Origin of the sequence: Streptomyces sp. NPDC000404 (genome assembly GCF_040300365.1) — a bacterium.
In the GTDB taxonomy this organism is placed as follows: Bacteria; Actinomycetota; Actinomycetes; order Streptomycetales; family Streptomycetaceae; genus Streptomyces; species Streptomyces ramulosus.
Genome location: NZ_JBEPDN010000002.1, coordinates 1 through 56,924 on the forward strand (window position 1 = coordinate 1; position 56,924 = coordinate 56,924).

47 protein-coding genes and 9 pseudogenes are annotated in these 56,924 nt (G+C 71.1%); 25 read left to right on the forward strand and 31 right to left on the reverse strand.

Going from position 1 to position 56,924, the window contains the following annotated elements:
- Positions 1–123: 123 nt before the first annotated feature.
- The 3 genes and pseudogenes from ABT345_RS03180 to ABT345_RS03190 all read right to left on the reverse strand — a co-directional run.
- Positions 124–996: an endonuclease I family protein gene (locus ABT345_RS03180; RefSeq protein ID WP_345082486.1), complete on the reverse strand. Its 873-nt coding sequence runs from the start codon at positions 994–996 to the stop codon at positions 124–126.
- A gap of 266 nt (positions 997–1,262) precedes the next feature.
- A pseudogene (locus tag ABT345_RS03185) lies at positions 1,263–2,090 on the reverse strand (lipid II flippase MurJ); the annotation flags it as partial.
- 162 nt (positions 2,091–2,252) lie between these two features.
- A pseudogene (locus ABT345_RS03190) lies at positions 2,253–2,536 on the reverse strand (lipid II flippase MurJ); the annotation flags it as partial.
- A gap of 265 nt (positions 2,537–2,801) precedes the next feature.
- Here ABT345_RS03190 and ligD (ABT345_RS03195) point away from each other — a divergent pair.
- Positions 2,802–3,776 (forward strand): non-homologous end-joining DNA ligase, encoded by a 975-nt coding sequence (ligD, locus tag ABT345_RS03195; RefSeq protein WP_345081077.1) that lies wholly within the window; start codon positions 2,802–2,804, stop codon positions 3,774–3,776.
- 11 nt (positions 3,777–3,787) lie between these two features.
- Here ligD (ABT345_RS03195) and ligD (ABT345_RS03200) read toward each other — a convergent pair whose 3' ends face one another.
- The gene (gene ligD / locus ABT345_RS03200; protein ID WP_345081080.1) at positions 3,788–4,681 is read right to left on the reverse strand and encodes a non-homologous end-joining DNA ligase; all 894 of its coding nucleotides are present in this window, start codon (positions 4,679–4,681) and stop codon (positions 3,788–3,790) included.
- A 30-nt stretch (positions 4,682–4,711) separates the two neighbouring features.
- Between ligD (ABT345_RS03200) and ku the strand changes: the two genes are divergently transcribed.
- Together ku and ABT345_RS03210 are read left to right on the forward strand one after the other, a co-directional pair.
- Positions 4,712–5,875: a non-homologous end joining protein Ku gene (gene ku / locus ABT345_RS03205; protein ID WP_345082489.1), complete on the forward strand. Its 1,164-nt coding sequence runs from the start codon at positions 4,712–4,714 to the stop codon at positions 5,873–5,875.
- A 221-nt stretch (positions 5,876–6,096) separates the two neighbouring features.
- A complete protein-coding gene (locus ABT345_RS03210; RefSeq protein WP_345081083.1) occupies positions 6,097–6,471 on the forward strand; it encodes an RNA-binding S4 domain-containing protein in 375 nt (124 codons plus the stop codon).
- 16 nt (positions 6,472–6,487) lie between these two features.
- On the opposite strand, the gene ABT345_RS03215 is transcribed toward ABT345_RS03210, so the two are convergent.
- Positions 6,488–6,937: a YchJ family protein gene (locus ABT345_RS03215; RefSeq protein WP_345081086.1), complete on the reverse strand. Its 450-nt coding sequence runs from the start codon at positions 6,935–6,937 to the stop codon at positions 6,488–6,490.
- Positions 6,938–7,172: 235 nt separating this feature from the next.
- On the opposite strand from ABT345_RS03215, the gene ABT345_RS03220 reads away from it, so the two are divergent.
- Together ABT345_RS03220 and ABT345_RS03225 are read left to right on the forward strand one after the other, a co-directional pair.
- Positions 7,173–7,367: a hypothetical protein gene (locus tag ABT345_RS03220; protein WP_345081089.1), complete on the forward strand. Its 195-nt coding sequence runs from the start codon at positions 7,173–7,175 to the stop codon at positions 7,365–7,367.
- 268 nt (positions 7,368–7,635) lie between these two features.
- Positions 7,636–9,321 carry an FtsK/SpoIIIE domain-containing protein gene (locus ABT345_RS03225; protein ID WP_345081092.1) on the forward strand — a complete coding sequence of 562 codons (1,686 nt, stop codon included), beginning with the start codon at positions 7,636–7,638 and terminating at the stop codon, positions 9,319–9,321.
- Positions 9,322–9,415: 94 nt separating this feature from the next.
- Here ABT345_RS03225 and ABT345_RS03230 read toward each other — a convergent pair whose 3' ends face one another.
- On the reverse strand, positions 9,416–9,616 hold the full coding sequence (locus ABT345_RS03230) for a hypothetical protein (protein ID WP_345081095.1): 201 nt from the start codon (positions 9,614–9,616) through the stop codon (positions 9,416–9,418).
- 404 nt (positions 9,617–10,020) lie between these two features.
- Between ABT345_RS03230 and ABT345_RS03235 the strand changes: the two genes are divergently transcribed.
- Positions 10,021–10,203: a hypothetical protein gene (locus ABT345_RS03235; protein WP_345081098.1), complete on the forward strand. Its 183-nt coding sequence runs from the start codon at positions 10,021–10,023 to the stop codon at positions 10,201–10,203.
- Between the two features lie 158 nt (positions 10,204–10,361).
- Complete coding sequence (locus ABT345_RS03240; protein ID WP_386458489.1) at positions 10,362–12,347, forward strand: ABC transporter ATP-binding protein; 1,986 nt, start codon at positions 10,362–10,364, stop codon at positions 12,345–12,347.
- Positions 12,348–12,394: 47 nt separating this feature from the next.
- On the opposite strand, the gene ABT345_RS03245 is transcribed toward ABT345_RS03240, so the two are convergent.
- The gene (locus ABT345_RS03245) at positions 12,395–13,900 is read right to left on the reverse strand and encodes an SCO1417 family PLP biosynthesis transcription factor (RefSeq protein ID WP_345081100.1); all 1,506 of its coding nucleotides are present in this window, start codon (positions 13,898–13,900) and stop codon (positions 12,395–12,397) included.
- A 193-nt stretch (positions 13,901–14,093) separates the two neighbouring features.
- Here ABT345_RS03245 and yczE point away from each other — a divergent pair, with 193 nt between their 5' ends.
- The 4 genes from yczE to ABT345_RS03265 all read left to right on the forward strand — a co-directional run bounded on the left by yczE (position 14,094) and on the right by ABT345_RS03265 (position 17,637).
- Positions 14,094–14,684: a membrane protein YczE gene (yczE, locus tag ABT345_RS03250; RefSeq protein ID WP_345082495.1), complete on the forward strand. Its 591-nt coding sequence runs from the start codon at positions 14,094–14,096 to the stop codon at positions 14,682–14,684.
- Entirely contained in the window at positions 14,681–15,481 is an 801-nt protein-coding gene (locus ABT345_RS03255) for a glycerophosphodiester phosphodiesterase family protein (protein ID WP_345081102.1), read from the forward strand. Before yczE ends, ABT345_RS03255 begins: the two co-directional genes overlap by 4 nt.
- Before the next feature lie 46 nt (positions 15,482–15,527).
- A complete protein-coding gene (locus ABT345_RS03260; protein WP_386458485.1) occupies positions 15,528–16,898 on the forward strand; it encodes an MFS transporter in 1,371 nt (456 codons plus the stop codon).
- A 361-nt stretch (positions 16,899–17,259) separates the two neighbouring features.
- Positions 17,260–17,637, forward strand: coding sequence for an RNA polymerase-binding protein RbpA (locus tag ABT345_RS03265; protein WP_026170122.1), 378 nt, complete (start codon positions 17,260–17,262; stop codon positions 17,635–17,637).
- 179 nt (positions 17,638–17,816) lie between these two features.
- Here ABT345_RS03265 and fxsA read toward each other — a convergent pair whose 3' ends face one another.
- From fxsA to ABT345_RS03290, 5 genes and pseudogenes are all read right to left on the reverse strand, one after another.
- Positions 17,817–18,377 carry an FxsA family membrane protein gene (gene fxsA / locus ABT345_RS03270; protein WP_345081108.1) on the reverse strand — a complete coding sequence of 187 codons (561 nt, stop codon included), beginning with the start codon at positions 18,375–18,377 and terminating at the stop codon, positions 17,817–17,819.
- A 76-nt stretch (positions 18,378–18,453) separates the two neighbouring features.
- Positions 18,454–19,212, reverse strand: coding sequence for a polyprenol monophosphomannose synthase (locus ABT345_RS03275; protein ID WP_345081111.1), 759 nt, complete (start codon positions 19,210–19,212; stop codon positions 18,454–18,456).
- Positions 19,209–20,879 (reverse strand): annotated as a pseudogene (gene lnt, locus ABT345_RS03280) (apolipoprotein N-acyltransferase). The gene ABT345_RS03275 and the pseudogene lnt overlap by 4 nt, the downstream one beginning before the upstream one ends.
- Positions 20,880–21,428: 549 nt before the next feature.
- Positions 21,429–23,069 (reverse strand): amidohydrolase, encoded by a 1,641-nt coding sequence (locus ABT345_RS03285; RefSeq protein ID WP_345081117.1) that lies wholly within the window; start codon positions 23,067–23,069, stop codon positions 21,429–21,431.
- Between the two features lie 147 nt (positions 23,070–23,216).
- Complete coding sequence (locus ABT345_RS03290; protein WP_030288641.1) at positions 23,217–23,657, reverse strand: Lrp/AsnC family transcriptional regulator; 441 nt, start codon at positions 23,655–23,657, stop codon at positions 23,217–23,219.
- Positions 23,658–23,864: 207 nt separating this feature from the next.
- Here ABT345_RS03290 and ABT345_RS03295 point away from each other — a divergent pair, with 207 nt between their 5' ends.
- Positions 23,865–24,284 (forward strand): hypothetical protein, encoded by a 420-nt coding sequence (locus tag ABT345_RS03295; protein ID WP_345081120.1) that lies wholly within the window; start codon positions 23,865–23,867, stop codon positions 24,282–24,284.
- Between the two features lie 232 nt (positions 24,285–24,516).
- Here ABT345_RS03295 and ABT345_RS03300 read toward each other — a convergent pair whose 3' ends face one another.
- Positions 24,517–25,689, reverse strand: a complete 1,173-nt coding sequence (locus tag ABT345_RS03300) for an acyl-CoA dehydrogenase family protein (RefSeq protein WP_345081123.1) — start codon at positions 25,687–25,689, stop codon at positions 24,517–24,519.
- Between the two features lie 338 nt (positions 25,690–26,027).
- On the opposite strand from ABT345_RS03300, the gene ABT345_RS03305 reads away from it, so the two are divergent.
- Entirely contained in the window at positions 26,028–27,311 is a 1,284-nt protein-coding gene (locus tag ABT345_RS03305) for a glycoside hydrolase family 18 protein (RefSeq protein WP_345081127.1), read from the forward strand.
- A gap of 65 nt (positions 27,312–27,376) precedes the next feature.
- Here the strand turns inward: ABT345_RS03305 and ABT345_RS03310 are convergent, their stop codons facing one another.
- The gene (locus ABT345_RS03310) at positions 27,377–28,015 is read right to left on the reverse strand and encodes a TetR/AcrR family transcriptional regulator (RefSeq protein WP_345081130.1); all 639 of its coding nucleotides are present in this window, start codon (positions 28,013–28,015) and stop codon (positions 27,377–27,379) included.
- Positions 28,016–28,223: 208 nt separating this feature from the next.
- On the opposite strand from ABT345_RS03310, the gene ABT345_RS03315 reads away from it, so the two are divergent.
- Positions 28,224–29,480, forward strand: a complete 1,257-nt coding sequence (locus tag ABT345_RS03315) for a GAF domain-containing protein (RefSeq protein ID WP_345082499.1) — start codon at positions 28,224–28,226, stop codon at positions 29,478–29,480.
- Positions 29,481–29,636: 156 nt separating this feature from the next.
- Entirely contained in the window at positions 29,637–31,160 is a 1,524-nt protein-coding gene (exaC, locus tag ABT345_RS03320; protein ID WP_345081133.1) for an acetaldehyde dehydrogenase ExaC, read from the forward strand.
- 162 nt (positions 31,161–31,322) lie between these two features.
- Here the strand turns inward: exaC and ABT345_RS03325 are convergent, their stop codons facing one another.
- Genes ABT345_RS03325 through ABT345_RS03335 form a run of 3 tightly spaced genes read right to left on the reverse strand, consistent with a single transcriptional unit; the run spans position 31,323 to position 32,904 of the window.
- Positions 31,323–31,706 (reverse strand): hypothetical protein, encoded by a 384-nt coding sequence (locus tag ABT345_RS03325; protein WP_345081136.1) that lies wholly within the window; start codon positions 31,704–31,706, stop codon positions 31,323–31,325.
- Complete coding sequence (locus tag ABT345_RS03330; protein WP_345081139.1) at positions 31,703–32,710, reverse strand: site-specific integrase; 1,008 nt, start codon at positions 32,708–32,710, stop codon at positions 31,703–31,705. The genes ABT345_RS03325 and ABT345_RS03330 overlap by 4 nt, the downstream gene beginning before the upstream one ends.
- Positions 32,707–32,904, reverse strand: coding sequence for a helix-turn-helix transcriptional regulator (locus ABT345_RS03335; RefSeq protein WP_345081141.1), 198 nt, complete (start codon positions 32,902–32,904; stop codon positions 32,707–32,709). Before ABT345_RS03335 ends, ABT345_RS03330 begins: the two co-directional genes overlap by 4 nt.
- Positions 32,905–34,159: 1,255 nt before the next feature.
- On the opposite strand from ABT345_RS03335, the pseudogene ABT345_RS03340 reads away from it, so the two are divergent.
- Positions 34,160–34,414, forward strand: a pseudogene (locus tag ABT345_RS03340) (SAM-dependent methyltransferase); the annotation flags it as partial.
- A gap of 90 nt (positions 34,415–34,504) precedes the next feature.
- Positions 34,505–34,863 (forward strand): annotated as a pseudogene (locus tag ABT345_RS03345) (transposase); the annotation flags it as partial.
- Between the two features lie 721 nt (positions 34,864–35,584).
- On the opposite strand, the gene ABT345_RS03350 reads toward ABT345_RS03345, so the two are convergent.
- The 7 genes from ABT345_RS03350 to ABT345_RS03380 all read right to left on the reverse strand — a co-directional run bounded on the left by ABT345_RS03350 (position 35,585) and on the right by ABT345_RS03380 (position 41,306).
- Positions 35,585–35,890, reverse strand: coding sequence for a MazG nucleotide pyrophosphohydrolase domain-containing protein (locus ABT345_RS03350; RefSeq protein ID WP_345081144.1), 306 nt, complete (start codon positions 35,888–35,890; stop codon positions 35,585–35,587).
- Between the two features lie 82 nt (positions 35,891–35,972).
- A complete protein-coding gene (locus ABT345_RS03355) occupies positions 35,973–36,479 on the reverse strand; it encodes a nucleoside/nucleotide kinase family protein (protein ID WP_345081147.1) in 507 nt (168 codons plus the stop codon).
- A complete protein-coding gene (locus ABT345_RS03360; protein WP_345081150.1) occupies positions 36,464–37,411 on the reverse strand; it encodes a nucleoside 2-deoxyribosyltransferase in 948 nt (315 codons plus the stop codon). Before ABT345_RS03360 ends, ABT345_RS03355 begins: the two co-directional genes overlap by 16 nt.
- A gap of 23 nt (positions 37,412–37,434) precedes the next feature.
- Complete coding sequence (locus tag ABT345_RS03365) at positions 37,435–38,253, reverse strand: PfkB family carbohydrate kinase (RefSeq protein WP_345081153.1); 819 nt, start codon at positions 38,251–38,253, stop codon at positions 37,435–37,437.
- The gene (locus ABT345_RS03370; RefSeq protein ID WP_345081156.1) at positions 38,250–39,095 is read right to left on the reverse strand and encodes a hypothetical protein; all 846 of its coding nucleotides are present in this window, start codon (positions 39,093–39,095) and stop codon (positions 38,250–38,252) included. The genes ABT345_RS03365 and ABT345_RS03370 overlap by 4 nt, the downstream gene beginning before the upstream one ends.
- Entirely contained in the window at positions 39,092–39,802 is a 711-nt protein-coding gene (locus ABT345_RS03375) for an aspartate racemase/maleate isomerase family protein (RefSeq protein ID WP_345081159.1), read from the reverse strand. Before ABT345_RS03375 ends, ABT345_RS03370 begins: the two co-directional genes overlap by 4 nt.
- The gene (locus ABT345_RS03380) at positions 39,786–41,306 is read right to left on the reverse strand and encodes a radical SAM protein (protein ID WP_345081161.1); all 1,521 of its coding nucleotides are present in this window, start codon (positions 41,304–41,306) and stop codon (positions 39,786–39,788) included. Before ABT345_RS03380 ends, ABT345_RS03375 begins: the two co-directional genes overlap by 17 nt.
- A gap of 204 nt (positions 41,307–41,510) precedes the next feature.
- Here ABT345_RS03380 and ABT345_RS03385 point away from each other — a divergent pair.
- Positions 41,511–42,901 (forward strand): annotated as a pseudogene (locus ABT345_RS03385) (NsdA family TPR-like regulatory protein).
- An 8-nt stretch (positions 42,902–42,909) separates the two neighbouring features.
- Here ABT345_RS03385 and ABT345_RS03390 read toward each other — a convergent pair.
- On the reverse strand, positions 42,910–43,725 hold the full coding sequence (locus tag ABT345_RS03390; protein ID WP_345081168.1) for an SDR family NAD(P)-dependent oxidoreductase: 816 nt from the start codon (positions 43,723–43,725) through the stop codon (positions 42,910–42,912).
- A 615-nt stretch (positions 43,726–44,340) separates the two neighbouring features.
- Between ABT345_RS03390 and ABT345_RS03400 the strand changes: the two genes are divergently transcribed.
- Together ABT345_RS03400 and ABT345_RS03405 are read left to right on the forward strand one after the other, a co-directional pair.
- Positions 44,341–45,801 carry a UbiD family decarboxylase gene (locus ABT345_RS03400; protein WP_345081171.1) on the forward strand — a complete coding sequence of 487 codons (1,461 nt, stop codon included), beginning with the start codon at positions 44,341–44,343 and terminating at the stop codon, positions 45,799–45,801.
- Positions 45,802–46,129: 328 nt separating this feature from the next.
- Positions 46,130–46,324, forward strand: a complete 195-nt coding sequence (locus tag ABT345_RS03405; RefSeq protein ID WP_345081174.1) for a hypothetical protein — start codon at positions 46,130–46,132, stop codon at positions 46,322–46,324.
- 65 nt (positions 46,325–46,389) lie between these two features.
- Here ABT345_RS03405 and ABT345_RS03410 read toward each other — a convergent pair.
- Both ABT345_RS03410 and ABT345_RS03415 read right to left on the reverse strand, forming a co-directional pair.
- Positions 46,390–46,833: pseudogene (locus tag ABT345_RS03410) on the reverse strand (transposase); the annotation flags it as partial.
- 168 nt (positions 46,834–47,001) lie between these two features.
- Positions 47,002–47,562, reverse strand: a complete 561-nt coding sequence (locus tag ABT345_RS03415; RefSeq protein WP_345081177.1) for a PACE efflux transporter — start codon at positions 47,560–47,562, stop codon at positions 47,002–47,004.
- Between the two features lie 98 nt (positions 47,563–47,660).
- On the opposite strand from ABT345_RS03415, the gene ABT345_RS03420 reads away from it, so the two are divergent.
- A complete protein-coding gene (locus ABT345_RS03420; protein WP_345081180.1) occupies positions 47,661–48,548 on the forward strand; it encodes a LysR family transcriptional regulator in 888 nt (295 codons plus the stop codon).
- A 319-nt stretch (positions 48,549–48,867) separates the two neighbouring features.
- Here ABT345_RS03420 and ABT345_RS03425 read toward each other — a convergent pair whose 3' ends face one another.
- Together ABT345_RS03425 and ABT345_RS03430 are read right to left on the reverse strand one after the other, a co-directional pair.
- Positions 48,868–49,188: a hypothetical protein gene (locus tag ABT345_RS03425; RefSeq protein ID WP_345081184.1), complete on the reverse strand. Its 321-nt coding sequence runs from the start codon at positions 49,186–49,188 to the stop codon at positions 48,868–48,870.
- Positions 49,189–50,000: 812 nt separating this feature from the next.
- On the reverse strand, positions 50,001–50,933 hold the full coding sequence (locus tag ABT345_RS03430) for a LysR family transcriptional regulator (protein WP_345081187.1): 933 nt from the start codon (positions 50,931–50,933) through the stop codon (positions 50,001–50,003).
- Positions 50,934–51,032: 99 nt separating this feature from the next.
- Between ABT345_RS03430 and ABT345_RS03435 the strand changes: the two genes are divergently transcribed.
- Positions 51,033–52,160, forward strand: a complete 1,128-nt coding sequence (locus ABT345_RS03435; protein ID WP_345081190.1) for a nitrilase-related carbon-nitrogen hydrolase — start codon at positions 51,033–51,035, stop codon at positions 52,158–52,160.
- Between the two features lie 207 nt (positions 52,161–52,367).
- A pseudogene (locus tag ABT345_RS33205) lies at positions 52,368–53,332 on the forward strand (IS701 family transposase); the annotation flags it as partial.
- Between the two features lie 3 nt (positions 53,333–53,335).
- On the opposite strand, the gene ABT345_RS03445 reads toward ABT345_RS33205, so the two are convergent.
- Positions 53,336–54,292: a LysR family transcriptional regulator gene (locus ABT345_RS03445; protein ID WP_345081196.1), complete on the reverse strand. Its 957-nt coding sequence runs from the start codon at positions 54,290–54,292 to the stop codon at positions 53,336–53,338.
- 349 nt (positions 54,293–54,641) lie between these two features.
- Here ABT345_RS03445 and ABT345_RS03450 point away from each other — a divergent pair, with 349 nt between their 5' ends.
- Together ABT345_RS03450 and ABT345_RS03455 are read left to right on the forward strand one after the other, a co-directional pair.
- Positions 54,642–55,766, forward strand: coding sequence for a homogentisate 1,2-dioxygenase (locus ABT345_RS03450; RefSeq protein WP_345081202.1), 1,125 nt, complete (start codon positions 54,642–54,644; stop codon positions 55,764–55,766).
- A gap of 108 nt (positions 55,767–55,874) precedes the next feature.
- Positions 55,875–56,345, forward strand: a complete 471-nt coding sequence (locus ABT345_RS03455) for an NAD(P)H-dependent oxidoreductase (protein WP_345081205.1) — start codon at positions 55,875–55,877, stop codon at positions 56,343–56,345.
- A gap of 205 nt (positions 56,346–56,550) precedes the next feature.
- On the opposite strand, the pseudogene ABT345_RS33210 reads toward ABT345_RS03455, so the two are convergent.
- Positions 56,551–56,708: pseudogene (locus tag ABT345_RS33210) on the reverse strand (transposase); the annotation flags it as partial.
- Positions 56,709–56,924 lie beyond the last annotated feature (216 nt).

A 56,924-nucleotide genomic window follows, 5' to 3' on the forward strand; every position in this document is an offset into this window, starting at 1 on the left:
GGGCCCGGGCGCGACGCGGTCGGGAGTGCACCATCGGGTTCGGCGCCCGGGCCCGGCCGGGCGTGTGGGGCCCCCCACCGGCACCGGGCGGGGCCGCCGCGCGCCCCCCCGGCCCGGATCAGGTCACCAGATCTCGTTGACCCACTCGGGGTGGTCGATGAACGGGTTCCTGTTGTGCTGGTACTTGTCGAAGATCACCTGATTGCGGTGCTGCTCGAAGGCGTCGGGCGGGTCGGCCTTGCTCCACGCCTTGAGGACGGAGATCTTCCCGATGTTGGGCGCCGATCCGTTGTCGACCTTGTCGTTGGGCTCCAGGTCGGGGAAGCCGTCGTCGCCGTCGTAGCGCACGGCCATGTAGAGGATCATGCGGGCGACGTCGCCCTTGACCGCGTCGCGGGGCTCGAAGGAGTCGTTGTCGGTGAAGCTGCCGGGCGCCTCGGGGACCGGGGAGCCGCCGTTGTCGAAGTCCTTGTTGCCGCGGTCGCTGTTGACCGAGACGTCCTCGGGCCGCAGGTGGTGCAGGTCGGTGCCGGGGCCGGTGGAGGTACCGAAGTCACCGTGGGACTTGGCCCAGACGTGCTCGCGGTTCCAGTCGTCCGGGTTCCCGCCGTTGGCGTCCTTGCTCTGGGAGCGGCCGGAGTAGAGGAGGATGACGTTGGACTTGTTGTCCGGATCCTCGTCGGTGTCCTTGAGGGCGTCCCAGACCTGGCTGTAGCTGAGCTTGCCGGTCTGGGTGGACTTGATGATCTGGTGCAGGCTGGACTTCAGCTCCTGCCCGGTCTTGCCGATGGCGTCCTTGTAGTAGGTGTCGTCGTAGGCGGTGTGCGTCGCCGCGGATGCCGGGCCGCCGGATATTCGGGCGGCGGCCGCCTGGTGGGGGGCGGCGGGGGTCGCCGTCGCGGTGGCCGGGAGCTGGGTGGCCAGGGCGGCGGACGCGGCCACGGCGGCCACGGCGAGCGCGGTACGGCGGCGACCTCTACGGGTCGCGCGGGTGATGTCCACGAAGGTGTCCTCTCCCCGAATGGTGGTACCGGGCCGCCAGTTGTGGGGGTGCGGCCGATACCGGCCGTTGGGTGTACGGCCGGTGGGCAGCCTTCCACCGCAACAAATCCCACAGTGTGAACACCAGGGGGGAGTTGTGTGCGCAGACCGTGAAGCCCGGGCCATTCATGCCGGACGGCCCCGATTGTCGGACGGCCGCGCCGCAGGTTCCGCGCCACCGGGCGGCCGCCGTCCGGGCCCGGCGGCCGCCCGACGACCGGTCAGGCGCGCCGCAGCCCCGGCAGTGCGCGCAGTTCGCCGATGCGCAGCAGCCGGGCCAGCGCCCAGAAGGCCGCCGCCATGGTGAGGCCGCCGGCCGGCAGGGTCAGGGCGGGCGCCCCGGTGCCGACGATGCCGGTGGCGGCGAGGTGGCCGAGGAGGGCGGCTGCCGCCGCGGCGGCGGCCAGCTTCCCGTAGCTGCGGCACAGCCGCCGCCCGTCGAGCCTGCCGTGCAGCCGGCGGCGCAGCCGGACGGCGGTGAGCAGCAGTCCGGCGGCGTAGGCGACGGCGTACGCGGCGGCCATGCCGGTCACCGCCCAGCGCGGCGGGAGCAGCAGATGGCAGCCGACGGCGAGGGCGATGTTGACGGCGGCGATCTGCGCCGCGGTCCAGAACGGCGTACGGGTGTCCTCGAACGCGTAGAAGCCGCGGAGCAGCAGGTACTGCGCGGAGAACGGGATCAGGCCGAGGCCCAGCGCCTGGAGCATGTGGCCCGCCGGGGCGGCGGAGGCGGCGTCGACCGCGCCGTGGGCGAAGAGGAGCTGGGCGGTCTGCGGGCCGAAGGCGAGGAAGAAGAATCCGGCCGGGACGATGACGACGCCGCTGGCGCGCAGCGCGCGGGAGAGGTCGCCGCGCAGATCGTCCAGGCGGTGTTCGGCCACCGCGCGGCTCATCCGCGGCAGCAGCGCGGTGACGAGCGAGACGGTGACGAGGGACTGCGGCAGCATCCAGATCGTCTGGGCGTAGGAGTACGCGGTGAACCCGACCCCGGCGGTGGGCAACTGCCGGTCCGCGGCGCCCGCGAGGTGGGTGACGACGGTCATGGCGGCTAAGGGTTGCCCCGTAGTCTCTGGTGGGTCAGCGCGCGGCGTCAGATGCGGTGCATCGCAAGGCGGAGGGACGTCCGGATACTGGGTGTATCCGGGCGTTCCGACAACGCGGCGAGGTGCCGTAGCTGGCGTCGCGCGCCCGCCAGGGACTACGGGGCAACCCTTAGGTTGGCCAGTACCAGCAGCAGGGTCCAGCGGGCGGCGGTCAGGCTCTTGCGGAGTCCGGCGCCGCGCCAGTCGAAGCGGGGCCGGAAGCGGAAGCCGGACGCCCGGACGAACGGGATGAGGGCCACGGCCTGGACGACGATGCCCGCGGTGGTGCCGATGCCGAGCAGCCGCACCTGGCCCGCGGTGATGTCGGCGACCTCGCGGGGGCCGGTGAGCAGGGCGATGTAGAGGCCGAACACCGCGATGAGGACGACGTTGTTGAGGACCGGCGTCCACATCGCGGGTTTCGCCGCGGCGTGGCGGCGGCGGGCGGCGGGCGGCGCCTTCGCCGGGGCTGCGCCGTCGGCGGGCGGTATCCGCAGCGGCAGGGTGTCGTCGGGGTTCTCCTGGGTCATGGGCGTCAACCTAGGGCGGACGGCCACCTGCCGGGGCGGATCCGGCCCGTACGGGCACCATCGCCGTCCGTCCGGTCTGCGTGGCCGGGCGGGGCGGTCGCCGTCCGGCCGGTCTGCGGGCCCGGGCCCGGCGGCCGACCATCGAGGTATGGCGGATTCCACGGGCCCCGGCTCCTCGGGCGGTGCGCCGCCGGTGATCGCGCCGATGCTGGCGGTGCCGGGGCCGCTGCCCGTACCGGACGACGGCTGGGCGTTCGAGGTCAAGTGGGACGGTGTGCGGTGCATCGTGGCGGTGTGGGCCGACGGGACCGTACGGCCGGTGTCGCGGGCCGGGAACGATCTGACGGCGGCCTACCCCGAACTGCTGGTCCCGGCGGACGGCGCGCGCGGGCACACGCTCGTCCTCGACGGTGAGGTGGTGGCCCCGGACGCGGCGGGGCGGCCGGACTTCGGGCGGTTGCAGCACCGGATGGGCGTGAGCGATGCGCGGCGGGCGGCCCGGCTGGCGCGCGAGACGCCCGTACAGCTGGTCCTCTTCGATCTGCTGCACCTCGACGGCAGGTCGCTGCTGGCGCAGCCGTACCGGGAGCGGCGCCGGGTGCTGACCGGCCTGGAGCTGTCCGCGCCGGCCTGGTCGGTGCCGGCGGCGCTGCCCGGGCACTCGGCTCAGGCGTGGGAGGCGGTGGTGCGGGCGGAGCTGGAGGGCGTGGTCGCCAAGCGGCTGGATTCCCCGTACGCGCCCGGGGCGCGGTCGGCGTACTGGCGCAAGACGAAGCGGGTGGAGACGCTGGATGTGGTCATCGGCGGCTGGACGCCGGGGCTCGGCGGGCTGCGGGGGCTGCCGGGGGCGGTGCTGGTCGGAACCGATGCGCCCGAGGGGCTGCGGTTCGCCGGGGCGGTGGGGTCGGGGCTGTCGCTGCGGGAGCGGCGGGAGCTGGCCGGGTATCTGGAGGTGCTCGCCCGTAGCGATCCGCCGTTCGCGGGGCCGGTCGGGGTGGCGGATGCCCGCTGGGTCGAGCCGCGGCTGATCGCGGAGGTCACGGCGTCGTCGTGGACGGCGGCCGGGCGGCTGCGGCATCCGGTGTGGCGGCGGCTGCGGCCGGATCTGACGCGGTTGGGGTGAGGGCGGGCGGGTCAGGCGGTACGGGGCAGCGGACGGGCGCGGTGGGGGTTGAGCAGCGGGGCGAAGAGGTCGCCGTGGCGGGCGCGGCGTCCGGCGATCTCGCCGAAGAGGAAGGTGAGTTGGTCCGGGTCGGTGCAGGTGGCGACCTCGTCCCAGGTGACTGGTGTGGAGACGGTGGGCAGGGCGCGGGCCCGCAGGGTGTAGGCGCAGGCGGTGGTCTTGGCGGCGGCGTTCTGCGAGTAGTCGAGGAAGACCTTGCCGGGGCGCAGGTCCTTGCGCATCCTGGCGGTGACCAGGTCCGGGAAGGCCGCGGCGGCCTCGACGGCCAGGGCGCGGGCGTAGGCGGTGGCGTCGTCGGACGGGACGGGTTCGACGGGGGCGAGCAGGTGCAGCCCCTTGGAGCCGCTGGTCTTGACGCAGGCGTGGAGCCCGTCGGCGGCCAGCCGGTCGCGCAGCCACAGGGCGACGGCGCAGCATTCGACGAGGGTGGCGGGGGCGCCCGGGTCGAGGTCGAGGACGAGGCGGTCGGCGATGCCGGGGGTGTCGCGGGTCCACTGGGGTGCGTGCAGTTCGACGACGAGGTTGGCGGCCCACACCAGCGAGGCGAGGTCCTGGAGCAGCACCTGCCGGCGGGAGGCCGCGGAGCGGGACGGGACCTCGCAGGTCTTCACCCAGGCGGGGGTACCGGGCGGCACGTTCTTGGTGAAGAAACGCTCGCCGCCGGGCCCGTCGGGGTAGCGCAGGAAGGAGACCGGCCGGTCGTGGAGGTGCGCGAGGAGGGCGCCCGCCGTGGTGGTGACGTAGTGCAGCACCTCGCCCTTCGTGGTGCCGGTCTCCGGATAGAGGACCTTGTCGAGGCGGGTGAGCGGGAGGCGCCGCCCCTCCACGACGGTTATCGGCGACATACGATGAGAATCCCACACAAGGGATGAATGATGCGATCTGTATGGAATGGCGCCATTTCGTTCGGCCTGGTCAGCATCCCCGTGAAGACCTACAGCGCGACGGACCGCAGCACCTCGGTGTCCTTCGTCCGCATCCACGAGAAGGACGGCGGGCGCATCCAGTACCGCAAGGTCTGCGAGCTGGACGGCGAGGAGGTCCCCAACGAGGAGATCGGCCGGGGCTACCGCGCCACCGACGACACGATCGTGCCGATCACCGACGAGGACCTGTCCCATCTGCCGCTGCCCACCACGAAGACGCTGACCATCCTGGCGTTCCTGGACGCCGGCGAGATCGATCCGCTCCAGATGGACCGGGCGTACTACCTGGGCCCCAACGGCCCCACCGCCACCAAGCCGTACACCCTGCTGCGGGAGGCGCTGGAGCACCACGGCAAGGTCGCCGTCGGCAAGGTGGCGATGCACGGCCGGGAGACGCTGGCGATGCTGCGGGCGCACGACGGGGCGATCGTGATGCACGCCCTGCTGTGGCCGGACCAGATCCGTTCGACGGCCGGAGTGGTGCCGGACGACGTGGAGATCCGCGACAGCGAACTCACGCTGGCCGAGACGCTGATGGACTCCCTGGGGGACCTGGACCCGGACGAGCTGCACGACGACTACCGCAAGGCGGTGGAGAGCCTGGTCGCCGCGAAGCTGGAGGGCGGCGAACCGGCCGCTCCCAAGGCCGCGGGCACCACGGGCGGCCAGGTGATCGACCTGATGGCCGCGCTGGAGAGCAGCGTCCGGGCGGCGCGGGAGGGCCGCGGCGAGGAGACCGGAGCCGACGAGGAGGCCGGGGAGGCGGAAGACGCGACCGTCACGCCGATCCGCGGCCGGAAGAGCACGAAGAGCGGCACCGCCACGACGAAGTCCGCGTCCTCGGGCAGCGCCTCCGGCCGGAAGCGGACAGCCGCGAAAACGGCGGGCAGCCGGACGAAGTCCGCCGCCGGATCCGGCAGTTCGGGCTCGGCAGCGAAGAAGAGCACCGCCTCGGGGGCGAAGAAGAGCACCGCGAAGCAGACGGCCGGGAAGCGGACCGCGACGGAGACCTCGGCGAAGAAGACCTCAGCGAAGAAGGCCACCGGGGCCGCCAAGTCAGGCGGTACGAAATCGACGGCGGCACGGGGCACGTCGAAGCGCACGCCGGCCTGAGCGGGCACGAGGAAGGGAGCCGGCACGAGGAAGGGAGCCGGCACGAGGAAGGGAGCCGGCACGAGGAAGGGAGCCGGCACGAGGAAGGGAGCCGGGCAGCGGCCGAAGACCCGGGCTCCCGGCGCGGAACGGCCGTCGGCCCGGCGCCGCGCGGCCTCGGACACCGGCCCCCACCAGGACCGCGGCGCCCGGCTGTCACCCCGGCGTTCTAGAGTCGAACCATGGCAGCAGACGAGGGGAACACCCGTATCGACAGCTGGATCTGGTCGGTCCGGCTCACCAAGACCCGGTCGGTGGCCGCGGCCGCCTGCCGGGCGGGCCATGTCCGGGTCAACGGCGAGCGGGTGAAGCCCGCCCACGCCGTGCGCACCGGCGACGAGGTGCGGCTGCGGCACGCCGGGCGGGAGCGGATCGTGGTGGTCTCGCGGCTGGTGCGCAAGCGGGTGGGCGCGCCCGTCGCCGTGGAGTGCTACGTCGACAACACCCCGCCCGAGCCGCCGCGCGCCCAGGCGCCGGTCGTCGCGGTCCGCGACCGGGGCACGGGCCGGCCCACCAAGCGCGACCGCCGCGAGATCGAGCAGTTGCGCGGCCGCTGAGCGGCGGCCCGGCCCTTCACGGCCCGTCGAGCGCGTCCACGTACACCCAGGCACCGTCCTCGCGGACGAAGCGGCTGTTCTCGTGCTGGCTGTCGGCGAGACCGCGCCAGGTGGAGTGGGCGCGGAACTCGACCGTGCCCTCGGCGTGGAAGGCGCTGCCGCCGGTGGTGGCGAGGATTTCCAGGCCGGTCCACCGCCGCTCGGCGTCGAGGTCGAGCGTGGCCGGGCGGGTCGAGGAGTGCCAGGTGCGCAGCAGGTACGCGGGGTCCCCGGCGGCGAAGGCGGCGTAGCGCGAGCGCATCAGCCGCTCGGCGGTCGGGGCGGCGGCGTCACCGCGGTGGAACGGTGCACAGCAGTCGCCGTAGACCGCGTCCCGGCCGCAGGGACACGGGTCCGCGGCGGCGAGGGCGGGACGGGCGGCGGGGCGGCGGGGTGCGCTCTTCGGCTTCTTCGGCTTCTTCGACACGCTTCGATTGTGCAGGTCCGGCGCCCGGGGCCGACGGCGGGGCCGCTCCGCGCCGGACCCGCGGACGGGTGCGCGTCCACGGCGCCGGACCCGGACACCAGGCCGATTTTCCATGCGGCCATATAGGCGGATTCAACGACAAATCACTCTATTGCGGCTTTTCCTGGCTTGGTACGTCCTGTGAGGTTGGAAGAACTCATGGTGACCGTCCCGCCTCCTCCCAGGAGAGAACCTCATGATTCTGTCCATTTCCGGTGTGATCCTGCTCGGCGTCATCGTCTTCCTCTTCTTCCGCAAGGACGGCCTCAAGGCCTCGCACGCCCTGGTGTGCGCGCTCTTCGGCTTCTACCTGGCGGGCTCCGCCATCGCCCCGAGCATCAAGGCGGGCGGCGCGAGCCTCGCCAGCCTCCTGGGAGGTCTCCGGATCTAGGACCTGTCGTCACACTCCCGTCCGCCTCGCGCGAGGAGTGTGACGACCGGCCTCAGCAGCGCCCGGACGGGTCCCGGCGGACGGCACTCCCAGGGCGTGTCCCCCGCCGGGCCCGGCCCGGTGTCCGTAACGTCACGTCCGGCCGCCGGGTGCGGCCCCGGCGCCCGCCCGGCGCCGCGCTCCCCGCCCGGCGCGCATCCGCCGTTCCCCGGGCCCCGCTCCCCCGCCGGGCCGCCCACCGCCGCGTACGACACCCCAGGAGACCCATGTGGCCCGGCGCCCTCTGCCCCGCATCCTGACCGACCGCGCGCCGCTCCTCCGCGGCCGTGAGCTGGCGCGCACCGCAGCCGACGGCGCCGGCGACATCTTCCATCCGCTGGTCACCCTCAGCCGCGGACTGCGCCGCCTCGCCGTCGCCGCCGGCCGGCGCTGGCGCGCCACGCCCCAGGAGCGCCGGGCCCCGATGTGCTTCCTGGCCGGCGCCTGCGTCCTCGTCATGGCGCTGGCCCCGTACGGCCCGCTGCTCGGAATGCTCGCCGTGATGGGCGCCTCGGCCTGGGCCGGCCGGGACCGTTCGCCCGCGCCCACCGGCCCGGGCGAGGCGGAGTCGGCCCGGCTCCAGGCGCTGTACGAGGCGCTCGTCCCGTACTTCTCCGGGGACGGCGACCCCGAGCCGCTGTACGCGCACGGCGGCGACTGGGCGGAGGCGTTCGACGCGTACGAGTTCGACGACGACGGCCGGATCGTGCGGCTGCACCTGCGCTACCCGGCGTACTTCACCGACGGCGAACCCGCCGCCCGGGCCCGGATCGAGCAGGTGCTGCACGCGAAGTCCGGGCGCGGCCGGGAGTACCGCTTCGACTGGGACGAGGAGGCGAACACGCTGGCCCTGACCGTCCTGGACCCGCTGCCCACCGACATCGCGGCACAGCGGTTCGTGACCGCGCCGGGCGAGACGGTGCTGGGCTTCACCGATCCGGAGTCGGTGCAGCGGACGCTGCCGGTCGCCGTCGGCGAGACGGTGCAGGACGAGCCGCCGGTGCTCTGGCGCACCGGCCCCCGCTCGACCGAACCGCATCTGCTGATCCTCGGCCACCCCGGCTCCGGCACCACCTCGCTGCTGCGGTCGCTGGCGCTCCAGGCGCTGCAGCACGGCGACGTACTGATCATCGACGGCGGTGGCACCGGCGAGTTCGGCGCGCTGACCGGGCGCCGCGGGGTGCTCGGCGTGGAGAGCGGTCCGTCGGGCGCGCTGGCGACGCTGGCGTGGGCGGCGCAGGAGACCGAGCGGCGCCTCCTGGCCACCAGCCGGGCACGCCAGGCGGGCGAGCCGGCCCCGGACGACACCCGCCGCCCGCTGTGGATCCTCGCCGACCGGCCCACCGCGCTGACCCATCTGGCGGCCGCCGAGGGCCGGGACGATCCGCAGCGGCTGCTCCAGGTGCCGCTGCGGCACGGCCGCGCGGCGCAGGTGACGGTGGTGGTGGCCGAGCAGTTCGACAGCGCCGGCCTGCTGAGCGACCCGGTACGGGTGCACACCACCCGCGCCCGGGTGGCGCTCGGGCCCGCGACGCCGGACGAGGTCCGCGCGGTCCTCGGCGCCGAACCGCACACCACTCCGACGCCGCTGGTCCCGCCCGGCCGCGGCTACGCCCGGCTGGGCGCGGCCCCGGTGCTCCGGCTCCAGGTGCCGGCGACCCCGGACCCGTACGACGAGTCGACGGCCGAGGCACACCGGCGGGCGGTGCTGGCGCTGCTGCCGGAGCACACCGTGCCCGCCGGGGAGCGGTCGGCCGGTCAGCCGGTGCGGATGACGAAGGCCTGCGCCGGACCCGCGAACGGCGAGGAGGCACCCGGACGCGCCGCCGTCGACGATCCGGCACCGGGGGCCGGCCCCACCGGCGGCGCCGTCACGGTCCACGGCACGGTACGGGCGGCGAACGCGGAGGGCTGACGGGCGCACCCGCACCGGGAAGCCCGGCACGGCAAGACCGGTGCGGACGGGCGGCTGCGCTCAGGGGCGCCTTCCGCTCTGCGGGGCGCCCCGCTCAGCAGCCGCCCGAGCCGGCGCCGGAAACGGCCGACGCCGCGATGGCCGCGTCGGTGCCGCGCCCCGCCGCCCGGTCCCCGGCGCGTTTGGCCTCCTCCGGACCGGCACCCCGCGCGCCCGCCGCCATCGTGGCCGCCATCCGGCGCTGCTCCGACAACTCGGCGCGCTGCTGCTTCAGTTTGCTCAGGAACGACAACATGGCCCTCGTTCTTCCCGTGCGATGACACCCGGACATGCCGACGAATCCACTGTAGGGCGGAGGTATGACAAGCCCTCGCGCGACGACGGCGCACCGCTCCGACCAGCGTGCGCAACCGACGCGCAGGACAGGTAATGCGGCCACTCCGCGGAGGCGGGGAAAGCCGCCCCCGCGCGTCAACCGTCGGCAACCGCCCTCCCACCCACAGCAACATGCGCATTTTGTCTAATTTTCACGTAATGCACTTGTTGGGGTCGAAGGTCCGACGTAGTGTCGGAAGTGTCGCGGTGGAGACGTTCCGTCGGGACGAACGAACCGCAGAGAACGCCCTGACGGGCGCGCCGAATCGCCACCAGAGCACGGTCCGGGAACGCCGCGGCGGCATCCGATCACTGGAGGCAGTGATGACCTTCAAGGTGTTCTTCCCCCGCATCCGTAACGACCGCGGCGGACACGGTGGCGGAGGCCACGGTGACCACGGCGGCGGCGGCCGAGGCGACTTCGGCGGACGCGGCGACTACGGACGTGACGGACGCGACTGGGGCGACTACGGCGGACGCGGCGACTACGGCGGCTTCCGCAGGTAATCATCCGACCCGTTGTCGCGGATTTCCCGATATCCGTTGACGACCATGTGACATGTGCTTCGGATCCACGGATCTGAGGCATGGGCAGAGGCGGGCCCGCGCACACCGCGCGGGTCGGCCTCCTGAGCTGCCGTCAACCGGTACCGCACACCGCACTCATGGAGCTGCGCGACGACCGCCGCGGCCACGGCCGAAGGACAGCCGACGACCGTGCGGCGAAGACCTCAAAGGCCGGAAACACCGTCAACGGCCAGGAGCGCCGAATGGCCAACGACCGCCAGCCCGAAGCGGACCCGCTCGCCTCCACCGACGCACCCCCCACCTCGCCCCCGGAGGCGCCTCGACCCTCCTCGCCGTACCCCCAACTCCCCGGCAACGCGCCCATTCTGACGCGGCACGTCGGCCCCGTGGAGGCGTTCCACCGCTTCTGGCCGCTGACCCGGGGCGATCGCCGCTGGCTGCTGATGGTGATCGGGTGCGCCATCGTCTCCGCCCTCGCCGAGACCGCCGCGATCCTGCTCTTCGCCCAACTCACCGACCAGGCCCTGGCAAAGGGCTCGGTCAGCGCCTTCTGGAGCCCCGCCGGCACCTGGCTCGCGGTGGCGGTGATCGGCGCCGCCGTCGGCTATCTCGGCAACTCCCTCGCCGCCTGGATCGCGGAACGCTTCCTGCTGCGCCTGCGCGCCCGGGTGTTCTCCCATCTCCAGACGCTGCCGCCGCACTTCTTCCAGCGCAATCGCCGCGGCGATCTGGTGGAACGGCTGACGGGCGACATCGACGCCATCGAACGGCTCGTCGTCAGCGGTGTGGTGGGCGCCTCCGCGGCCCTCTTCTCCACCCTCTTCTACGCCTCCGCCGCCCTGTGGCTGCGCTGGGAACTGGCCCTCGCCACGTTCGTCGCCGCCCCCCTCTTCTACTTCGCCACCCGCCGCTTCACCGGGCGCATCCGCCAGGTCACCCGCCGCCAGCGGGCAGCCGACGGCGCCCTCACCTCCGTCGTCGAGGAAACGCTGGTCAACGTCGTCCTCACCCAGGCGTACAACCGCCAGCGCGACGAGGAGGAACGCCTGGTCAGGGAGGCCCGCCGCTGGCTGCGCGCCTCCGTCGCGAGCGCCCGCCTCGGCGCCCTCTACGACCAGTTCATCGAGATCCTGGAAACCCTCTGCGTGCTGTCGATCATCGGTCTGGGCGCCTGGGAGATCTCGGCGGGCCGGCTGACCCTGGGGCAGCTCCTCGCCTTCGCCGCCTTCATCGGCTACCTCTACCCGCCGATCCGCTCCCTCGGCCGCCTCGGTCTCACCGCCACCGCCGCCACCGCCGCCGCCGACCGGCTGCTGGAGATCCTCGACGCCCACCCGGCCGTCGCCGACCCGCCCCGGGCACGAGCCATCCCCCTCCCGCACCGCGCCCACGGCGAGCTGCGCATCGACGACGTCACGTTCCGCTATCCCCACTCCTCCCACCACAACGCCCTCAGCTCCCTCTCCTTCACCGCACGCCCGGGCGAGTTCGTGGTCGTCACCGGCCCCAGCGGCGCCGGCAAGTCCACCCTCGCCGCCCTCCTCCTGCGCTTCTACGACCCGGACTCCGGCGCCATCCGTCTCGACGGGATCCCGATCGACCGCCTTCCCCTCGCCGATCTGCGCCGCAACATCACCCTGCTCCCCCAGGAGACGCTCGTCCTCCACGACACCATCGAGCGCAACATCGCCTGCGGCCGCGACGACCCCACCCCCAGCCACGACGAGGTGACCCGGGCCGCCCGGGCCGCCGATGCGCACGGCTTCGTCACCGCCCTCCCCGACGGCTACGACACGGTCATCGCCCCGTCCACCGCCGCCCTCTCCGGCGGCCAGCTGCAGCGCGTCGCCATCGCCCGCGCCATGCTCCGCGACGCCCCGGTCCTCATCCTCGACGAGCCCACCACCGGCCTCGACACCCTGGCCGCCCAACGCATCCTGGGCCCCCTGCACCACCTGGCCGCCGGCCGCACCACCCTCGTCATCACCCACGACCTCGACCTGGCCGTCACCGCCGACCACATCCTCGTCCTCAACGACGGCCACCTCACCGAATCCGGCACCCACCCCCAGCTCCTGGCCCGTGGCGGGCTGTACGCGGAGCTGTTCGAAAGGCGGTCGTGAGGGACCGGTGACGGGACGCCGGACGGCGCGAGGCGACGGCCGCCGGCTCAGGCGACCAGCGTCCGCACCGTCTCCACCCCGGTGGTGTGGCCGCCGGCCACCAGCCGGGCCGCGTGCGCCAGCCGGTCGGCGGCCTCCTCGGCGACCGCGCCGCCGACCGTGAACGGCAGCCGTACGTACCCCTCGAAGGCGCCGTCGACACCGAACCGCGGCCCGGACGGCACCCGGACGCCCAGCCGCTCCCCCGCCTCGGCGATCCGGGAGCCGGACAGGCCGCCGGTGCGGACCCAGAGCGTGAGGCCGCCGTGCGGGACGGTGAACTCCCAGTCGGGCAGCGCGCGGCGCAGCGCGCCGACGATCGCGTCGCGGTTGCGGCGGGCCTCGTCGCGGCGGATGACGACCGCCTCCTCCCAGCCGCCGGACTCCAGCAGCGAGGCGATGGCGAGCTGTTCCAGGACGGGTGAGCCCAGGTCGGAGTAGGCGCGGGCGGCGACCAGGCTGCGGATCAGATCGGGCGCGGCACGCACCCAGCCGATCCGCATCCCGGCCCAGAACGCCTTGCTCGCCGAGCCGACGGTGATGACGGAGCTGCCCGCCGGGTCGAACGCGCAGACCGGGCGCGGCGGCTCAAGGTCGTCGTCCAGCCGCAGTTCGGTCATGGTCTCGTCGACGACGAGGAGCGTGCCGGCCGCGCGGGCCGCGTCCACCATGCGGCGGCGCTGGTCCTCGGTGGCGAGGGTGCCGGTGGGGTTGTGGAAGTCGGCGACGACGTACGCCATGCGCGGCGCGGCGTCCCGCATCACCTGGCGCCAGGCCGGGATGTCCCAGCCGCCCAGCCGCTCGGTGAGCGCCACCGGCACCAGCCGGGCGCCCGCGTCCCGCATCAGCTGGAGGATGTTGGCGTACGACGGGGAGTCGACGGCGACGCGTTCGCCGGGGCTCGTGCAGAGCTTGCAGATGGCGGCGACGGCGCCCATCGCGCCCGTGGTGACCATGATCTGCTCGGGCATGGTGGGGATGCCGCGGGCGGTGTAGCGGTCGGCGAGCGCCTGGCGCAGGACGGGCAGGCCCGCGGGGTAATCGCCGTGGGTGTGGGCGTAGAGCGGCAGGTCGGCCATGGCGCCCTGGACGGCGCGGGTCAGCCAGGGCTCCGGGGCCGGGAGCGCCGCGCAGCCCAGGTCGATCATGGATCCGCCGGCCTCCGGCGGCAGCGGCTCAAGACCGCGGGTGGGCAGCGGGTTCCCGGCCGGTACGGCGGTCCAGCTGCCGGAGCCGCGGCGGGACTCCAGGAAGCCTTCGGCGCGCAGCGCCTCGTAGGCGGCGGCGACGGTGGTGCGGCTGACGCCGAGGGCGCCGGCCAGTTCGCGTTCGGCGGGCAGCCGGGCGGCGACCGGGATGCGCCCTTCGAGGACGAGCAGGCGGACGCCGTCGGCGAGGCTGCGGTAGGCGGGCAACCGGCGCCCGGCGGCGGTCAGTTCGGCGGTCCTGGGATCCTGCGACCGGAGCAGCCGGGCGAGTTGCTGAGCACCCACCGCCGAAGTCCACTGCGCCATGATTGCAGTCCACCTTTCCGGGATTGGCTCTCGATCACCTGTGCCAGCCTGCCACATCGTGGCACGCGTCGGTCCAATCCTGCCAGGAGGAGGAAAGTCCTTGTCCATCGACGAGGCGCACAAGAAGCCGGGTACTTTTCTGCCGCGCCGGCTCGTGCAGCTCTACACGGGTCTGGTGCTCTACGGCGTGAGCATGGGGCTCCAGCTGCGCGCCGGGCTCGGTCTGGAGCCGTGGAGCGTGCTCAACCAAGGCATCTCGCTGCACACCGGGCTGTCGATGGGGACGGTCACCATCCTCACCGGCGCGCTGGTCCTGCTGCTGTGGATCCCACTGCGGCAGCGTCCGGGGCTCGGCACGATCTCCAACGTGATCGTGCTGGGCCTGGTCATGGACGCGACGCTGTCGCTCGTCCCCACGCCGCAGGCGCTGGCCGCCCGCATCCCGCTGCTCTTCCTCGCGGTGCTGGTCAACGGCGCGGCGACCGGTCTGTACATCTCGGCGCGGTTCGGCCCCGGACCGCGCGACGGCCTGATGACCGGACTGCACCGGCGCACCGGACGCCCGCTGCGGCTGGTGCGCACCTGCATCGAGGTGACCGTGCTGGCGGTGGGCTTCCTGCTCGGCGGCTCGGTCGGCGCGGGCACCGTGCTGTACGCGCTGGCGATCGGCCCGCTGGCGCAGTTCTTCCTGCGCCGGTTCGCGGTCAAGGGGCTGCCGGCGGAGCCGTCGCGGGTGGTGGCGGGCGGCGACGCCCCGGCGGCACCGGCGACAATGTCCGAGTGACCCCTGCGATACGCCCCCGCCACCCCTACCTCGACCACCCCGCGCCGCTGCCGTTCGCCCATCGCGGCGGGGCGGCGGGCGGCCTGGAGAACACCGCCGCGGCGTTCCGGCGCGCGGTCGCGGCCGGCTACCGCTACCTGGAGACCGATGTGCACGCCACCTCGGACGGGAAGCTGGTGGCGTTCCACGACGCGACGCTGGAGCGGGTCACCGACGGGCGGGGCGCGATCGGGGAGCTGCCGTGGCGGGCCGTGCGCAGCGCCAAGGTGGCCGGGCGGGAGCCGCTGCCGCTCTTCGAGGAGCTGCTGGCGGAGTTCCCCGAGGCGCGCTGGAACGTCGACCTGAAGGCGGAGGCGGCGCTGGAGCCGCTGGTGGAGCTGGTGCGGCGGGCGAACGCCTGGGACCGGGTCTGCGTCGGGTCGTTCTCCGAGGCGCGGGTGGCGCGGGCGCAGCGGCGGGCCGGGGCGCGGCTGGCGACGTCGCTGGGCACCCGGGGCGTGGCCGGGCTGCGGCTGCGCTCGCTGGGCCCGGCGCCGCTGCCGCTGGACCGGCTGCTGGGCGCGGCGGTGCGGCGCAGCGCGGTGTGCGTCCAGGTGCCGGAGCGGCAGGCGGGCATCCCGGTGGCGGACCGGCGGTTCGTCCGCGCGGCGCATGCGCTGGGGTTGCAGGTGCATGTGTGGACGGTGAACGATCCCGGCCGGATGGCGGCACTGTTGGATCTTGGTGTCGATGGCATCATGACCGATCACATCGACACACTGCGTGCGGTGCTGACCGGACGGAACGCCTGGATCTGACCCCCGGCGCCCGGTCGCGCCGCCGGGGGAGGAACGGGGGTGGGCGGTGCACGCACCGACCGTGGACGATCAAGGAACGCAGCGCGCCGCGCTCCGCCGCGAACAGCGCGGCTGGTACTGGTACGACTGGGCCAACAGCGTCTACTCCACGACCGTGCTGACGGTCTTCCTGGGCCCGTATCTGACCTCGGTCGCGCAGTCCGCCGCGGGTCCGGACGGTTTCGTCCACCCGCTCGGGATACCGGTGCGCCCCGGCTCGTTCTTCGCGTACACCGTCTCGGCGTCGCTGCTGCTGTCGGTGCTGGCGATGCCGCTGGCCGGGGCGGTGGCCGACCGGACGGGCCGCAAGAAGCCGCTGCTCGGCCTCTGCACGGTGACCGGCTCGATGGCGACGGCCGGGATGTTCTGGCTGGAGGGCACGCGCTATCTGCTGGGCGGGGCGCTGCTGATCGTCGCGAACGTCGCGTTCGTGGTCTCGATGATGCTCTACAACTCCTATCTGCCGCAGATCGCCGGGCCCGAGGAGCGCGACGCGGTCTCCACCCGCGGCTGGGCGTTCGGCTACGCGGCGGCCGGGCTGGCGCTCGTCGCCCATCTGGTGCTGTACGGCGCCCACGCCTCCTTCGGCCTGACCGAGGGCGCCGCGATCCGCATCTGTCTGGCGTCATCCGGCCTGTGGTGGGGGCTGTTCTCGGTCATTCCGCTGCGCAGACTGCGGGACCGCCGGCCGGACCGGGCGGCGGACCGCCCCTCGCCGGAGCGGCCCGCGGCGCTCGGCCAGGGCCTGGCGCAGCTGCGCGCCACGCTCCGCGACATGCGCGCCCATCCGCTGACCCTCGCCTTCCTGCTCGCGTATCTCGTCTACAACGACGGCGTGCAGACGGTCATCACCCAGGCGTCCGTCTACGGCTCGCAGGAGCTGGGCCTCGACCAGACGACGCTGATCGTCTCGGTCCTGCTGGTGCAGGTGCTGGCGGCGGCCGGGGCGCTGGTGATGGGGCGGCTGGCCCGGCGGTACGGGGCGCAGCGCACGGTTTTGGGTTCGCTGGTGGCGTGGACGGCGACGATCGCCGCGGGGTGCGCGCTGCCGCCGGGCGAGCCGGCGTGGTTCTACGTGCTGGCCGCGGCCATCGGCCTGGTTCTGGGCGGCAGTCAGGCGCTTTCGCGCTCGCTCTTCTCGCATGTGGTGCCGCGCGGCAAGGAGGCGGAGTACTTCTCCGCGTACGAGATCAGCGACCGGGGCGTGAGCTGGCTGGGGCCGTTGGTGTTCGGGGTGGCGTACCAGCTGTCGGGGAGCTACCGGCTGGCCATCGCGTCGCTGGGGGTGTTCTTCGTGGTGGGGTTCGTGCTGCTGGCGCGGGTCCCGATGCGGCGGGCCGTGGCGGCGGCGGGGAATCCCGTACCGGACCGGATTTAGTTTCGGCGGAGGTGGCGCGGTAGTATACGCCTTTGGCTCACCAGGCGGACCGTTACTGCGCGTTCAAGAAAAGTGGGCGCTGGGTGACATCTCCTGTCAGATGTGACAAAACCGGCACTGGTGGGTACAACAAGGGGCGGCACGAAGGTAGGCAGCGGCGCGCAGCGTCTCCGTCACGGCGGAGGCGGGCGAGTGGTGAAGGTGAGCAGCGGCGTACGGCGCCTCCGTCAGGAACGGTGGTCGGTGACGGGCGGGCGCATCCATCCCGGATTCGGGAATCTTCACCGCCGACCGGACGTTGACCTGATGACGACGACAGCGACACCTGTCCTGTGGGCGACAAGCCCGGGAGGCACGATTCATGAGTGAGCGAGCTCTCCGCGGCACGCGACTCGTGGTGACCAGCTACGAGACCGACCGCGGCATCGACCTGGCCCCGCGCCAGGCGGTGGAGTACGCATGCCAGAACGGACATCGATTTGAGATGCCGTTCTCGGTTGAGGCCGAGATTCCGCCGGAGTGGGAGTGCAAGGTATGTGGCGCACCCTCGCTTCTGGTGGATGGCGACGGCCCGGAGGAAAAGAAGGGTAAGCCCGCGCGTACGCACTGGGACATGCTCATGGAGCGCCGCACCCGCGAGGAGCTCGAGGAGGTGCTGGCCGAACGGCTGGCCGTCCTGCGCTCCGGCACCATGAACATCGCCGTGCATCCGCGCGACAGCAACCGCAAGTCCGCCTGACGACCGGACTTCCCGACGCAGTAGCGCACCACAGCAGCACCACGAGGGCCGGTGCCACCACTCGGTGGCACCGGCCCTCGTGCATGTCCTGGCCGCCGCGGCGCCGCCGGGGCGGGCCCGCTCCCCCGCGTCCCGGGCCCGTCGGCGGCGTCGCGGCGCGGGCTCAGCGGGTCAGCGGGTCAGCGGGTCAGCGGCGGGTCCTGGCGGGGCGGGCGCGGCGGCTCGTCGTCGCGGATGACCTCACCCTGGACGACCTTGCCGTCGGGCCGGTGCATCCGCGCCTGCTGGAAGGCGTCGCCGAGGGAGCCGGGCGCCGGCTGCGCGGCGCGGCGGGTCAGCAGCTTTTCGGCGCGGCGGCGGAGCAGCTTGCCGGTCGGCGGGAAGAGGCAGAGCAGGCCCAGCACGTCGGAGACCATGCCGGGGAGGATCAGCAGCAGTCCGCCGAGCATCGGCAGGGAGTTGCCGCCGTCCTTGGCGGGCTCGGGCGGCGTACCGGACTGCACCGAGTCGGCCAGCCGGCGCCAGGCCCGGCGGCCCGCCCGCTTGATCACCCAGCTGCCCGCGACCACTCCGGCGACCAGCAGCAGAAAGACCGTCCAGCCGCCGGCCGCCTCGGCCACCAGCCGGAGCAGCCAGAACTCCAGGACCAGCCAGACGATCACCGCGAGCGGCAGGAAGCGGCGGGCGGCGGAGCGCCGGGGCGGGCGGGACGGTGGCGTGGGCGTGGCTCCGAACGTCATGCCTCAAGTGTGCCTGGCCGCCCGCCCGGACCGCCCCGGAGGGTCGCCGAAGCGATCACCTCGGGGCGGCCGGGCGTCACTTCCCGCGGATCTTGTCCAGGCGGGAGCCGACGCCCCAGGCGGTGACCCGCCACAGCGCCTCGACGACGATGTCCCGGCTCATCTTGGAGTCGCCGCGCTCCCGCTCGACGAAGGTGATCGGCACCTCGACGACGTGCAGCCCGGCCTTGACCGCGCGGCGGGCGAGGTCGACCTGGAAGCAGTAGCCCTGGGAGGCCACCTCGTCCAGTCCCAGCCGGTCGAGGGCGTCCACGCGGAAGGCGCGGAAGCCGCCGGTCACGTCGCGGATCGGCACGTCGAGCAGCAGCCGGGAGTAGGTGGAGCCGCCGCGGGAGAGGAATTCGCGGGACTTCGGCCAGTTCACCACCCGGCCGCCGGGCACCCAGCGTGAGCCGAGCACCAGGTCGGCGCCCTTGAGCGCGGTGAGCAGCCGCGGCAGCTCCTCCGGCTGGTGGGAGCCGTCGGCGTCCATCTCGACGAGGACGCCGTAGTCGTGCTCGACGCCCCAGCGGAAGCCGGCGAGATAGGCGGCGCCGAGCCCTTCCTTGCCCTTGCGGTGCAGCACATGGACGTGGTCGTCCACGGCCGCCAGTTCGTCGGCGAGCTTGCCGGTGCCGTCCGGGCTGTTGTCGTCCGCGACGAGCACATGCGCCTCGGGGACGGCGGACCGTACCCGCTCGACGATCGGCTTGACGTTCTCCGCCTCGTTGTACGTCGGGATGATCACCAAGGTGGTGCCGAGCGGACCGTACTGCCGCTGACCGCCGTCTGTCACTGCTGCCCCTTCTCGTCCTTCGGTCGCCCGCGCCGGCCGATCAGAGGGGACGCGACGCAGGACAGGAGGCCCACGATAGCGAGCGTCCACTCGGGCGCCGCACCCGCGCGGTCGGCGAGCGTCGTTTCGTCCCGCAGCGGGATGCGTGCGGAGACGACGCCCTGGGTGAATTCGGGAATCTTCCGGACGATCTTTCCGTCCGGCGCGACCACCGCGCTGATTCCGCTGGTGGCGGCGGTGACGACGGCCCGGCCGTGCTCGACGGCGCGCAGCTTGGACATCGCCAGCTGCTGCTCGGGCTGCCCGGTGCCGCCGTAGGTCGCGTTGTTGGTCTGGATCACCAGGGCCCGGGCCCCGGCGCCCACGGTGTCGTGGACGATCCCGTCGTAGGCGACCTCGAAGCAGATGACGTCGCCGAGCCGGGCGGGCCCGACCTTCAGGACGCCGGTGTGGTCGCCGGGGTAGAAGTCGCGCGGCACCCGCTGGAACCGCGTGATGATCTTGCTGAGCTGTTCGCGGAACGGCACGTACTCGCCGAACGGCACCGGGTGCTGCTTGGTGTACGAGGCGCCGGGGCCCTTGGCCGGGTCCCAGACGATGCCCTCGTTGAAGACGTACCCGGGCTTGGTGGGGTGGTCGACGAGGGCGCCGACGAGCACCGGCACGCCGATGGCGCGGACCGCCTCGTCGATGCGGTCGCGGGCCTGCGGGAAGCGGAAGGGGTCGAGGTCGGAGGCGTTCTCCGGCCAGATGACCAGGTCGGGCTTGTGCGCCTGGCCGGCCCGGACGTCGGCGGCCAGCTGCTCGGTGGCCCGGGCGTGGTTGTCGAGGATCTGCATCGGGCGGCCGAGGAAGTCCATACCGGGCTGCTGGACGTTGCCCTGGACGACCGCGATGTCGACGCTGTCGTCGGCCTCGGTCGGTACGGGGACCAGCGTGCCGGCGGCGGTGAGCGCCGCGGCGAGGCCGAACGCCTCCACGGCGGGCAGCGCGCGGCGCAGCGTCCCGCCGGAGCGCAGCCCCCACAGCCCGGCGGCACAGGCCGCCAGCAGGCCGCCGGTCAGCGCCACCGCGAAGGTCACCAGCGGTGCGCCGCCCAGCGCGGCGAGCGGGGTGAACGGCGAGCCGGTGTTCGCGAACGCGAGGCGCCCCCAGGGGAAGCCGCCGAACGGAAGCCGGTCGCGGGCGCACTCCTCGGCGACCCACAGACAGGCGCCCCACAACGGCCACCACGGCAGCCGGGAGACGCGGGCGAGCGCGGCGCCGAGCAGCGCCAGGAACAGCGCCTCGGCCAGCGACAGCCCGACGACGGCGTCCCAGCCGACGACATGCAGCCACTTGAGCAGCAGCAGGAAGAACGGCAGGCCGAGGACGAGGCCGAGCCAGGCGCCCTGGGCGGCGCTCCGGCCGCGGACCAGCAGCGCCAGCGCGGCGACCGCGACCAGCGAGAGCGGTCACAGGCCGTAGGGCGGGAAGGCGAGGCCGAGGGCGATGCCGGCGCAGGCGGCGAGCGCGGTGCGCGGGGCCGTGCGGCGGGCGAGGGCGCCGAGGCGGCGCCACCGGCCGGGGCGTGGCGGTGCCGCCTCGGGCGCGGACGGCGGCGCGGAGCCGTCGGCCGCGTCGCGGTCGGCCGCGGCTTCGGTGGTGTCGGAGGAGCCCGGGGGCACGGTCGCGCCTTCCTGCAGGTCGAGCGGGTGGTGAGGTGACCGTACATCGGAAGGCCGGGGCGGCGGGTGCGGGGTGCCGGGGGCGGCGGGCGGTCCACGGCGCCGGGTGGGGCGGTGCGGATAGGGGCCCGGCGCCCTTCGGGCCGACCTGGGGCCCGCTGGCTGCGGGTCGACCGAGAGCCGTTGTCTACTGAGCGTCCGGGCCCCACCCGGGTCGCACCGTCCTCCCGGTCTCCGGGGAGCCGGGAGGGACCCCTCCGGCCGGAGCGTTTCCGCGTCTCGTGCCGCTGGTGCTGGACCTGGCTCACAGTGACGGCGTCCGGTCCCGGCACACCGCCCGTGGCCCAGCCGCGGCCGACGACGGTACGGAATCTCCCGGCCGGACGTCCTGTGGTGGACTCGGCCGAACCTACCGGCCGCCGACCGCCTGCTGTCAACAGCCGCCACATCCGGGGCCTTTTCACCGTCCCGCCGGACCGGTGGCCGCCGATCCCAGTCGGGGCAGGGGCATGCGGTGCGGCCGCCGCGCACGGCGGCGGCCGCGGGAAGTCACTCGTTCGGCCGCGCGAAGACGGTACGTCCGGCGACGACGGTGGTCAGGCAGACCGGCAGCGGACGGTCCGGGCTGAGGTCGGGCAGGCCCGGGGTGCCGGAGCGGGGATCGGTCGACCAGCGCTCGACGCGCTCGTCGGGGGTCTGGACGACCAGGTCCCCGGCGCGCCAGACGGCGTAGTCGGCGGGGGCGCCGGGGACCAGCACGCCGGCGTCGTCGCGGCCGATGGCGCGCCAGCCGCCGCGGGTGTGGGCGGTGAAGGCGGCGCGGGCGGAGATGCCGTGCGCCCGGGTGCGGTGGAAGACCGCGGCGCGGATCGTGCCCCAGGGGTCGAGGGGCGTGACGGGGCTGTCGGAGCCGAGGGCGAGCGGCACCCCGGCCTTGAGCAGCGCCGCGTACGGGTTGAGGGTGCGGGCGCGGTCGGCGCCGAGGCGGGTGGCGTACATGCCCTCGGCGCCGCCCCAGGCCGCGTCGAAGGCGGGCTGGACGGAGGCGGTCAGGGCCAGGTCGGCGAAGGCGGCGAGGGTGCGTTCGGTGAGCATCTCGGCGTGTTCGACGCGGTGGCGGGCGGCGCGGACGCGGGCGAGACCGACGCGGTCGGCGGCGGCCCGGACGCCGTCGGTGACGGTGGTCAGGGCCGCGTCGCCGATGGCGTGGAAGCCCGCCTGGAGCCCGGCCTCGGTGCAGTGCGCGACGTGGGCGGCGACGGCCTCGGCGTCGAGGTGGGCGGTGCCGGTGTGGCCGGCGTCGGCGTAGGGCACGTGGAGGTGGGCGGTGTGCGAGCCGAGGGAGCCGTCGGCGAAGAGGTCGCCCGCGGCGCCGAGGGCGCCCAGTTCGCGGATGCGGTCGGCTTCCTTTGCGGATGCGACCAGTTCGGCCCAGTAGCCGACGACGCGCGGGCCGTTGCCTTCGGCGGCGAGGGCGAGCAGGGCGGTGAAGTCGTCCTCGCCGGAGATCTCCGGGCCCGCGCACTCGTGGACGCTGCCGATGCCGAGCGAGGCGGCCCGGGCGAGCGCGGCCCGCTGCGCGTCGGCGCGCTGCGCGGGGGTGAGCGTGGCGTACGCGGCTTGGCGCACGGCGTGGTGGGCGTCGCCGGTCAGCGGGGCGTCGAGGTGGAATCCGGCCAGGTCACGCAGGTCGGGGACGAGGTCGAGCAGGGCGGTGGTGACGACGGCGGAGTGCACGTCGACGCGGGTGAGGTAGAGGGGACGGCCACCGGTGGCCTCGTCGAGTTCGACGCGGGACGGCGGGCGGCCCTCGGGCCAGGCGGTGGCGTCCCAGCCGTGGCCGAGGAGGACCCGGTCGTGCGGGCGGGCCGCGGCGTGGGCGCGGACGCGGGTGAGCGCGTCGGCGAGGTGGGTGGCCGGGGCGAGGTCGAGGCCGGTGAGGGCGAGGCCGGTGGCGGTGGTGTGCACATGTGCGTCCGTGAACGCCGGGGTGACGAGCGCACCGTCGAGGTGGATCACCTCGTCGACGCCGTCGGCGAAGGAGTCGGCGGCGCCCTCCTCCCCCACCCACGCGATGCTGTCGCCCTCCACCACCATGGCGGTGGCGAAGGGGTCGGCGGGGCTGTGCACCTCCCCGCCACGCAGCAGGACGGTACGGGGACGGGCCGGATCGGGGATGCGCTCGCTCATACCGGACAGTTTCGCCCCTGCCGGGCCGGGGCCGGTGCGCGGGGTGGGGAAAGGCGCGGCGCGGCGGGGAAGGCGCCCCGGCCGGACGGGCCCGGGAGCGGGGCGGCGGCGCGGAACCGGCCCGCACCGCCCCGCCCGCACGCGGCCTCAGATACGGGGCGGCCGGGCCTCGTACGGGGTGGACAGGACGACGGTGGTGCGGGTCGAGACGCCGGCCAGGCTGCGGATGCGGCTGAGCAGGTGCTCCAGCTCCAGCGGGGTGGCGACGCGGACCTTGAGGATGTAGTTCTCGTCGCCGGCGACGCTGTGGCACGCCTCCAGCTCGGGGACGTCCGCGAGGCGCTCGGCGATGTCGTCGGGGGCGCTGGGGTCGAAGGGTTTGACCGAGATGAAGGCGGTCAGCGGCAGCCCCACCGCCTCCGGGTCCACGATCGCGGCATAGCCGCGGATCACCCCGCGCTGCTCCAGGCGACGCACCCGCTGGTGCACCGCCGAGGTGGACAGGCCGGTGGCCTTGCCCAGGTCGGTGTAGCTCATCCGCCCGTCCTTGACGAGCAGATCCACGATTCGTCGGTCCAACTCCTCCACCCGTTCAACTTACTGTGCCGGTGCGTCCCCGCGCACCGCGCGCCGGGTTGTGGACACCCCCGCGCGCCGTTCATGTGACGAACGCCACAGGCGCGCTCCACTGTCCGGAGGGCGGCGGCGATTATGCGCGCGGCATAAGGGGAATTGCTGGTGGTGGCCCGGACCGCCCGTCACAGGAGCGGCGGCCGAGCGGCCCACCCGAGGGGGATGGACACCTTGCGACGCATCAAACAGGACACCACTGCGACCCGAGTCGGCACCACCGACGGCGACAGTCCCGGCTTCGTCGAGGACGACGATCCGGACGAGTTCGACACCTACGACATCTTCCGGGTCGCGTGCCCGGACTGCGGGCAGCCCATCGCGCTGCTCGCCGAGGAGGACAGCCTGCCCGAGCACGCGCTGTGCCCCTCACCGTGGAACCCGTTCGGCCTGACGGTCTGCCAGGGTTCGGGGCGGCCGGTGAGCGACGCCGCGCAGACGCCGGACGCGCTGGACGCCCATGAGCAGGACGCGGCCGTCCTGTTGACGCTGCCGGAGAGCCTGGACTGGCGCCGTCAGCCGTTCTCGCACATCGGCGGCGACGGATCCGGTGCGCCCCGGGTGCCGCGGATGCGCCGCGCCTGACGACGCGGCACGACGGCGATCGGCGCCCGCCCCGACGGCGCCCGGAGCGAGGGGGTCCGACGCTCCCTCCGCTCCTCCTTACGTGTCCCCGGGCCGGTACGACCGGTCCGGGTTCTTTCATGTCCGCACCCGCACGGCGCGAAAGCCCCTGCGGGGTACGGAAAAGGCCCGCCCCTCGTCGCGAGGCGGGCCCGTACCGGCTTGAGGGCGGGGCGGGTTCGCCCCGGGCGGGTCAGCGCGATTCCGGTCCGGCCAGGTGGCGGGCGATGACCATCCGCTGGATCTGGTTGGTGCCCTCGACGATCTGGAGGACCTTCGCCTCACGCATGTAGCGCTCGGCGGGGAAGTCCTGGGTGTAGCCGTAGCCGCCCAGGAGTTGGACGGCGTCGGTGGTCACCCGCATCGCGGTGTCGGTGCAGAAGAGCTTGGCCATCGCCGCCTCCTTGGAGAACGGCCGGCCCGCGTCGCGCAGCCGGGCCGCGGCGAGGTAGAGCGCACGGCCCGCCTCGATCTGGGTGGCCATGTCGGCGAGCAGGAAGCGCAGGCCCTGGAAGTCGGCGATCGGGCGGCCGAACTGCCGCCGCTCCAAGGTGTATCCGAGCGCGGCGTCCAGAGCTGCCTGGGCGACACCGATGGCGCAGGCGGCGATGCCGAGGCGGCCGGAGTCCAGGGCGGCGAGCGCGATGGTGAAGCCCTGGCCCTCCTCGCCCAGGCGTCGGTCGTCGCCGACGCGTACGCCGTCGAAGTGCAGCTGGGCGGTGGGCGAGCCCTTCATGCCCATCTTGCGCTCGGGCGCGGCGGCGGAGAGGCCCTCGGCGTCGCCGGGGACGAGGAAGGCGGTGATGCCGCGGGCGCCGTTGTCGCCGGTGCGGGCGAGGACGGTGTAGAAGTCGGCCACGCCGCCGTGGGTGATCCACGCCTTGGTGCCGCTGAGGATCCAGTCGTCGCCGTCGCGGACGGCGCGGGTGGTCAGGGAGGCGGCGTCGGAGCCCGAGGAGGGCTCGGAGAGGCAGTAGGCGCCGAGGAGTCCGCCGCCGAGCATGGCGGGCAGATGCGCGGCGCGCTGCTCCTTGGTCCCGAACCCGGCAAGGGCATGACAGGCAAGGGTGTGGACGCTGACGCCGAGCCCGACGGTGAGGCGGACGGCCGCCAGCTCCTCCAGGACCTGGAGGTAGACCTCGTAGGGCTGCTCGCCGCCGCCGAACTCCTCGGCGTACGGCAGGGAGAGCAGGCCGGATTCGGAGAGCAGGGTGAAGACCGCGCGCGGGAAGCGTCCGGCCTCCTCTTCCTCGGCGGCGCTCGGGGCGATCTCCCGCTCGGCGAGGTCCCTGACGAGCGTCAGCAGGTCATGGGCTTCCTCGGTCGGCAGAATGCGGTCCACAGGGCGGGGGCCGTACTCGGTCATGGCGGCGCTCTCCTCCGTATCGGGCGCTGGCGGCCCCGCACGCGTGGGGTGGGCGGCGGTGCCGTCTTCCGGGTGCCCAGCCGATGATTGCCCTCCGGGTCTCGGAACGCGATGACCTGCGACTGTGGCGCTTGGAGTATGCCCGATCGGCGGCCTGGCGTCACGGGTTGGCGGAGGGGGATGATCTTTGCGCAGGCAGATGAACCCGCCGCGAAATTGGTCCGAACCATTGACGCACTGGTCTAGTCCATCTAGCTTCTCCCCAACGCCCCACGCGTTTTGGACCGTTCGGAACGCAGGTCGCATCCCGCCCCTCGTCCCCCCTCCGAGGAGAAGACATGCTCAGACCGCACCGTGGACGATCGCGAGCCCTGGCCGTCACCACCGCCCTGTGTACGGTGGCGCTCTCCGGCTCCCTGCTCGCGGGCCAGGCGCTCGCCGCCCCGCCCGGCGCCCCCACCGCCGCACACCCGGCGGCCGCCACGGCGACGACGGCGGCGAAGACCACCACCGCCGCGGGCGACAAGGTCGTCGGATACTTCACCAACTGGGGTGTCTACGACCGGAATTACCACGTCAAGAACATCGAGACGTCCGGCTCGGCCGACAAGCTGACGCACATCAACTACGCCTTCGGCAACGTCACCGGCGGCAAGTGCGCCATCGGTGACGCCTACGCCGACTACGACAAGGCGTACACCGCCGACCAGAGCGTCGACGGCAAGGCCGACACCTGGGACGACGGTGCGCTGCGCGGCAACTTCAACCAGCTGCGCAAGCTGAAGAAGCTGCACCCGAACCTCAAGGTCATCTGGTCGTTCGGCGGCTGGACCTGGTCCGGCGGCTTCGGCGAGGCGGCCAAGAACCCGGCGGCGTTCGCCAAGTCCTGCCACGACATGGTCGAGGACCCCCGCTGGGCCGATGTCTTCGACGGCATCGACATCGACTGGGAGTACCCCAACGACTGCGGTCTGACCTGCGACACCAGCGGCAAGGACGCCCTCACCAACGTGCTGAAGGCGCTGCGCGAGGAGTTCGGCAAGGACGAGCTGGTGACCGCGGCCATCAGCGCGGACGCCTCCGACGGCGGCAAGCTGGACAAGGCGGACTACGCCGGCGCCGCCCAGTACGTCGACTGGTACAACCCGATGACGTACGACTACTTCGGCGCGTGGGACGCCAAGGGGCCGACCGCTCCGCACTCCCCGCTGACCTCGTACGACGGCATCCCGAAGGCCGGGTTCAACACGACCGACACCACGGCCAAGCTGAAGAAGGCCGGCATTCCGGCGGACAAGCTGCTGCTGGGCATCGGGTTCTACGGCCGCGGCTGGCAGGGCGTGAGCGACGACAAGCCGGGTGGCACCGCGACCGGCGCGGCCCCGGGCAAGTACGAGGCCGGGATCGACGACTACAAGGTCCTCAAGGACCGGTGCCCGGCCACCGGCAAGGTCGCCGGCACCGCGTACGCCAAGTGCGGGGACCAGTGGTGGAGTTACGACACCCCGGAGACCATCGCCGGGAAGATGGCCTTCAAGAACGAGCAGGGCATGGGCGGCACGTTCTTCTGGGAGCTGAGCGGTGACACCGCCAACGGTGAGCTGATCAAGGCGATCAAGTAACACCTCGCGGGGTGGTGCACGAGGGCGGGAGGCTGCGGCCTCCCGCCCTTCGCGCGCGTCCGGGCTCAGCCGGCCGGCGGCGCCGGGCAGTCCGGTTCGTGCTCCGCGATCAGGCGCAGGGTGTCCCCCAGCCCGCGCACCAGCAGCGCGCAGACCGTTTCGCGCGGCAGCCGCTGTTCCCCGATCCAGTGCAGGGTGACGCCCTCGACGCCGCTCAGCCAGCCGATCAGCAGCGTACGGGCGAGTTCGGGCAGGTCCTCGCGGCCCCAGGCGCAGTGCGCGAGGGTGGCGAGCATCCGGGTGCGGACCGCGTCCCGCATCGCCTGGACCTCCGCGTCGAAGCCGACGCCGCCGGTGACGATGGCCCGGTAGGCGGCCTGGTGGTGCTGGGCGTAGCGGAGGTAGCCGTCGACGGTGTGACGTACGCGGTCGTAGGGCGGCAGCTCCTGGGCGGCGCCGGCCCGCTCGGCGAGCTGGGCCACGGCGTCCTCGATGATCGCGAGGTAGTAGCCGCGTTTGTTGGTGAAGTAGTAGTAGATCAGGCCCTTGGCGACGCCCGCGTGCCGGGCGATGTCGTCCATGGAGAGGGCGTCGTACGACGTGTCGGCGAACAGCTTCCGTCCGACGGCTATGAGGTCCCGCCGACGCGCCTGTGAACGGTCGGTGGTGCAGGCGCTCCGTCCACGCTGTTGGGTCTTGTTCACAATCCGCTCTCATCTGCAACTGCCGTAAATTCCCGGCAGTATGACAGAGCGTCATGTTCTGGGGCGGGAGTGCGCCGGGCGCGGGCACGGCGGCCTGCGCCTCCCCCGGTCCGCGCCCGGCGCCGTCCTCACCCGCATGGGGGTTTACGGCGCCGCCGCGTTCCCGGACGATCGGCGTACGGGGCGGCGCCGCACGGAGAGGTGGTACGTGGTCAATCCTTGGCTGGCGTTGGAGGCGGGCGCGGATCCCGCGGCACGGATCGCCTCCCTGCGGCGGGCGCACGAGACGTTCCTCGCGGGCGGGCCGGTGGCGCCGCCGGTGCGCCCGGTGGTCGCCGACTCCTGGCGGCGCTCGGCCGACGCCCGTGCGGCGCCCGAGGGCACGGTCCCGGTGGAGCTGGACGGCGAGGCGCTGCGCGCCCACCGCGAGGGCCATCCGCTGGCCCGCGCCCTGCCCGTCTTCCGGGAGCTGCTGGGCACCACCGCGCAGGACGGGGCGCATCTGCTGGCCGTCTGCGACGCGCAGGGCCGGATGCTGTGGGTCGAGGGCCACCCGGGCGTGCGGCGGCGCGCGGAGCGGATGAACTTCGTGGTCGGGGCGCGCTGGGACGAGCGGCACGCCGGGACCAACGCGCCCGGCACCGCGCTCGCCGCCGACCACGCGGTCCAGATCTTCGCGGCGGAGCACTACAACCGGCGGGTGCAGCGCTGGACCTGCGCCGCGGCGCCGCTGCACGACCGGCGCACCGGGCGGCTGCTGGGCGCGGTCGACATCACGGGCGGCGATCATCTCGCCCACCCGCACAGCCTCGCCCTCGTCCAGGCCACCGCGCGCGCCGCCGAGGCGCACCTCGCCGCGTGCCCGCCGCAGCCCGGCGTGTTCCTCACGGCGCTCGGCCGCGACGAGGCGCTGCTGGTGGTGGACGGCCGGCGGCTGCGGCTGGGGCGGCGGCACAGCGAGATCATGGTGCTGCTCGCCCATCACCCCGACGGCCTGACGGGCGATCAGCTGGCGTTGCTGCTGTACGGCGAGCGGGAGGTGCGCCCGGTGACGCTCCGGGCCGAACTCTCCCGGCTGCGGCACCTCGTGGGTCCGCTGCTCGCCTCCCGCCCGTACCGGCTGCGGCGCCCCGCCGACACCGATGCCGCCGCGGTCGGCGCCGCCCTGACGTCCGGCGATCCGTCGGCGGCGCTCGACGGCTACCCGGGCCCGCTGCTCCCGCTGTCCGACGCCCCCGGCGTACGCCGGCTGCGGGACACCCTGGAGGCACGACTCCGGCGCACCCTGCTGACCTGCGGCGATCCGGAGGCGCTGCGGCAGTGGGCCGGTGCGCCGTGGGGCGAGGACGACCTGGAGGTCTGGGAGGCGCTGGCCGACGCACTCCCGCCGCACGCCCCGGGACACGCACGGGCCCGGGCCGCGGTACGGCGGCTGCGGGAGGCGTACGGGATGGCGGGGCGGTAGGACGCGATACGTGTCCGGGGCCGGGAGCGCACGCCCCCGGCCGTCCGTCCTCCCCCACCGCGCAACGTTGCGGCAACCTCCCCCGCCCTACCGTGCGCGCACCGTCCTCCGCAGGGAAGCGGAGGGCACCGCGCCGAGCGATTGGGAGGCCGTGCCATGGCCCGCTTTGCCCACCCCGGTTCCGCCGATGCCGTGATGTCCTACCGGAGCCGGTACGACCACTGGATCGGCGGCGAGTACGTCGCGCCCGCACAGGGCCGGTACTTCGAGAACCCGACGCCGGTGAACGGCCAGCCCTTCACCGAGGTGGCGCGCGGCACCGCCGAGGACGTCGAACGCGCCCTGGACGCGGCGCACGCGGCGGCCCCCGGCTGGGCCCGCACCTCGCCCGCCGAACGTGCCGTGATCCTCAGCCGCATCGCGGACCGGATGGAGGCCCACCTCCAGGAGCTGGCCGTCGCCGAGAGCTGGGAGAACGGCAAGCCGGTCCGCGAGACGCTGGCCGCCGACATCCCGCTGGCCATCGACCACTTCCGCTACTTCGCCGGCGCGATCCGCGCCCAGGAGGGCACCCTCTCCGAGATCGACGCGGACACCGTCGCGTACCACTTCCACGAACCGCTGGGCGTCGTCGCGCAGATCATCCCGTGGAACTTCCCGATCCTGATGGCGACGTGGAAGCTGGCGCCCGCGCTCGCCGCGGGCAACGCGGTGGTCCTGAAGCCCGCCGAGCAGACGCCCGTCTCGGTGCACTTCCTGATGAGCCTGATCGCGGACCTGCTGCCGCCGGGCGTCGTCAACATCGTCAACGGCTTCGGCGCCGAGGCGGGCAAGCCGCTGGCCTCCAGCCCCCGGGTGGCGAAGGTCGCGTTCACCGGCGAAACCACCACCGGCCGCCTGATCATGCAGTACGCCTCGGAGAACCTGCGGCCGGTCACCCTCGAACTGGGCGGCAAGAGCCCCAACATCTTCTTCGACGACGTCTCCTCGGCCGCCGACGACTTCCTCGACAAGGCGCTGGAGGGCTTCACGATGTTCGCCCTCAACCAGGGCGAGGTCTGCACCTGCCCGTCCCGCGCCCTGATCCAGCGCGGCCACTACCAGGACTTCCTCGCGGCGGGCGTGGCCCGCACCGAGAAGATCGTCCAGGGCCATCCGCTCGACACCGACACCATGGTCGGCGCGCAGGCGTCCAACGACCAGCTGGAGAAGATCCTCTCCTACCTGGACATCGGCCGTCAGGAAGGCGCCCGCGTCCTCACCGGCGGCGCCCGCGCCGAACTCGGCGGCGAACTGGAGGGCGGCTACTACGTCCGCCCGACCGTCTTCGAGGGCAACAACGCCATGCGCGTCTTCCAGGAAGAGATCTTCGGCCCCGTCGTGGCCGTCGCCCCCTTCGCCGACTTCGACGACGCCGTCACCCTCGCCAACGACACCCTCTACGGCCTCGGCGCCGGCGTCTGGACCCGCGACGGCTCCACCGCCTACCGCGCGGGCCGCGCCATCCAGGCGGGCCGGGTATGGACCAACTGCTACCACGCCTACCCGGCCCACGCCGCCTTCGGCGGCTACAAGCAGTCCGGCATCGGCCGCGAGAACCACAAGATGATGCTGGATCACTACCAGCAGACGAAGAACCTCCTCGTGTCGTACTCACCGAAGAAGCTGGGGTTCTTCTAGACCTACGGAAAGAGGCGCCTGACCTGGGCTTTTGCCCGTCAGGCGCCTCTCCCTCGGCCCGCTCAGAGCAAGGCCCGATTCACGCCGTAACTCCCAGTTCCTCCCACCGCTATCCCGATCCTGACCAGTTGTTCCGGACCAGTCACGGACCAAAGCCCCCACTCACCCCTCAGGCGCCGCGCCCCGGCTGACGCGATCCCACTCCTCCATCGACTGCTCGATGAGGCGGTTGGCCCGCTCCCGCACCCCGTCCAGGAACTTGGCGTAGTGACGGAAGAGGACTTCGATGCTCTGGCCCGCGCGGCGAGCGCATTCGGCCGGGTCCACACCGGAGTACAGCCAGAACGAGATCCCGGCGTGTCGAAGGTCGTAGGGCCGCTTGGCCAGGCTGGAGGCGAGTTCGGTGCGAGTCAGGGCATCCTTCCGCGCTCGCGCCCACGTCGTGCCATACGCGGCGGCGTCCACATAGTTGCCAGCCTGGTTCCGGAATAGTCGTCCGTCAGGCGTCACGCCGAACCGTTCGATGTGCGCACGGAGCATGCTCACGAACTGCGGTGGGATGGGCACAGGCCGGGTCGCGGTAGCCGCGCGGCGCTTGAGTGAGTGCACCTCGTGCACCGCGCCATTGTCCATCCACTCTTTGCCGCGGTGATGACGCCACCTGACAGGTTGAGCATCCCCCATCCGGTCTCGGGCAGATGGCACTGTTCGAGCTGGAGGTGAATGACCTCCGCCGGTCGCATCGCCGCGTAGTACATGCAGCCGAAGAACGCCTCCAGGTGAGGGCCGCGCCCGCGCTGCCGAGCGACCGCCGTGAGAAGCCGGGCGGCCTGGGCCGGGTTGGGAACTGCGGCCGGGTCCACCTCCTCGTTGACCGCCGGAGCGTTCCACTTGAGCCCGTTGAGTGGGTTCTCCGCGAAGTAACCTTTCTCCACTGCGGTGTTGAGCACTTCGTTGAACGCAGCTCGTTTGCGCCGTGCCGTCTTGGCTGCAGCTGCCTTGCCATCAAGCTTGCGACACAGGGCGTCCAGTGCCCGTCGCAGCACATCTGCTTCCGCGAGAGCAGCGACGGGCAAGGAGTTCCGCTTCAACCAGTCCAGGGCCTTCCGCCACTCCTCTTGCGGCTCTTGGCCCCATGCGTTCTTGTTGAACGCCCACGAGTACAGGGCGCGCCGCAGTACCCGTGGCTCCGGATAGGTCGCGCCAGGGTGCACCAGGGCAGGCGTGATGGTGGCGAATGCATCGGCCAGGGTGCGGCGGGTGTTTCCTGGGGTGCGGTCCCACCGCTGGTCGAGGTATTCGTGGGCAAGGTCGTACCACGTCGTCCGCTGCTTGATAGCTCGCAACTCGGACGCCGGCAGACCCGTGTGCTCATCGAAGGGCTCACCGTCACGCGCCGCCGTCATCAGCTTTGAACGCCTGCTGTCGGCGAGCCCGAAGGTCATGAAGGACTCTGATTTTTCACGCCCATTGACCGTCCACCGGACCATAAAAGGCTTGCGCCGATCGGGGCGCTCGCGTATGTCCCAGAAGCGGACGTTGTAGCTCATCGCCAAATGCCAGAGCCCCTCTCGCAGGCTTCCCACCAAGAATCCAGGTCGGCGCGACGGCACCGGAGTTCACCATTGGGCAACTTGATCATGCGGGGCGCTTGCCCGCGAGCACGCATTCTGTAGAAAGCCGACGAGCTTATACGGATTTCCGCCAGAACCTCAACTAGCTTCAGCGCCGGAGGACGAGCCATGCAATATCACCTTCGTAGCGTTAAATTATTCATGCCGGAAATCTAGGCGCGCATCGATCTGCAGCAGAGACAACTGGCGCTCAGGGCACCCCATCATGGGGTGCCGAAAAGGCGCAGCTGGGCATCACGGATCGAATCAGCGTGGATTTTCCTCTCACGGCATACAGTCAGGCAGCCGGGGAGGAAGCCCCGTGCAGCGAGCAGCCAGCTGCAGCAGTGAACATGAAGGAGCGGTCGTTGACGTAGCAGTAGGCGGCAACAGTCGCTCCACACCTCCTTACGATATGTATGCGCACTGCCAGAACTCCACAATGGTCGTGAGATTCGCCGGTTAGGCTCACCGGCGATCGTCAGCTATATTGCGCGCCGCGCTAGGCAGATCCAGAAGGCTCCCGGAGCGACTGCCGTCAGGGAGCCAGTCAGCATGAGCGCAAGGCTGACGTCGCGCTGTCTGCTGGAAGTACCAGCAAACCCTCATCCACAAGGCGATTCAAGGTTGCGCGCCACCGGGCGCTCGGACTTCTCGATGACACACGTCGCACATCGAGTTGTAGCTCCAGGATTTGCCGCGGCGTGTGCGAGGGGCACGGTCGCCGCGATACCTCCGCTGCAGCTGGTCCTCGCCGAAGAGACCAACCGTGCAGACACGGGCGAAAAGCCCACAGGAGACCGCGCCGTAGTCGCCAGCCTCCGTTCGCGCCAGACATTCAGTGTGGCGAACGCGAAGAAGGCGGGTGAAAGGGGTTCGAGCGGATCGCATGACAGCGTCGGACAGAAGAACCTCCTGGTTCGGGATTACCCCAGCGATAAATCGTCACGTGACGTGAGGTACCTATTTGCCACCCTGGACTCGACGGCGTCACCTCATAGCCCGGCTGGCATTTACCGGGCGTTGTACGTTGACATGGCATCAGCGGAAGGTTCCAGTCTTTTGAAGAACTTTCCTGTCTGCCGTGGGCGAATGCCCATCCTCGCCTCGCCAGAGGGCCCTCCTACGTCGGATCTACAGAGGCGATACGCATTTTCTGAAACCGACACGGAGCGGTGCGTTCAGTCAGAAGGAGAGCACACGGGGTCGCGGCGGCGGCAGAAGTAGGAGCAGTGCCTTCGCCATCGGCCTCGCGAACGACTCCGTCAGTCGGCTAATCCGCGGCGAGGGGAGCCGCCCGGACCTCGCCAGCATCGCTCGTCTCGAAGCTGACGTCGACCCCGCTCCGACGCCCACTCCGTCGCCGCCGAAGCAAACTCTGTCGAATTGGCTCTGGGGGCGGGACTGCCGACGCAGAACAACACGCACGAGGTCGCCCAGCGCATCGCGCCCGAGATGCGGGTGGTCTACGTTCACCACGACCTGTTGGTGCTGCTGCGCTTCCACGCGCTGCTGACCAGCACGCCGGAAGGGGCCATCGCCTACCTGCAGGCGGACATACGCGACACCGAGAAAGCCCTGGTCGGCACGGCCGCCACCCTAGACCTGACTGAACCCGTCGCGCCGGTCATCAGCAGCTTAGACCGTGTCCGACATGGTCAGTTGGCGGTTGGGCTGCGTATGGGGAGTGGGCGGTGAGGATGGATCGTTCCGGATGGCCTGTGGGAGTTGATGAGGCCGTTGCTGCCGACTGCGCGGGGTCGTCCGCAGGGAGGCGGGGTCGCAAACATCGATGATGAGGCGGTGTTCGCCGCGATCATCTACGTGTTGGTCAGCGACTGTGCCTGGCGGGCGCTGCCACCTTGCTTCGGCGCGTCGAAGTCGACCGTCCATCGTCGGTTCCTGATCAGGTCCAGAGCCGGGGTCTGAGGTCGCCTGCACCAGAAGGTGCTCCAACTCCTGGACGATCAGGACCTGGTGGAATTGTCCCGGGCGGTCTTGGAGTCGACTCACGTCCGTGCGAAAAAAGGGGGGGCTCACTTGCAGGTCCGAGCCCTGTGGACCGAGGTAAGCCCGGTTCCAAGACGCATGGTTTCGCGTCGATTTCCGCGATCAGCGCCTCGCGGGTGCGGATCGCATCGGAGATCGAGCATACGTCCGTGCCCTATCCGGCAGAATCTTCGAGCTACCGGCTGCGGCCCGGAAATATGCCCAGCGGTGTTGGCCGGTCCGCGAACGGCAGCCCCGTAGGACGCCGGACCACCGACGCGCCGACGCACCGCCGCGATGGTGTCGCGGACTACGCCTGGGCCCTCCGGTATGGGCTCGGGGAACGCGGCTGTGTCGCCTTTGGCAAGGCGGCGGCAGGCGACCCCCACGGATTCCTCCAGGTCACGCGTTCGCCCACTCATGTGGACATCGTGTCTGATTGAGTGGTTTTGCGTATATCGGGTTGCCACTGAGGGAGGCTCCGTAGCCCAGCTGCAGTGGAGGGCGAGGCGCCAAGCCATACACAAGCAAGGCGGCAGCCGAGTCGCAGTGACTTCGGGCGTTACCGACGTGCGGCTCCCTGCGAGGCCCGCCAGTGTGGTACGGGCCTCACGGTGATCACTCTGGTATTGAGGATCTTCAGCGTACGGTCGCGGGCCCGCATCGCCGGACGGTGCCCAAGCCACCCTTCCGGGGCATGGCAGATTGGTTCTCGTATCCCACGCTCAGAAGACCTGGGCCGCCGCACTTGCCTGCAGCGGCTTCCTGCCAACCGTGATTGTCGGCCGGCACCAGCCACACGATGAGCAGCGAGGACAGTGTTCAGTCGCCGCTCGTCCTGATCTGTGCTCCGTGTTCGTTGCGCCTGTACGTACGTCGCTCATTCTTCTCGATCTTCTGAGCGACTTCCGAGTCGAGATCCAGTCCGTTCATCTCCGCCACGGCGGCCAGGTAGAGGAAGACGTCGGCCAGCTCTTCTCCGAGGTCGGGAAGGCCCTTGCGCCAGGCGGTGAAGGCTTCACCGACCTCGGCCGTAAGGAGTCCGAACTCCAGGGATACATCGGTGGTGTTGAAGCCCTTCACGAGCTTGTTCTCCCACGCGAGCTTCTGGGCGGATGAGATGTCCACGGGCTCCTCCGGAGCGATACGGCAGGTGCGGCCGCAGCCTAGCGGGAACCGCGTGTCCGGTGGGCCGCCTCTCCGGCGTCGTTCACCCGGCCGACGGTAGCTCAAGGGCTGTGTTGATGCTGATCACCTTGGCGTAGTCCGCGAGCGTAGTGAACACCCGCTGGTATCCGGTGACGAGCGCGGCGACTTCCTCCAGGCTCGCGGCCTCGCCGTCACGGTCGAGGAGCCGCCGGCGGATGACGGGCGGCGGTGCGGTCAGGTGGACGAAGAGCCCCTTGCGGTTGATCACGCTCTCGGCCAGGTCGAGGGCCTCGCTCCAGGCGATGCGCGACCTGCCGCGGTACAAGGGACCGTAGACCAGCTCACTGACGAAGCAGCGGTCGAAGAGGATGCGGCCGGCACCGCTGAGGATCTCGCGGTACCGGGTGGCGAGGTCTAGATGATCGGGTGTCCTGGGTGAATGAATCACCCGGAAGCCGTGGAGCGACAACCGCTGCGCGAGGGTGCTCTTGCCCACCCCGTCGGGGCCTTCGAGAACAAGCGTGTCATGGGCGGTGGTCAACTCGCTGAAGTTCACATCGCCAGCCATGCCCGTACCGCCTCCGCGTTGTCGAGGTGGGAGTGAACCGCGTACTGGATCATGAGGTTGCGCCAGTTCGGCTCGCGGCCGGAAGCGTGGGTGTACGTCGGGCGCGGATGGAACGCTCCGATCCGTACGCCGGAGGCGAGGGCGGCACCGATCAGGACGGCGGTACCGGGAGGTGTCTCCGGGCCGGAGACGTCTGCCAGGAAACGCGATGCATCGCACACCGCGGTCAGGTCGTCCAGGGCTCCGGCGACCGGGTCGTCGGCAGCGAACCGGCGGGGCAGCACCACCCCGAGGCCGGCATCGAGACAGGGGCTGGTGAGGTGGTCGTGCCCCCATGCGGCGTATGGCGACGCCTCTACGTAGACGTCGCCGCCCTTGTCGCGGACCGCGGGTCGCGGTTCCGGGGCCGACATCTCCAGCAGCGCATCGACCGCCGTGTCGAGCGCGGTGTTGATCTGGGAGAGGTTCCGGGACCGGAAGGCTGCGTAGCGGGCCGCGCCCTGCTGATCGGAGAGAAGTGGCGGTCCGAGACGGGGCACCCGAACGACGCGGTCGGCCACCGCCTGAATCAGAGGGTCCGGGAAGTCGAGAAGAACGCCGTCTTCGGTGAGGGAGTAGGTCTGGAAGTCCGTGGTGAGCAGGAGCACGGGGACGCCGCTGGCAGCGGCATAGCCGATCTCCATGCAAACTCCGTCGTCGAGGCTCGGTCCGTGCAGGAGAGCGACCATCGCGTCGAGGCGGCCGAGGCGTTCCCGGTCCAGCTCGAACAGACGGCGCCCTTTGACCTCTGCGGTCAAGCTCTCCTCGTCGGTGTCGCAGAAGGGCAGGAATACGCGCTCGGCGCCGACCTTCGAGGCGAGCCGCTCCGCGAGGGCGGCGGCAAAGGCCCGGTCGTGAGCAGCAAAGAGCCGGTGAGCTATGTAGAGGGACACGAGCGGAAGCTCCCAAGTTCTGGTCAGGCGCGGCGTTGTGCCGGAAGGGGAAAAGAGGAGGCCGCCACGAAGCGGGCAGCCGCCTCCACCGCTTCGGCGAGGGCACGGGCGGGCGTGGCGCCGCGGGATCGGTGAGCGAGGAAGGTCCCGGCCACGGTGTCACCGGCCCCCGACACCTCGCGTGGTGCCCGGGACGGAGGAATCACCGAGGCGGTCTGCCGGCCGAAAGCCAACACCCGGGCCGCGCGGGGGCCGTCGGTCACCACCACTTCCGGCAGGGCTGCTGCGTCAGTGACGGCCTGGAGGAGCCGGTATTCGGCTGCGTTGACGAACACGGTGCTCGCGCCGTTGAGCCAGGGGGCGACAAGCCGGATCATGTCCTCGGCGCTCGGCAGGAAGAAGTCGACGCTGAAGGTGGCGCCCCGGTGCACGAGCTGGTCGAGGACGGCTGCCGCATCGAGGGGCCGGCGGCAGCAGACGTGGTACTGGCCGCCCGGGTGCCGGTCCACATGAGCGAGCGCGTGGTGGGTCAACCGTTCGGCGACGCCGTAGTCGGTACGGACGTCGGTGAGTTCGCCTTGTAGGTCGTATCGGAGGTCGAATCGAGTGGAGGTGCCTTCGGCCTCACCGTGTGCCGACCAGTCGAGCCCTGCGAGCCCCGGCGTCCGCGGGACGTGGGCCAGGTCCTCTCCGAGGACGCAGACCGGTGCGGCCGGACGGCCTGCTCGGGCCGCTGCGAGCGCGACGAACAGTGCGGCGCCGCCGAGGCGCGCGCCGCCACGGTCATCCGGGTATCGGGTCACGTCCTGGCTCACGTTGCCGATCACGTCGAGGCGCGTCACTCCGCGTCCCCCGGCCGGTCGGCTCGGTCGTGGTGAGCACAGTCGACAACCTTGGCGCAGAGCGGCCTGCGCTCGCAAAGCCGCGGAGAAGGTCCGTTGAGATACAGCCGCTTGAAGTAGATCAAGGTGAGGTGTACCCACCAGGTCGGCTCCGCGCCCGCCGGGATAGTGACCTGATGGCCGTGCTCGTCCGCCAAAGCCCGGAAGCCGTCTGCTCGAGTGTGCACGGCCGCCTCCAGGACATGACGCATCCGTTCATGGGCCACGGCTCCGGACGGGAGGTTGATGCCCAAGGCGGGGGCGAGTTTGCTGACCATGCCGGAGTCGACGGGGACGATCCCGCAGTGATACCCACGAGCGGTGAGCAGCGCGCACTGGGCCACCTTGTACGAGGCCCCGCGCACGCGCTGCGCGAAGTCGTCGATCAGCTCGTCGTTGTCGGCCGACGGCGAGAGTGGGTCGATGCCCTCCTTGCCCCAGCCCTGTAGCAGTTCGGCGAGCGAGCGCAGGTAGTCGATCCTCGTCTGCGCGAGGCCGAGGGGCCGTACCAGCTTGGCGAGTTCGTCGTCCGCGAAGGTGACCAGCGCGTCGAACCCCAAGGTGTCCGCTGCCCGGATCACCTTCGCGTAGGTGTCGACCATGCGGTAGGAGACCCGGGTGGACCAGCCGGCGGCGAGCATCCGGACCCGCGGGTCGGTGATCGTCACCGGCCACCACCGGTTGTTGTCGTGGTTGGCCTCGACTTCGGCCCGGACGTCCGGCAGGGCGGCGGCGCGGGCGACGAACTGGTGGATCCGCTGGATCTGCTGCGGATCCACCGTCGTACGGCGGACAAGGGTCATGCCGTAACTCCAGAGCTGAGGCGGGCGGCCAGAAGCGCCATGGCGAGGTTGGAGGAGAGGACGGGGATGCGGAGGCGCTGCTCCAGCTCGGCCACTGCCTGAAGGGTGTGCCATCCGGTGCAGGACAGAACCACGGCCTGCGCCGCGTCGGCGGCGTGCTGTGGAAGCTTGTCCACCAGCGCCAGGACCGTGTCCGTCGTGACCAGCGGATACCCGTCGTCCAGCCCAAGGCTCGCATGCCCCAAGACATCGATGCCGGCCTCCGCGAACGCGATGGTCTCGGCCTCGGTGACCGCTGCGGGGTAGGGGGTGGCGAGCACCACCCGTGTCACGGCGGTGGCGGTCAGCGCGGCGAGTACCGCGTCGAACGCGGTGGTGATGCCGGCGGGCAGCGGCGGCCCGCCCGTGAACGCGGCCGACGTGCACGCGAGAACCACCGCGTCCAGCTCGATGTGCGACAACGAGCCCAGCGCCGCCGTCGAAGCAGCTCGCAGCCCGTGCCAGAACGACTCGTCGATGGCGGTCGTCCCGGATCCGGGGACCAGCCGGGCATGGTGGAAAACCGTGTGCTGAAGGCGGAGACGTGGCAGCTCGGTCTCGACCGCCACGTTCGCCCAGGGCAGCAGCATTCCGACCCGAACGGTCCGGTCCGCTGCTGCGTCCAGCGCCTCCAGGGTGGCAAGTGTTCCGTCAGGAAGTGGGCGCAACGCGTTCTCCGTAGATCATCCGTGGCGCGTGTCCGGTGACCGTGAGGTCGGCGGTGGTCCCGAGCGGAACGGCGGCGCCGCGCTCGACGACCTGGATGGAGTACGAGCCGAGCCGTCGCCACCAGGTCCCGTCGTGTCCGATGAAGTAAGAGTGCAGCCCTGGGACCCGCAGGCCGGTGGGGTACACCCGCTCCTTCATCGGCTGGTCCCAGGTGTGGTCGATGTCGGCCTTCCATGTGGCGAAGTGCTCGGCGGACGGCAGCGGCCCCAGTTCACCGCGGGCGGCGAGCGGGGTGTCCGGGAAGGCCCGTGCCAGGCGGACGTTGGTGCGGTGGCACAGCAGGCCGGCATCGAGAATCGCCGCCAGGCCCTGGAGGTTCGCCGCGTGGGTGCGGTGCGTCTCTCCGGGCAGGCCGTAGATCAGGTTCAGGCCCGGCAAGAGCATCGGCAGGCCGCCATCACCACGAGTGGCCCCGACCTCGTACACGTGCTCGACCGCCCGCATGAGGATCTCGGGCGTGCAGGTCAGGGTGTTCCGCTCGATGACGACAGGGTCGAAGGATTCGATCCCCATGGGCGCGCAGTTGCCTTCGGTGCAGTAGTCGGCGACCAGCTTGGCGATGCGCCGCCCCACGGGAGAGGCAACGGCAAGAGGGTCGGCGTTGTCGATGTGCAGGACTTCCAGATCGGGGCAGCGTTCGCGGATGCCGCCCAGCAGGGTGCGGATCGCGCCCTCGTCCCGGTTGCGGTAGGAGAAGAAGCAGGTCTGCTGGCCAAGGCGGAAGTTGCGCACCCCGGCGGCGTAGAGCTGCTCGGCCTCGGCGACGACGTCGTCCACCTCACGGAATGCGACCAGCGGCGACTTCGCCGGTTCATTGCAGAAGTCGCAGAACTTCCGGCGCGTACAGCCGCGGTACAGCTCCAGCTCGGCGATCGGCCGCCAGGGCATCTGCTCGACCAGGCCCGTGAACGAGTCACGGTCGCGCTGCATCTGCCCGTAGTCCGCCGGGCGGCGACTGCCCAGCAGGAGGTCGCCCGATGTCACGGTGTGGGTGTGGACCGCGTCGAACAGCCCGGCGTATTCCGCCGGCGCCGTCACGGCGTACGTGGACAACGGGCCCAGCAAGAAGCGGCGCCCTCGTGCACACGCGAGTGCTCGGGCGATCTCCTGCAACGACCCGTTCACCGCGTGGAGATGGACCGACGGTACGGCGTCGCCCGCAACCACGACGACGATCTCGGCGTCGCGCAGAAGCTGAATGGCATTGTCGCAGTTGATGGTTGTCGAGTAGGTGAGCGGATCGCTCTGCGGTGGCTCAACGGTCGGGTTGTGCCCGGCCAAGCACCACCTCACGTCATCGATCGTCAGGTACCGCACCTCCGCCTCGGGGCGGGCCCGGCGCAACGCGGACCAGGCGTTTCGCACGTAGGTCGACAGGTAGGGCGGTACGCCGAGACCGCTGGGCTCGACGGTGAAGCAGTCCAGGACGACTACAGGCTGCATCTCTCTCCCTCCAGGGCCGAGGGCGGCGACATCCCAGTGGTGTTTCCCCTGGAAGGCCGACAGCCCGCAGCCCCCTCAGTCTCATCACTCGGCCGCCGCGGAAGGAGAGGGCAAGGGGGTTGTTCGGTTGTACGGGGGTTGGTCTTTCACACCTGAGTGTCCGAAGGCTGGGACACCGGGTGATCGACAGGGCATCATCTCGGCATGGGCGGTGGCGTGACAGGAGCTGGTGGGGGCAATGCAGCCCTCGCCGCTCTCATTGACGAAGCGGGATGTTCGAACTCGGCACTGGCGCGGCGGGTCAACGAGCTGAGCTCCCGGCAAGGCGAGATCACGCGCTACGACAAAGCGTCGATCACCCGCTGGCGGCAAGGGATGGTCCCCAAGGGGAGACTCCTCAGTTCATCGCTGAAGCCATCGGAGGCTTCCTTGGCCGGCCGGTCTCCCCCACCGATCTCGGATTTCCGCAGCCGTCCCCTCGGCCCGTGACAACCCGCGCACTGACGTACGGTGAAGACGTGGGTGAAACGCTGCACACGCTCGCGGAGCTGGGCTCCACGGACATCTCGCGACGCAGCCTGCTCGGGGCCGTCCCGTTCGTCGCTAGCGCGCTCATGGATCCGCAGAGAAAGTGGCTCCTGTGGCTCCTCGAAGAGGAGCAGGCTCCGCACCTGGCCGCGGTGGCAGGAGGCAGCCCCGTCGATCAGGTGGAAGCCATGATCGACATGTTCGATCTGATGGACAACCGCTTCGGCGGCGGGAACGTCCGGCCAAGCATCATCGGCTACCTCAGCACCCAGCTCGTGCCCATGCTCCAGCAACGGACTCTGCCGTCGAACCAGCGCCGCACTCTCTACGTCTACGCCGCGAAGTTGACCGCCACGGCGGGCTGGTGCTCGTACGACACAGCCGACTACGGGCTCGCCGAGCGATACATGATCCAGGCACTCCGACTGTGCGCCAAGGGCGGCGACCGGGTTCTCGGCGGGCAGATCCTTGCGGGGTTGTCCCATCTCGCCACCAACCTCGGCCATCCCGCGGAAGGTGCCGCCCTCGCCCGCGTCGGCATCGCGACCGCGAAGTCCTCGGGCAGCCCGCTCGGGCTCATGCGTCTGCACGCCATAGCTGCCCGCGCGCATGCCTTGCTCGACGCCCCCCGACAGGCCGCGGCTTCGCTCGTGGCGGCCGATGCCGCCCTGGAGCGGAGCCGCGGCCCCGCCGAGGAGTCTCCCTGGGTGCGCTTCCTCGACCACCACTACCTGGAGGCCGAGGCTGCCCTCGTCCACCGCGACCTCGGGGAGGCGGCCGAAGCTGAACGTCTCGCTGCGTCCTCGGTCAAAGCCAATTCCGACAGGCGTCGCCGTCAGGCGATCAGCAGCTCGGTGCTGTCGACCGCGCTCCTCCAGCAAGATCGTCTGGACGAAGCGGTCGGCACGGCCAGCAGCGCCTTGGACCTGCTCAGCGGAGTGCACAGTGAGCGGTCCGTGCAGGCCCTTCGCGACTTCCGTGCCCGCCTCGCCCCGCGCCGCAACGAGGAGATCGTCCGCGCCTTCGAACGCAAGGCACGCCCGATACTCGGTGTGTCTGCTGCCTGAACGAGAGCTCAGTACCCCTGCGGAGTCGGAGCGTTCTGTCCCCGGTCCACGGGAAGGTTCACGCCGGTCACGCCACGAGCTTGGTCGGAGAGCAAGAAGGCGATCGCGTCCGCGACCTCCTCCGGCCGTACCAGCTCCCGCCCCGGGAACTCCGCAGCGAACTGCTGATACGCCGCAGGATCTTCCTGCCTCATGCGGTCCCACCGCTTCCCCGGGATCAGCATGGACCCCGGGCTGACAGCATTCACGCGGATCCCGTACGGCCCCAACTCGCGTGCCAGCGAGGTCACCATGTGGAGCTGCGCGGCCTTGCTCGCGCCGTACTGCGCCTGCGGGCCGGGCTTCCAGCCGGAGATGGAAGACACGACCACGATCGACCCGCCTCCCGAAGCCCGTAGATAAGGAGTGGCGCACGCCGCGAGTCGCGCAAAGTGCCCGGCATTCAGAGCCCAAGTCTCCGCCCAGTCCTCAGCCGTTGCCTCGGTGATCCCCCGGCCCCGGGCGCCTCCCGCGCAGGCGACAACGCCGTCAAGCCCCCCATCGAACGTGGCGGCGGCCGATTCCACGAACTGCTCCAGCAGCTCCGGCGCAGCGACATCCAGCGGTCGGGTGAACAGCTCGTCGCCGGCACCGAATGTGCGACGTGCCCGGTCCAAGGACTCTGCCGTCCGCGCGCAGGTGGCGACACGGGCCCCTTCGGCCAACAGCAGCCGGACCACCTCACCTCCCAGGCCCCTGGAACCGCCCGTCACCACGATGCGGCGACCCGCGAACCTGCCTGCCAACGCGCTCGGTTGTTTCCCCTGCGCTGCGCTGCCTGTCATCCGTACAACCTCCGGCCAACCATGCCAACTGGCGTGTCTGAACCCATCCGTCTCGCGTCCTTCATATCTCGCCGCCGCAGCGGTTCTCTTGTGGTCGTGCCTGGCCGGAGCGGCCGTGCAGCCGACGACCGGACGGCCACGGCAATCTCGCTCGGGTACGGCACGCCCGCAGCGCACCGCCTGCCCGTCCCGGACCGTCGATTCGGGATTCAAGCAGTCCACACGAATCAGCGAGAGCCGGCGACCGCGCCCTGCGCTCCGCTCCGCACTCGGGAGGCACACCGTGTCCCAGGCAACACCCCCACGAGACAGGCTCCTGCTGGCCGACACGCACAACGCCGTCCAGATGGCCAGGCTCCACACCGTCGACGTCCTCTCCCGCTGGGGTGTGGATCCGGACAGCATCGAGACCGCCGAGCTCTTGGTGTCGGAACTGGCGACCAATGCTGTCCGGCATCCGCCCGCGCGCCGTGCGCTGGCAGGGCCCAGCGACCGCCCGAGGCCGCTCGGCCTCCGGCCGGGGCGAAGCCGCCTAGCGAGCGACGGCCCGCCTCCCCCACCGTTCACTCCGCCGACCCCCGGCCGACGGAACCCAATGTCAGCAAGGAGATTCCGATGGCATATCTGAAGGACCTGCGCGAATACCTCGCGGCACTCGACGAGCTCGGCGACGTCCGCACCATCGACCGGCCCGTGGACCCGCACCTCGAAGTCGGCGCCATCATCCGCCGCTCCTACGAGACCCAGGCCCCGGCGCCGCTGTTCACCAACATCGAGGGCACGGCCCCCGGCTACCGGCTCCTCGGCGCCCCCGGAGCGCTGAGCTCGGCCCCCGGACGCCCCCTTGCCCGCATAGCCCTCTCGCTGGGTCTCGCCCCGGACTCCACCGCCCGGCAGATCATCGAGGCACTCGCGGCCGCACGCACGCTTGAGCCGATCGCCCCCGTGCTCGTCGAAACCGGCCCGGCCAAGGAGAACGTCCTGCTCGGTGCGGACGCCACCCTCGACCGCTTCCCCACCCCGCTCCTGCACGACGGGGACGGCGGCCCGTACGTGAACACCTGGGGCACGATCATCGCCCGCACCCCGGACGGGTCGTTCACCAACTGGTCCATCGCCCGGATCATGATGATCGACGGCAAGCACATGACCGGCCTCGTCGTGCACCCGCAGCACATCGCCTATGTCTGGCAGCAGTGGGCCGACCTCGGCAAGCCGATGCCGTTCGCCCTGGTCCAGGGCGGCCCTCCGGTTCTGCCGTTCGTCTCCGGCATGCCCCTTCCCGACGGGGTCGAGGAGTCGGGCTTCATCGGCGGCCTGCTCGGCGAGCCCCTCGAACTCGTGCAGTGCGAGACCGTGGACCTCCAGGTCCCCGCCACCGCCGAGATCGTGATCGAGGGCTACCTGTCGCCGGAGAAGACCGGAGTCGAGGGCCCGATGGGCGAGTACTCGGGATACCGGCCCAACGAGACCTCGATGCAGCCGGTGTACACCATCGAGGCGATCACCCACCGCGACCAGCCCATCTGGCCCACCGTGGTCGAGGGCGAACCCGTCGACGAGTTCCACACCGCCACCGGTCTCACCCTGGCCGCCCAGGCGCTCTCCGACCTGCGCGCCGCCGGCCTGCCGGTGAGCACGGCCTGGATGCCGTTCGAGGCCGCCTCGCACATGCTCATCGTCAGCATCGCCGCTGACTGGCGCGACCAACTCCCGGACGTCGGCACGGAGGAGCTCACCCGGCGGGTGCACGAGGTGCTCTCCGAGCAGCGCTACGCGTTGCTGCTGCCGCGCATCTTCGTCTTCGATGACGACGTCGACTCGGCGAACGTGGGCGAGCTCATGTGGGCGATGGCCACCCGCGTCCACCCCACCGGGCGCCGCTTCATCCGGCACGGCCTGGCGCTCCCGCTGGTCGCCTGCTACACGCCGGAGGAACGGCATGCGGCGGACGGCGACCACGTCACCTACGACGCCCTGCTGCCCGCCGCCGACCAGGGCCGCGAGCCGCGCAGCTCGTTCCGCCACATCTTCCCGCAGGAGGTCCAGGACCGCGTCCTGGCCAACTGGGCGTAGTGAGCGACCGGTCCGTGAGGACCGTGAGGCACTCGGGAACCGCCGCCCACCGACCATGAGGCGTGGCGATCGAACGAGAGCCTCGATCCGGTGACCGCACGGCGGTCAGTGCTTGGCGACAGGGACTCCTGGCAGCTCGGCCGGCGTCAAAGCCGGACCGAAAAACCCAGGAGTCCCTGTTGCCGCAGTTGCACGCCCTCGCACTTGCCGGCTCCACCTCGGCACCGCCTCCAGCACGCGCCTCCACCGGTCGTCACCAAGGCCCCGGGCCACCCCCGGGCCACTGTCGCCACAACCACGTCGGCGGAACTTCGCTTGCGTCCACGTCTTGGCACGGGAGCAGGCACTGGTCGCCTTCCTGCGCGTCGACCCGACGACGGTGCAGTTGGCGCCGGGCTGGACGCGGGACGTCCGAAAGATCGGACACCTCGGGACCGGCGAGCAGAAGGTCCGGATCGCCTCGGTCGAGGACCTCGGCCGGTCGATGCCGCTGCTACGGACGAGCTACGTCGCAACGGCCTGATCGGGCACGGCGACAGGCCGCGCACCCTCGCAGGGTGCGCGGCCGGGGTCTGTGAGATTTTGTGATCAATCGGCTGCTCGTGAGAGGTCTTCGAGCCAGATCATCGAGGCGCGACGTTCGAGGCCGGCGAGGCAGCTCTCGGGCATCTTGTCGAAGCGTGTGGCGATGCCGCGCCAGTCCTTCAGCCGGTTGATCAAGCGCTCGACGGTGTTGCGCTCCTTGTAGAGGTCTGTGTCGTAGCTGAGGGGCCCGCCTCCGTGGCTGCCCTTGTTCTTGCGGTGGGCCACCTGGTCCTTCTTCTCCGGGATGACCGCCTTGATATTGCGTTTGCGCACGTAGGAGCGGTTGCCGCGGGATGAGTAACCCTTGTCTGCCGCGACGGCGCCCGGCCGGGTACGGGGTCGGCCGGCAGGCATGCGGACGCGGATCTTCTTCAGCACGGAGATGAACTGCGGACTGTCCGCGGCCTGCCCGGCGATCAGGACGAACGACAGCGGCCGACGCTGACGACGAATCACGACCAACCGCCTGGCTTGAAGCCCGAGGAGGCCGGACGGGCTCTGGAGCGGGTGCGTGAGGCTCGCCGGTTCGTTCGCGGCTGATCGGTGATCAGAGCCTGTGAACAGACCTCGGCCGGGTCAGTGCACATCGCCTGGCCAAGGCTTGTTCACAGGTTTTCAGGTGCGCGGCACCTGCCCAGCCTGCTGGGCGTAGACGGTGGCGACGCTCTCGCTGTTCGCGTCGGCTTCGGCGTCGCAGTGGTTCGGGTGAGACGGCACGGGCTCACCCTTCACGACGTGTTCTTGCGGCTCGGCATCGTTCACCGCCGACGCCGGAACCCCGAAGATCCTGTCGAAGGCCCAGTTGTAGGCAAAGGTGAAGAAGGGGACGGAGATGATGAACGTCAGGTCAATCAGGAATGCCTGGACCAGTGTGAGCCCGAGCCACCATGCGATGAGCGGGACGAGGAAGCAGACCAGGGTGATCTGGAATCCCACTGCGTGCAGGATCCGGCGGAGCACCGTACGCGTGCGATCGTCCTGACGCGCTTCCCATGCTTCGAAGAGGTAGTTGTACGCCAAGTTCCATACCGTTGCCCAGACGCTGATCATGAGCGCAAGTGGCCCGGTGGTGGCGGGTGAGTCGCCCGTCAGCAGCGTCATCACCGAAGTGCTCACCACCAGCCCGAGGGCCTCGTATCCCCCGACGTAGGCCAGCTTCCGCTTTATGCCTTGCACAGTAATTACTCCCAGTTCGCCTGCCTGCGGAAGACGACGCTAATTCAGGTAGGCTGGCGAAAAAAGCAAGGTTCCTTCAGGAAAATTGACAGGTACGTATGGCGCTCTCCAGCGACGGCATCACGCTGTTCCTGGCCGTGGTGGACCACGGCTCCTTTTCCGGCGCAGCCCGCGCACTGCGCCGGGTGCCCTCCGCGGTCAGCATGGGCATCGCGAACATCGAGGCCGAACTCGGATACCCCTTGTTCGACCGGTCCCACCGCGAGGCGGTACCCACCTCCCAGGCAATGGCCCTGGTGCCCCAGGCCCGCACCATCGCCAGCAGCCTGCGGCTGCTGCAGGTCCACGCCGCGCAGCTGTCGCAGAACCTGGAGAGCACACTCACCATCGCCGTGGCCACCGGCATCCGGGACCAGGACCTGCTGGACGCCGTGACCCGCATCGGCACCCGCTACCCCCTCCTGCGCATCAACCTGCTCCGCGCTCCCCAGGACCAGGTGCGCACGATGCTGCACCAGGAGCGCATCGACTTGGTACTGATGGCCGCTGCCACACAAGCGGACCGGGAGGAAGCCCGGGCCACCGTGGGACAGGAGACCTTCGTCGCGGTGGCGTCGGCCACCGTTGACACTCCCAGCCTGCCCACCGACCTGCGACGACTGGAGGACCTGAACACCAGCCGCCAGATCGTGGTGGCCGACCCCTACGCCCCCCTCGTCGAACGACGGCTTCTCCTCTCCGACGACCGGTGGCACGTGGACTCGGTGGAAGCCGCACTCGATCTGGTGCAACGGGGCGCGGGATGGGCCAACCTGCCCACAAGTGCGATCCAGACAGCGGTCGCCGCCGGCAGACTACGGGTGTTGAAGTTCGACAACACACGAAACGGCGTGACCCTGCCCGTGCACCTGGCATGGCTGCGCAGAAAGCCTCTGCGCAGGGCCGCAGGAGAAGTCGTCGAGCTGATGCACCGCGGCCACCGCTGAGCGTTCGGCGGACTCCCGAGACGCAGCGACCTGCGTGGCAAGCGCGGGGAGGGCGCCGTGTTGGGCAGCGTCGCCCTCCAGCGCAACGGGAGTTCGGAAGGCTCGGGGGCTGAGGAACATCGGGACGGGAACCGGCTCTAAGGGCTCGTCGGCCCTGGTGGGCGGCTGGCGAGGCGTCGGCGGCGGGGCGGTCGTGAGGTCTTCCTGCAGATAACTCCCGGCGCCGCTGCAGGAGGATGCCTTGTTGACGCCTTCGCGTACCCGCTGACGCCACGCGTCGTCCGGCACGACGCCGTGTCGTAATAACCAAGGATCTTCTTCAGCACGGGGATGAACTGCGGGCTGTCCGCGGCCTGCCCGGCGGCCTGAAGCAGTCGGGCACCTGTGCCGTGCCGACGACCGCGATCTTCCATCCCTCACCATGGGTGCCGGGGCGACCGTCCGGGAACCAGCTGAGGTAGAAGCGGCCGTCCTTCGAGCTGATGTGGACGTCCGCCCGATCGTCCACGACGAGGTTGAAGTCCTCCGCGGAGAACTGGTCCGTGACGAGCGTGGGCTGTCCCGGACCGAGCAGCCACTCGCGCAGCCGCAGGGCTTCGATGGTGGTGGAGAAACCGGGGCGATCGGGCGCCGCGGCCACTGGCAATAACCTCTCTGACCTGGGGTTTCTTGCAAGGTCGTCTACGTTGACACGGCCTACACACGTTGGCCGGTCTTTCGGCGATCTTTCCTGTCTGCCCCCGGCGAACCGCCGGGTCCGGCCTGTGACGCGCAGGAACACCCGCGCCCCCGACCAGCCGCCCTTCGCGCCTGCTGGAACCCGCGACACTGAAGGGTCCTCGGCGGGCCCAGGAATCTCGAAGACCGCTTCGGCGACCTTGACGACGCACTCACCGCTCCGCCCTCGCCTCTCAGATGTGCACCGTCCCGATGCCACCGATCAGGCTTCCCGTGCCCCGCCGTGCCGGGCTGGCCATGCCCATGGAAGCCGACTGGCTCACCCACGCCCTGCGACCGACGCCCGCGGGTCCGTAGCACATGCCGATCAGCGCATCGGGCGCGTGGGGATCCGGTCCATGAGGGAGACCTCGCCACCGTCCGCACGCCCCCGAGAACCTGAGTTCGACCTGAAGAACGAAGGCACTCTCCTCCGACCAGCAGTTTCCGGAGCCATGCTTGAGCCCCAACAAACGGCAGCAGGCCCCCGGGAGCGCATCCCGGGGGCCTGCTGATGACGATGCGGTGATCTTCGACTGGCACTCCGGTGCGGCTTCGTGATCTATCCGGTTGAGCGGTCAGCGAGGCGTTGCCGGTAGTGGCTGCGGTGGCCTGGTGGCATCCGCGTCAGTTCGACCGGTGCAGCAGCCTGCGCGGGGACCGGGAGCGGTGGGTTCAGAAACTGCGGACCGAGGGGCGGCACTCTTCCGGTGAACAACATGCAGGGAAGGGCTTTTACGGTTGGGGGGCCTCGTCGAGGAGGGCCAGTACGCGGTGGACCGCGCGGTCCGCGCCGGGCCGGTGGATCGCCGCGATCGAGGAGATCATCTGTGCTGACGGTGTGCGCAGGGGGACGTAGGCGATTCCTGGCGGCGAGAAGTGCCGTACGCCCTCCGGGACGAGGGTGACGCACAGGCCGGTGGCGACGTAGCCGAGCGCGCTGGTCACGTCGTCGCAGCTGCCGCCCACCCGCGGTTCGAAGCCGGCCTCCCGGCAGGCGGCTGCCGCGCGCGCCGCCAGGCCCGGCATGGACAGCGGCTCGGGCAACACGAAGGAGTCGCCCCGCAGTTCGGCCAGGTCCAGGTCGTCGGCCTGGGCCAGTGGGTGTGCCGTGGGCAGGGCCACGATGATGCGCTCGGTGAAGAATCCCGGCACGATGATGAGTTCGTCACTCTCCTGTGGTTTCGGGCCTGGCGGGGTGCGGGTGGTCGGTACCGGTTCCCGGACGAAGCCGAGGTCGCATCGGCCGTCCCGGACGAGTTCGGCGATGTGGGTGTCGGGGCCCTGGTGCATGTGGATCCGCAGGCCGGGCAGCTGGGCTGCGGTGACGCGCAGGAGTTCGGCGGGGAAGGAGTAGGCGAGGGCGCCCGCGCAGCCGACCCGCAGCACGCCTTCGGTGCCGTCCGCGATCCGCCGCACCCGCTCGACTGCCGCTTGCTGCGCTTCCAGCAGTCGGCGTGCGTCCTCGGCGAATGCCTCGCCTGCCGGCGTCGGACGCACCCCCCGCGCCTCCCGCACCAGCAGCGTCGCGCCCAGTGCACGTTCGAGCCGTTGCAGCGCCTGGCTGAGCGGGGGCTGCCGCATCCTGAGCCGTTCGGCGGCGCGGCCGACATGCCCCTCCTCCACCACGGTGACGAATTGCTCCAGCAGGCGATGACTGAGTTCCATATGGCCAACCATATGACAGGGGCGACTTTTCATATTGGACGGAGGATGGGGGTGAGGAGTGCACTGGAGAGTGTCCAGACCGGAGAAGACGAAAGAAGCGTGATTGCGTTGATCAAGCCGTACGGAGTGGTCGGCCTCATCCCGACGGTGTGGAATGCCGAGTCCCGCGACGATGTGAAGAAGAACATCGACCTGCTGCTGGAGCTGGCCAAGGGCGCGGTCTGGCTCTCCTCCCTCGATGTGCCGGTGCGGCTGCTGGTGCTGCCCGAGGGCGCGCTGCAGGGCTTCACCGACGAGATCCACGACATGCCGACCCGTGAGTACGCGCAGAGCGCCGCGATCGACATCCCCGGGCCCGAGACCGACATCCTGGCCCGGTTCGCCCGCGAGCAGGATCTGTTCATCCTCGGCCAGGCCAAGGCCCGCCACCCCGACTGGCCCGAGCTGTTCTTCAACGTCGGCTTCCTCATCAACCCCGCCGGCGAGATCGTGCTGAAGCACTACAAGATGTCGGCACTGCTGCCGGTGGAGCGGTCCGTCTCCCCGCACGACCTCTACGACTGGTGGATCGAGAAGTACGGGCGTGAGCTGCAGTCGTTCTGGCCGGTCGCCGACACCGAGATCGGGCGCATCGGCGTGATGATGGCGATGGAGGGCAACTTCCCCGAGAACGGCCGCGGGCTCGCCATGAACGGCGCGGAGGTTGTCTACCGGGCCTCCCTCCCGGTCCCCATGACCGCCAACGGCGTCTTCGAGGTGACCAACCGGGCACGCGCCCTGGAGAACAACTTCTACGTGGTCGCCCCCAACATCGGCGGCGTCTACCTGCACTCCGACAGCCGGCTCCCGGCCGACTGCGGCGGCGGCACCGGAATGATCGTCAACTATCGCGGCCAGGTCGTCGGGGAACAGGCCAACACCAACGGCCCGAGCTTCGTGAGCGGCGTCGTCGACATCGAGGCCCTGCGCCACCACCGCACCCACGCCAAGACCACCAACTGGCTCAAGGACGTACGCGCCGAGACCGCGCAGCTGATCTACGAGAAGCCGCTGTACCCGGCGAACCTGTACCTCTCGCGCCAGCCGGGCAACCACGCGGCCTACGCGGCGGAGATCCTGAACCCCGGCATCGACCGCATGGTCGATGCCGACATCTGGCGCCGCCCCGGATACGAGGAGACCGAGCCGACCGGAAAGTCCCGCCAGGCGAGCGGAACGGCAGGCTGAGCAACCTCCGCGGTGATCGGCGGCCCACGGCGCACACCGTTCCCCTCCGGCACTCCAGGAGACTTCGCGATCTTGCGTCGGACCCGCGTGAGAGCTGGAACGACCACGACGTGATCTTCAGGGGTTGTGCCGACTCCTGAAGATCGTGCTGTAGCCGCGCGCCGCAGCACGGACGCCGCCCACTGGCGGGCGATGTGCGAACAGGCCATGGCCCGGATCGCGGGCCGGTTCAAGCAGCGATGAGCCGCGCGCCACGACCCGCGCCTTCATACTCGCACTGCTGTCCGGCGTCGAGCGGAAGAACTGCTGGCGACTGGCCGAGCAGGCCGGCCTCACCCGCCCCGGACCGATGCAGCGGCTGCCGCGAAACGCCCGCTAGGACGCCGCCGACGCGGTCCGCGACGACATCCGGGCCTACGTCCTCGAACACCTCGGTGCCGACGACGGCGTCCTGATCGTGGACGAGACAGGCTTCTGAAGAAGGGTGCCGCCTCCGCCGGCGTGCAGCGGCAGTACACCGGCACCGCAGGGCGGATCGAGAACAGTCAGGTCGGCGTCTTCCTCGCCTACGCCTCAAGCAAGGGGCGGGCCTTGATCGACCGTCGGCTCTACCTGCCCGACACATCCTGGTCCCGGGATACCGAACGCCGTACCCGGGCCGGGGTGCCCGAGCAGGTGGAGTCCGCGACCAAACCGGCCCTGGCCGGGCAGATGATCGCGGCCGCGCTGGATGCCGGGGTCAGCGCCTCCAGGGTGACCGGCGACGAGGCATACGGCCAGAACCCCGGTCTGCGCGCCCTGCTGGAGTCCCGCCGGACCGGTTATGTCCTGGCCGTCGCCTGCAGCACCCGGGTGCGGATCAACCAGGGCCGCACCGCCGCCCGTGCTGATGCCGTCGCCGACTGCCTGCTTGCCTCGGCCTGGTACCGGCAGAGCGCCGGAGCCGGGGCGAAGGGGCCGCGCTACTACGACTGGGCGTGGATCGAGATCGGGGCCGGCGGCCATCGGCACCTGCTGATCCGCCGAAACCCGAGCAGCGGCGAACTCGCCTTCTACCTGTGCCGGTCCCCGAGCCGAGTGCCGCTGTCGAGCTGGTCCGGGTGGCCGGGACCAGGTGGTGCATAGAGGAGTGCTTCCAGGCCGCGAAAGGCCAGGTCGGACTCGATGGCTATGGCTCAGTTCGTGGCACGCAGTGTGTCGCGATCGGGTTGGGGGAGCCACCAGTCGGCGCTCGGGGGGCGGTGCCAGTGGTGGGTTCGGGCGTAGGCGTGGACAAGTTCCAGGGCCCGGTTGAGGGCGGGGTGTGCGGTGGCGGTGTTCCAGACCACGTGCCAGGGGTAGAGCGGGACGGGGTCGGTCAGGGGCCGGGTGGTGAGGCCGTCGGGGAGGTGCGAGGTGGTGCGGCCGAAGGCCGGATGGCCGAGGGCTTGGACGGCGGTGAGGACGGAGGTGCGGCCGTGCCCGCGCACGCGCGTCGCCACGCTCAGGCCGAAGGCGGCAACTGCCTGGTCGACCCAGTCGCGCCACTCGGCGGACTCGTCCGCGGCATGGACCAGGAGCGGGTGCTCGGCGAGAACGGCGAGGGGGATCTCGTCCCGGTCGGCGAGGGGGTGGTCGGTGGGGATGATGACGCCGATGGGGTCGAGCCCCATCGGCATGGTGGCGAGGGAGGCCGCGAGGGGGCGGCCGAGGCTGTGCGGGCGGCCGAAGGCGAGGTCGAGGCCGCCGGTGAGCAGGCGGGGCAGTGCCGCGGTCAGGCCGTGGCTCTGGACCACCTCGAACGGCAGGCCGGGGGCCTGGGTGCGCAGGTGGTGGATCAGGAGCGTGGAGGGCAGGCCCTCGGTGACGACGTCGATGCGCAGGGGGGCGCAGGTGTGGGTGACCTCCTCGACGAGGCGCTCGGCGTCGGCCAGGAGGCGGCGGCCGCGTTCGACGAAGGTCTCGCCCGCGGGGGTGAGGGTGACGTGGCGGCGGTCGCGGGTGAACAGCGGGACGCCGAGGCGCTTTTCCAGGGCCCTGATCTGGGAGGAGAGGGTCTGCTGGGCGATGGTGAGCCTGCTCGCGGCCCGGCCGAAGTGGAGTTCGTCGGCGAGGGTGACGGCGTAGCGCACCTGACGCAGGTCGAGGTCCACGCCTCCACCGTAACAGTCTGAGGCTGTTACGTATCCGCTGAAGAGTGTTGGACCGACGGCACGCTTCGGTCGTTGACTGGCGGAGTGAAGGCGCCACGTAGGCGCGAACCGAAGGAATGCTCCGGCACTTGATCGCCGCATCAAGGCCGGTGACACGGTGAGGCGTTGGCCGCAGATCCCTACGGCGCCCCGCGAGGTGCGTGGGCGGCCGGGCCGCGCCGCCGCACCTGGCACGGGTACGGCGGGGCGGGGTCTCTGCCGAGCCACACCCATGTCACGGACATTCCCCACCCGCTTACCCGATGGGGCGCTCGGCCTGTGCGCCGGCGCCCGTGAAGAGAGCCGCTGCATGTTTGCGAAGCACACTCAGGGCCGGATCTCCCCCCAGGGCCATGCCCGGGTGCCGGAAGGCACCTTCGAGGAGCACCACGGCCGTCAGGGATTCGAAGGTGACGTCTCCCAGCTCTACCACGCCCACCCGACCACGGACTGGCTGCGGGTGGAGGGCCCGATCCGGCCGCGGGGCATCCAGCTCACCGACGCTCCCGCCGCCGACGAGCACGACGAGCGCGCCCTCCCGACGCTGCTGATGTTCAACGAGGACATCAAGGTCTCGGTGTCGAAGCGGACGGCGCCGATGCCGTACTACTTCCGCAACACCGACGGCGACACCCTGCTGCTGGTCCAGTCGGGCAGCGGCGCCCTCGTCACCGACTACGGCACCCTCGGCTACGGGCCGCTGGAATACCTGGTGATCCCCAAGGGCACCAACTACCGCATCGTCCCCGACCCCGGCGCCGAGCGGCACGTCATCTACGTGGTGGAGACGCGGGAGCCGATCGCGCTCCCCGAGCGGGGGCTGCTGGGGCACTTCCTGCCCTTCGACCGCGGCGTCCTCGACGTTCCCCGGCTCGACGCCGGCCTCACCGTCCCGTCCGCACAGAACCCGGCCGGCGAGTGGGAGGTGCTCGTCAAGCGCGCGGACGAGCTGTCATCGATCTTCTACGCCTTCGACCCCGCCGACGTGGAGGGCTGGACCGGCGACCTGGCCCCCTTCCGGCTGCGCCTGGCGGACATCCGCCCGCTCTCCTGCGAGCGTCTCGAAATGCCGCCGGTGGCGCACGCCACCTTCCAGGCGGGGCAGAACTGGTTCGTCACCATGGCTCCCCGGCCCACGCAGACCGCGGACGATGCGGACATGGCGCAGCCGGCCCATCGCAACGTCGACTACGACGAGCTGTTCGTCTTCCTCGGTACCGGCGACGGTGACCAGGTCGGTCCGCCGGCGGGGCTGGCGAGCGTCACCCCGGCCGGTATGAACCACGGTCCCGACCAGGTCCGCCACGCCAACCCGCGCACCCGGCTGCCGTTCTACGTGTGGAACGTCGACACCGTCCGTCCCCTGCGTTACACCGAAGCCTTCGAAGCGGTCGAGCTCTCCGACTTCGCCCGCAGCGAGAGCTACCGCGGCTGACCGCGGCTGACCGCGGCTGACCGCAGCCTCCCCCGGCCTCCGGCCCGCACCGCCCCCTCCGCGCGGGCAGGAGGCCGGCCCTCACCAAGTTCTGGAGCGCCCTCCGTCATGAGCCGTGTCCTGGCCCTCTCCGGCTCCCTGCGAGCCGCCTCGTACCACACCCAGCTCCTCAGCTGCCTACAGCCGCTGGCCCCCGAAGGCATGCATCTCTCACTCTTCTCGGGGCTGGGGGAACTGCCGCACTTCAGCGAGGACCTGGAGACGGATCCGCCCGTCCCCGTGCGGGAGCTGTGGCAGGCCATCGCGGACGCCGACGGGCTGATCATCGCCACCCCCGAGTACAACGGCGCGATCCCCGGCGTGCTGAAGAACGCTCTCGACTGGGCCTCCCGGCCCCGGGGAGCGAGCGTCCTGCCCGGACATGCCGCCATGGTCCTCTCGGCCTCTCCCGGCCTCTTCGGCGGTATCCGCGCCCAGGCGCAGCTGCGCGAAATGTTCGCCCTCCTCAACGTCTACGTCGTCGGCGGTCCCCACCATTCCCGCCGTCCACACCCGCCTCGACCCCACCACCGAAGCTGAGCAGCGCCTGACCGATCCGGTCACCCGCGCCATGCTCACCTCGCTGCTGCATGGCCTGGAAGAAGCCATCGAGCACCAGGCCGGAGGCCGTCTGGTCAAGCCCCTGCACCACCTGCAGAGCCAGCAAGCCACCTGACCCTTCGCGGTGCAGGCAACCCTCATCGGCGCACGGACTTCCTCGCGCCACAGCCACTTACTGATCACTTCAGAACGAGGTCCAGAGTTTCCTCAAGCAGATGATGCTGCAGGCGAGTTGGAGTAGGTCGAGGTGGAGGTCGGCGCGTATCTCGTAGCGGATCCGCAGACGTTGAACTGGTGGAGCCAGGCGAAGGTGCGCTCGACGCCCCAGCGGGTCTTGCCCAGGCCGGAGCCGTGGGGTGTGCCTTGCAGGCGATCTTCGGTGTGATATCGCGGGCTCGTAGAAGGCAGCGGTACGTGTTGCAGTCGTAGCCACGGTCGGCGAACAGTCGGCCCGGCCGACGACGTGACCCCGAACTCCGCGAACGCGAGGTATCGCGTCCAGCAGTGGCATCAGCTGAGCGACGTCATGACGGTTTCCGCCGGTAAGCGAGATCACCA

Bases quoted from the DNA above. Each gene is read 5' to 3' on its own strand.
- ligD (WP_345081077.1), top strand. From the start codon at position 2,802: ATGGCGGATTCCACGGGCCCCGGCTCCTCGGGCGGTGCGCCGCCGGTG.
- ligD (WP_345081080.1), bottom strand. From the start codon at position 4,681: ATGTCGCCGATAACCGTCGTGGAGGGGCGGCGCCTCCCGCTCACCCGC.
- ku (WP_345082489.1), top strand. From the start codon at position 4,712: ATGCGATCTGTATGGAATGGCGCCATTTCGTTCGGCCTGGTCAGCATC.
- ABT345_RS03210 (WP_345081083.1), top strand. From the start codon at position 6,097: ATGGCAGCAGACGAGGGGAACACCCGTATCGACAGCTGGATCTGGTCG.
- ABT345_RS03220 (WP_345081089.1), top strand. From the start codon at position 7,173: ATGATTCTGTCCATTTCCGGTGTGATCCTGCTCGGCGTCATCGTCTTC.
- ABT345_RS03230 (WP_345081095.1), bottom strand. From the start codon at position 9,616: ATGTTGTCGTTCCTGAGCAAACTGAAGCAGCAGCGCGCCGAGTTGTCG.
- ABT345_RS03235 (WP_345081098.1), top strand. From the start codon at position 10,021: ATGACCTTCAAGGTGTTCTTCCCCCGCATCCGTAACGACCGCGGCGGA.
- ABT345_RS03240 (WP_386458489.1), top strand. From the start codon at position 10,362: ATGGAGCTGCGCGACGACCGCCGCGGCCACGGCCGAAGGACAGCCGAC.
- ABT345_RS03245 (WP_345081100.1), bottom strand. From the start codon at position 13,900: ATGGCGCAGTGGACTTCGGCGGTGGGTGCTCAGCAACTCGCCCGGCTG.
- yczE (WP_345082495.1), top strand. From the start codon at position 14,094: ATGGGGCTCCAGCTGCGCGCCGGGCTCGGTCTGGAGCCGTGGAGCGTG.
- ABT345_RS03265 (WP_026170122.1), top strand. From the start codon at position 17,260: ATGAGTGAGCGAGCTCTCCGCGGCACGCGACTCGTGGTGACCAGCTAC.
- fxsA (WP_345081108.1), bottom strand. From the start codon at position 18,377: ATGACGTTCGGAGCCACGCCCACGCCACCGTCCCGCCCGCCCCGGCGC.
- ABT345_RS03285 (WP_345081117.1), bottom strand. From the start codon at position 23,069: ATGAGCGAGCGCATCCCCGATCCGGCCCGTCCCCGTACCGTCCTGCTG.
- ABT345_RS03295 (WP_345081120.1), top strand. From the start codon at position 23,865: ATGGACACCTTGCGACGCATCAAACAGGACACCACTGCGACCCGAGTC.
- ABT345_RS03300 (WP_345081123.1), bottom strand. From the start codon at position 25,689: ATGACCGAGTACGGCCCCCGCCCTGTGGACCGCATTCTGCCGACCGAG.
- ABT345_RS03305 (WP_345081127.1), top strand. From the start codon at position 26,028: ATGCTCAGACCGCACCGTGGACGATCGCGAGCCCTGGCCGTCACCACC.
- exaC (WP_345081133.1), top strand. From the start codon at position 29,637: ATGGCCCGCTTTGCCCACCCCGGTTCCGCCGATGCCGTGATGTCCTAC.
- ABT345_RS03330 (WP_345081139.1), bottom strand. From the start codon at position 32,710: ATGAGCTACAACGTCCGCTTCTGGGACATACGCGAGCGCCCCGATCGG.
- ABT345_RS03335 (WP_345081141.1), bottom strand. From the start codon at position 32,904: ATGGCTCGTCCTCCGGCGCTGAAGCTAGTTGAGGTTCTGGCGGAAATC.
- ABT345_RS03355 (WP_345081147.1), bottom strand. From the start codon at position 36,479: ATGGCTGGCGATGTGAACTTCAGCGAGTTGACCACCGCCCATGACACG.
- ABT345_RS03370 (WP_345081156.1), bottom strand. From the start codon at position 39,095: ATGACCCTTGTCCGCCGTACGACGGTGGATCCGCAGCAGATCCAGCGG.
- ABT345_RS03380 (WP_345081161.1), bottom strand. From the start codon at position 41,306: ATGCAGCCTGTAGTCGTCCTGGACTGCTTCACCGTCGAGCCCAGCGGT.
- ABT345_RS03390 (WP_345081168.1), bottom strand. From the start codon at position 43,725: ATGACAGGCAGCGCAGCGCAGGGGAAACAACCGAGCGCGTTGGCAGGC.
- ABT345_RS03400 (WP_345081171.1), top strand. From the start codon at position 44,341: ATGGCATATCTGAAGGACCTGCGCGAATACCTCGCGGCACTCGACGAG.
- ABT345_RS03420 (WP_345081180.1), top strand. From the start codon at position 47,661: ATGGCGCTCTCCAGCGACGGCATCACGCTGTTCCTGGCCGTGGTGGAC.
- ABT345_RS03430 (WP_345081187.1), bottom strand. From the start codon at position 50,933: ATGGAACTCAGTCATCGCCTGCTGGAGCAATTCGTCACCGTGGTGGAG.
- ABT345_RS03450 (WP_345081202.1), top strand. From the start codon at position 54,642: ATGTTTGCGAAGCACACTCAGGGCCGGATCTCCCCCCAGGGCCATGCC.
- ABT345_RS03455 (WP_345081205.1), top strand. From the start codon at position 55,875: ATGAGCCGTGTCCTGGCCCTCTCCGGCTCCCTGCGAGCCGCCTCGTAC.